This is a genomic window from Thermofilaceae archaeon (assembly GCA_038731975.1).
Taxonomy (GTDB): domain Archaea; phylum Thermoproteota; class Thermoprotei; order Thermofilales; family Thermofilaceae; genus JANXEW01.
The window spans coordinates 1-56,440 of the sequence record JAVYQJ010000002.1; the positions used below are offsets into that span (position 1 = coordinate 1).

At 56.0% G+C, this 56,440-nt stretch carries 63 protein-coding genes and 1 tRNA gene (1 of these 64 cut by a window edge); 22 read left to right on the plus strand and 42 right to left on the minus strand.

Annotated elements, in window-relative coordinates; translation table 11 throughout:
• Positions 1-1,798: hypothetical protein (locus tag QXF46_01510; protein MEM0225534.1), on the plus strand; the 1,798-nt coding region annotated here is incomplete at its 5' end.
• Positions 1,799-2,420: 622 nt separating this feature from the next.
• On the opposite strand, the gene QXF46_01515 is transcribed toward QXF46_01510, so the two are convergent.
• From QXF46_01515 to QXF46_01555, 9 genes are read right to left on the minus strand one after another with little or no spacing between them, the layout of a single operon-like run.
• Complete coding sequence (locus QXF46_01515) at positions 2,421-2,738, minus strand: hypothetical protein (protein ID MEM0225535.1); 318 nt, start codon at positions 2,736-2,738, stop codon at positions 2,421-2,423.
• Complete coding sequence (locus QXF46_01520) at positions 2,728-2,949, minus strand: hypothetical protein (GenBank protein ID MEM0225536.1); 222 nt, start codon at positions 2,947-2,949, stop codon at positions 2,728-2,730. Before QXF46_01520 ends, QXF46_01515 begins: the two co-directional genes overlap by 11 nt.
• Before the next feature lie 4 nt (positions 2,950-2,953).
• Complete coding sequence (locus tag QXF46_01525) at positions 2,954-4,219, minus strand: hypothetical protein (protein ID MEM0225537.1); 1,266 nt, start codon at positions 4,217-4,219, stop codon at positions 2,954-2,956.
• 45 nt (positions 4,220-4,264) lie between these two features.
• Entirely contained in the window at positions 4,265-4,693 is a 429-nt protein-coding gene (locus QXF46_01530) for a hypothetical protein (protein MEM0225538.1), read from the minus strand.
• Positions 4,694-4,734: 41 nt separating this feature from the next.
• Entirely contained in the window at positions 4,735-4,857 is a 123-nt protein-coding gene (locus QXF46_01535) for a hypothetical protein (protein MEM0225539.1), read from the minus strand.
• On the minus strand, positions 4,854-5,066 hold the full coding sequence (locus QXF46_01540) for a hypothetical protein (GenBank protein MEM0225540.1): 213 nt from the start codon (positions 5,064-5,066) through the stop codon (positions 4,854-4,856). The genes QXF46_01535 and QXF46_01540 overlap by 4 nt, the downstream gene beginning before the upstream one ends.
• Positions 5,053-6,045: a class I SAM-dependent methyltransferase gene (locus tag QXF46_01545; protein ID MEM0225541.1), complete on the minus strand. Its 993-nt coding sequence runs from the start codon at positions 6,043-6,045 to the stop codon at positions 5,053-5,055. Before QXF46_01545 ends, QXF46_01540 begins: the two co-directional genes overlap by 14 nt.
• Positions 6,038-6,430, minus strand: coding sequence for a hypothetical protein (locus tag QXF46_01550; GenBank protein MEM0225542.1), 393 nt, complete (start codon positions 6,428-6,430; stop codon positions 6,038-6,040). The genes QXF46_01545 and QXF46_01550 overlap by 8 nt, the downstream gene beginning before the upstream one ends.
• A gap of 45 nt (positions 6,431-6,475) precedes the next feature.
• Complete coding sequence (locus QXF46_01555) at positions 6,476-6,832, minus strand: hypothetical protein (protein MEM0225543.1); 357 nt, start codon at positions 6,830-6,832, stop codon at positions 6,476-6,478.
• Between the two features lie 74 nt (positions 6,833-6,906).
• Here QXF46_01555 and QXF46_01560 point away from each other — a divergent pair, with 74 nt between their 5' ends.
• On the plus strand, positions 6,907-7,338 hold the full coding sequence (locus tag QXF46_01560; GenBank protein ID MEM0225544.1) for a hypothetical protein: 432 nt from the start codon (positions 6,907-6,909) through the stop codon (positions 7,336-7,338).
• A gap of 21 nt (positions 7,339-7,359) precedes the next feature.
• Here QXF46_01560 and QXF46_01565 read toward each other — a convergent pair whose 3' ends face one another.
• The 6 genes from QXF46_01565 to QXF46_01590 form a co-directional block, all read right to left on the minus strand.
• Positions 7,360-7,806, minus strand: coding sequence for a hypothetical protein (locus QXF46_01565; GenBank protein ID MEM0225545.1), 447 nt, complete (start codon positions 7,804-7,806; stop codon positions 7,360-7,362).
• 22 nt (positions 7,807-7,828) lie between these two features.
• Positions 7,829-8,005, minus strand: a complete 177-nt coding sequence (locus tag QXF46_01570) for a hypothetical protein (GenBank protein MEM0225546.1) — start codon at positions 8,003-8,005, stop codon at positions 7,829-7,831.
• 62 nt (positions 8,006-8,067) lie between these two features.
• Complete coding sequence (locus QXF46_01575; protein MEM0225547.1) at positions 8,068-8,307, minus strand: hypothetical protein; 240 nt, start codon at positions 8,305-8,307, stop codon at positions 8,068-8,070.
• The gene (locus QXF46_01580) at positions 8,307-9,851 is read right to left on the minus strand and encodes an ATPase, T2SS/T4P/T4SS family (protein MEM0225548.1); all 1,545 of its coding nucleotides are present in this window, start codon (positions 9,849-9,851) and stop codon (positions 8,307-8,309) included. Before QXF46_01580 ends, QXF46_01575 begins: the two co-directional genes overlap by 1 nt.
• A 30-nt stretch (positions 9,852-9,881) precedes the next feature.
• A complete protein-coding gene (locus tag QXF46_01585; protein MEM0225549.1) occupies positions 9,882-10,277 on the minus strand; it encodes a hypothetical protein in 396 nt (131 codons plus the stop codon).
• 24 nt (positions 10,278-10,301) lie between these two features.
• Entirely contained in the window at positions 10,302-10,985 is a 684-nt protein-coding gene (locus QXF46_01590) for a hypothetical protein (GenBank protein ID MEM0225550.1), read from the minus strand.
• A gap of 148 nt (positions 10,986-11,133) precedes the next feature.
• On the opposite strand from QXF46_01590, the gene QXF46_01595 reads away from it, so the two are divergent.
• The 3 genes from QXF46_01595 to QXF46_01605 are packed head-to-tail and all read left to right on the plus strand — an operon-like array spanning position 11,134 to position 13,241.
• Positions 11,134-11,472: a hypothetical protein gene (locus tag QXF46_01595; GenBank protein MEM0225551.1), complete on the plus strand. Its 339-nt coding sequence runs from the start codon at positions 11,134-11,136 to the stop codon at positions 11,470-11,472.
• A 43-nt stretch (positions 11,473-11,515) separates the two neighbouring features.
• On the plus strand, positions 11,516-12,406 hold the full coding sequence (locus QXF46_01600) for a ParB/RepB/Spo0J family partition protein (GenBank protein MEM0225552.1): 891 nt from the start codon (positions 11,516-11,518) through the stop codon (positions 12,404-12,406).
• A gap of 16 nt (positions 12,407-12,422) precedes the next feature.
• On the plus strand, positions 12,423-13,241 hold the full coding sequence (locus tag QXF46_01605; GenBank protein MEM0225553.1) for a hypothetical protein: 819 nt from the start codon (positions 12,423-12,425) through the stop codon (positions 13,239-13,241).
• A 6-nt stretch (positions 13,242-13,247) separates the two neighbouring features.
• Here QXF46_01605 and QXF46_01610 read toward each other — a convergent pair.
• Positions 13,248-13,366: transfer RNA gene (locus QXF46_01610), tRNA-Arg, on the minus strand.
• 111 nt (positions 13,367-13,477) lie between these two features.
• On the opposite strand from QXF46_01610, the gene QXF46_01615 reads away from it, so the two are divergent.
• From QXF46_01615 to QXF46_01635, 5 genes are all read left to right on the plus strand, one after another.
• Entirely contained in the window at positions 13,478-15,712 is a 2,235-nt protein-coding gene (locus QXF46_01615) for a cellulase family glycosylhydrolase (GenBank protein ID MEM0225554.1), read from the plus strand.
• Between the two features lie 141 nt (positions 15,713-15,853).
• Positions 15,854-16,408, plus strand: coding sequence for a hypothetical protein (locus QXF46_01620; protein MEM0225555.1), 555 nt, complete (start codon positions 15,854-15,856; stop codon positions 16,406-16,408).
• A 35-nt stretch (positions 16,409-16,443) separates the two neighbouring features.
• A complete protein-coding gene (locus QXF46_01625; GenBank protein MEM0225556.1) occupies positions 16,444-19,539 on the plus strand; it encodes a DEAD/DEAH box helicase in 3,096 nt (1,031 codons plus the stop codon).
• 23 nt (positions 19,540-19,562) lie between these two features.
• Entirely contained in the window at positions 19,563-19,838 is a 276-nt protein-coding gene (locus QXF46_01630; GenBank protein ID MEM0225557.1) for a hypothetical protein, read from the plus strand.
• A 35-nt stretch (positions 19,839-19,873) separates the two neighbouring features.
• Positions 19,874-20,695 carry a sugar phosphate isomerase/epimerase family protein gene (locus tag QXF46_01635; GenBank protein MEM0225558.1) on the plus strand — a complete coding sequence of 274 codons (822 nt, stop codon included), beginning with the start codon at positions 19,874-19,876 and terminating at the stop codon, positions 20,693-20,695.
• Here QXF46_01635 and QXF46_01640 read toward each other — a convergent pair whose 3' ends face one another.
• The 5 genes from QXF46_01640 to QXF46_01660 form a co-directional block, all read right to left on the minus strand.
• The gene (locus QXF46_01640) at positions 20,696-21,733 is read right to left on the minus strand and encodes a branched-chain amino acid ABC transporter permease (protein MEM0225559.1); all 1,038 of its coding nucleotides are present in this window, start codon (positions 21,731-21,733) and stop codon (positions 20,696-20,698) included.
• On the minus strand, positions 21,721-22,638 hold the full coding sequence (locus tag QXF46_01645; GenBank protein ID MEM0225560.1) for a branched-chain amino acid ABC transporter permease: 918 nt from the start codon (positions 22,636-22,638) through the stop codon (positions 21,721-21,723). The genes QXF46_01640 and QXF46_01645 overlap by 13 nt, the downstream gene beginning before the upstream one ends.
• Positions 22,632-23,357 (minus strand): ABC transporter ATP-binding protein, encoded by a 726-nt coding sequence (locus tag QXF46_01650; GenBank protein MEM0225561.1) that lies wholly within the window; start codon positions 23,355-23,357, stop codon positions 22,632-22,634. Before QXF46_01650 ends, QXF46_01645 begins: the two co-directional genes overlap by 7 nt.
• A 2-nt stretch (positions 23,358-23,359) precedes the next feature.
• Positions 23,360-24,037 (minus strand): ABC transporter ATP-binding protein, encoded by a 678-nt coding sequence (locus QXF46_01655; protein ID MEM0225562.1) that lies wholly within the window; start codon positions 24,035-24,037, stop codon positions 23,360-23,362.
• Between the two features lie 98 nt (positions 24,038-24,135).
• Positions 24,136-25,392, minus strand: coding sequence for an ABC transporter substrate-binding protein (locus QXF46_01660; protein MEM0225563.1), 1,257 nt, complete (start codon positions 25,390-25,392; stop codon positions 24,136-24,138).
• A gap of 294 nt (positions 25,393-25,686) precedes the next feature.
• On the opposite strand from QXF46_01660, the gene QXF46_01665 reads away from it, so the two are divergent.
• The 3 genes from QXF46_01665 to QXF46_01675 are packed head-to-tail and all read left to right on the plus strand — an operon-like array spanning position 25,687 to position 28,577.
• Complete coding sequence (locus QXF46_01665) at positions 25,687-26,931, plus strand: Gfo/Idh/MocA family oxidoreductase (GenBank protein MEM0225564.1); 1,245 nt, start codon at positions 25,687-25,689, stop codon at positions 26,929-26,931.
• A gap of 55 nt (positions 26,932-26,986) precedes the next feature.
• Positions 26,987-27,814 carry a D-aminoacyl-tRNA deacylase gene (locus QXF46_01670; GenBank protein MEM0225565.1) on the plus strand — a complete coding sequence of 276 codons (828 nt, stop codon included), beginning with the start codon at positions 26,987-26,989 and terminating at the stop codon, positions 27,812-27,814.
• Positions 27,815-27,848: 34 nt separating this feature from the next.
• Positions 27,849-28,577, plus strand: a complete 729-nt coding sequence (locus QXF46_01675; protein ID MEM0225566.1) for a cyclophilin-like family protein — start codon at positions 27,849-27,851, stop codon at positions 28,575-28,577.
• Here QXF46_01675 and QXF46_01680 read toward each other — a convergent pair.
• Positions 28,553-29,452 (minus strand): hypothetical protein, encoded by a 900-nt coding sequence (locus QXF46_01680; protein ID MEM0225567.1) that lies wholly within the window; start codon positions 29,450-29,452, stop codon positions 28,553-28,555. The genes QXF46_01675 and QXF46_01680 overlap by 25 nt on opposite strands.
• An 82-nt stretch (positions 29,453-29,534) precedes the next feature.
• On the opposite strand from QXF46_01680, the gene QXF46_01685 reads away from it, so the two are divergent.
• Positions 29,535-29,885 (plus strand): hypothetical protein, encoded by a 351-nt coding sequence (locus QXF46_01685; GenBank protein MEM0225568.1) that lies wholly within the window; start codon positions 29,535-29,537, stop codon positions 29,883-29,885.
• Here the strand turns inward: QXF46_01685 and QXF46_01690 are convergent, their stop codons facing one another.
• Positions 29,886-30,860, minus strand: a complete 975-nt coding sequence (locus tag QXF46_01690; protein MEM0225569.1) for a sugar kinase — start codon at positions 30,858-30,860, stop codon at positions 29,886-29,888.
• Between the two features lie 110 nt (positions 30,861-30,970).
• On the opposite strand from QXF46_01690, the gene QXF46_01695 reads away from it, so the two are divergent.
• Genes QXF46_01695 through QXF46_01705 form a run of 3 tightly spaced genes read left to right on the plus strand, consistent with a single transcriptional unit; the run spans position 30,971 to position 33,165 of the window.
• The gene (locus QXF46_01695; GenBank protein MEM0225570.1) at positions 30,971-31,399 is read left to right on the plus strand and encodes a MarR family transcriptional regulator; all 429 of its coding nucleotides are present in this window, start codon (positions 30,971-30,973) and stop codon (positions 31,397-31,399) included.
• Between the two features lie 4 nt (positions 31,400-31,403).
• Positions 31,404-31,610 carry a hypothetical protein gene (locus tag QXF46_01700; GenBank protein MEM0225571.1) on the plus strand — a complete coding sequence of 69 codons (207 nt, stop codon included), beginning with the start codon at positions 31,404-31,406 and terminating at the stop codon, positions 31,608-31,610.
• Positions 31,600-33,165 carry a radical SAM protein gene (locus QXF46_01705; GenBank protein ID MEM0225572.1) on the plus strand — a complete coding sequence of 522 codons (1,566 nt, stop codon included), beginning with the start codon at positions 31,600-31,602 and terminating at the stop codon, positions 33,163-33,165. The genes QXF46_01700 and QXF46_01705 overlap by 11 nt, the downstream gene beginning before the upstream one ends.
• Here the strand turns inward: QXF46_01705 and QXF46_01710 are convergent.
• The 14 genes from QXF46_01710 to QXF46_01775 form a co-directional block, all read right to left on the minus strand.
• Positions 33,135-34,532, minus strand: coding sequence for a complex I subunit 5 family protein (locus QXF46_01710; protein MEM0225573.1), 1,398 nt, complete (start codon positions 34,530-34,532; stop codon positions 33,135-33,137). The two genes, QXF46_01705 and QXF46_01710, sit on opposite strands and share 31 nt — an antisense overlap.
• A 4-nt stretch (positions 34,533-34,536) precedes the next feature.
• Complete coding sequence (locus QXF46_01715) at positions 34,537-36,381, minus strand: NADH-quinone oxidoreductase subunit L (protein MEM0225574.1); 1,845 nt, start codon at positions 36,379-36,381, stop codon at positions 34,537-34,539.
• A gap of 6 nt (positions 36,382-36,387) precedes the next feature.
• Entirely contained in the window at positions 36,388-37,860 is a 1,473-nt protein-coding gene (locus QXF46_01720; protein MEM0225575.1) for a proton-conducting transporter membrane subunit, read from the minus strand.
• Between the two features lies 1 nt (position 37,861).
• The gene (locus QXF46_01725) at positions 37,862-38,170 is read right to left on the minus strand and encodes an NADH-quinone oxidoreductase subunit K (GenBank protein MEM0225576.1); all 309 of its coding nucleotides are present in this window, start codon (positions 38,168-38,170) and stop codon (positions 37,862-37,864) included.
• Positions 38,143-38,391 (minus strand): hypothetical protein, encoded by a 249-nt coding sequence (locus QXF46_01730; GenBank protein MEM0225577.1) that lies wholly within the window; start codon positions 38,389-38,391, stop codon positions 38,143-38,145. Before QXF46_01730 ends, QXF46_01725 begins: the two co-directional genes overlap by 28 nt.
• Positions 38,384-38,620 carry a hypothetical protein gene (locus tag QXF46_01735; protein MEM0225578.1) on the minus strand — a complete coding sequence of 79 codons (237 nt, stop codon included), beginning with the start codon at positions 38,618-38,620 and terminating at the stop codon, positions 38,384-38,386. The genes QXF46_01730 and QXF46_01735 overlap by 8 nt, the downstream gene beginning before the upstream one ends.
• Positions 38,617-38,946, minus strand: a complete 330-nt coding sequence (locus QXF46_01740; GenBank protein MEM0225579.1) for a 4Fe-4S binding protein — start codon at positions 38,944-38,946, stop codon at positions 38,617-38,619. Before QXF46_01740 ends, QXF46_01735 begins: the two co-directional genes overlap by 4 nt.
• Position 38,947: 1 nt before the next feature.
• Positions 38,948-39,904 carry a complex I subunit 1 family protein gene (locus QXF46_01745; GenBank protein MEM0225580.1) on the minus strand — a complete coding sequence of 319 codons (957 nt, stop codon included), beginning with the start codon at positions 39,902-39,904 and terminating at the stop codon, positions 38,948-38,950.
• A 2-nt stretch (positions 39,905-39,906) separates the two neighbouring features.
• Positions 39,907-41,079 carry a nickel-dependent hydrogenase large subunit gene (locus tag QXF46_01750; GenBank protein MEM0225581.1) on the minus strand — a complete coding sequence of 391 codons (1,173 nt, stop codon included), beginning with the start codon at positions 41,077-41,079 and terminating at the stop codon, positions 39,907-39,909.
• Between the two features lie 5 nt (positions 41,080-41,084).
• The gene (locus QXF46_01755; GenBank protein MEM0225582.1) at positions 41,085-41,552 is read right to left on the minus strand and encodes an NADH-quinone oxidoreductase subunit C; all 468 of its coding nucleotides are present in this window, start codon (positions 41,550-41,552) and stop codon (positions 41,085-41,087) included.
• Entirely contained in the window at positions 41,549-41,986 is a 438-nt protein-coding gene (locus QXF46_01760; protein ID MEM0225583.1) for an NADH-quinone oxidoreductase subunit B family protein, read from the minus strand. Before QXF46_01760 ends, QXF46_01755 begins: the two co-directional genes overlap by 4 nt.
• Positions 41,967-42,314, minus strand: coding sequence for an NADH-quinone oxidoreductase subunit A (ndhC, locus tag QXF46_01765; GenBank protein ID MEM0225584.1), 348 nt, complete (start codon positions 42,312-42,314; stop codon positions 41,967-41,969). Before ndhC ends, QXF46_01760 begins: the two co-directional genes overlap by 20 nt.
• Before the next feature lie 40 nt (positions 42,315-42,354).
• Positions 42,355-42,855 carry a DUF2258 domain-containing protein gene (locus QXF46_01770; GenBank protein ID MEM0225585.1) on the minus strand — a complete coding sequence of 167 codons (501 nt, stop codon included), beginning with the start codon at positions 42,853-42,855 and terminating at the stop codon, positions 42,355-42,357.
• Positions 42,856-42,916: 61 nt separating this feature from the next.
• Positions 42,917-44,167 carry a galactokinase family protein gene (locus tag QXF46_01775; protein MEM0225586.1) on the minus strand — a complete coding sequence of 417 codons (1,251 nt, stop codon included), beginning with the start codon at positions 44,165-44,167 and terminating at the stop codon, positions 42,917-42,919.
• A gap of 375 nt (positions 44,168-44,542) precedes the next feature.
• Here QXF46_01775 and QXF46_01780 point away from each other — a divergent pair, with 375 nt between their 5' ends.
• Together QXF46_01780 and QXF46_01785 are read left to right on the plus strand one after the other, a co-directional pair.
• Positions 44,543-44,929: a hypothetical protein gene (locus QXF46_01780; protein MEM0225587.1), complete on the plus strand. Its 387-nt coding sequence runs from the start codon at positions 44,543-44,545 to the stop codon at positions 44,927-44,929.
• A gap of 34 nt (positions 44,930-44,963) precedes the next feature.
• Positions 44,964-46,223 carry a hypothetical protein gene (locus QXF46_01785; GenBank protein ID MEM0225588.1) on the plus strand — a complete coding sequence of 420 codons (1,260 nt, stop codon included), beginning with the start codon at positions 44,964-44,966 and terminating at the stop codon, positions 46,221-46,223.
• On the opposite strand, the gene pheT is transcribed toward QXF46_01785, so the two are convergent.
• Together pheT and QXF46_01795 are read right to left on the minus strand one after the other, a co-directional pair.
• Positions 46,185-47,846: a phenylalanine--tRNA ligase subunit beta gene (gene pheT / locus QXF46_01790; GenBank protein ID MEM0225589.1), complete on the minus strand. Its 1,662-nt coding sequence runs from the start codon at positions 47,844-47,846 to the stop codon at positions 46,185-46,187. The two genes, QXF46_01785 and pheT, sit on opposite strands and share 39 nt — an antisense overlap.
• 2 nt (positions 47,847-47,848) lie before the next feature.
• The gene (locus tag QXF46_01795) at positions 47,849-49,387 is read right to left on the minus strand and encodes a phenylalanine--tRNA ligase subunit alpha (protein MEM0225590.1); all 1,539 of its coding nucleotides are present in this window, start codon (positions 49,385-49,387) and stop codon (positions 47,849-47,851) included.
• 463 nt (positions 49,388-49,850) lie between these two features.
• Between QXF46_01795 and QXF46_01800 the strand changes: the two genes are divergently transcribed.
• Positions 49,851-51,131: a helicase C-terminal domain-containing protein gene (locus tag QXF46_01800; protein MEM0225591.1), complete on the plus strand. Its 1,281-nt coding sequence runs from the start codon at positions 49,851-49,853 to the stop codon at positions 51,129-51,131.
• A gap of 1 nt (position 51,132) precedes the next feature.
• Here the strand turns inward: QXF46_01800 and QXF46_01805 are convergent, their stop codons facing one another.
• The 3 genes from QXF46_01805 to QXF46_01815 form a co-directional block, all read right to left on the minus strand.
• A complete protein-coding gene (locus QXF46_01805) occupies positions 51,133-51,906 on the minus strand; it encodes an anaerobic ribonucleoside-triphosphate reductase activating protein (GenBank protein ID MEM0225592.1) in 774 nt (257 codons plus the stop codon).
• Complete coding sequence (locus QXF46_01810) at positions 51,903-53,828, minus strand: anaerobic ribonucleoside triphosphate reductase (protein ID MEM0225593.1); 1,926 nt, start codon at positions 53,826-53,828, stop codon at positions 51,903-51,905. The genes QXF46_01805 and QXF46_01810 overlap by 4 nt, the downstream gene beginning before the upstream one ends.
• A 99-nt stretch (positions 53,829-53,927) precedes the next feature.
• The gene (locus QXF46_01815) at positions 53,928-54,425 is read right to left on the minus strand and encodes a YkgJ family cysteine cluster protein (protein MEM0225594.1); all 498 of its coding nucleotides are present in this window, start codon (positions 54,423-54,425) and stop codon (positions 53,928-53,930) included.
• A 55-nt stretch (positions 54,426-54,480) separates the two neighbouring features.
• Between QXF46_01815 and QXF46_01820 the strand changes: the two genes are divergently transcribed.
• Together QXF46_01820 and QXF46_01825 are read left to right on the plus strand one after the other, a co-directional pair.
• The gene (locus tag QXF46_01820; GenBank protein ID MEM0225595.1) at positions 54,481-55,131 is read left to right on the plus strand and encodes a corrinoid protein; all 651 of its coding nucleotides are present in this window, start codon (positions 54,481-54,483) and stop codon (positions 55,129-55,131) included.
• 27 nt (positions 55,132-55,158) lie between these two features.
• Positions 55,159-56,440 carry the 5' portion of an ASKHA domain-containing protein gene (locus tag QXF46_01825; GenBank protein ID MEM0225596.1) on the plus strand. Its footprint extends 434 nt past the window's final position, so the window shows 1,282 of its 1,716 coding nt (coding positions 1-1,282); its start codon is at positions 55,159-55,161; its stop codon lies beyond the right edge, outside the window.

Consider the following 56,440-nt stretch of genomic DNA (forward strand, 5'->3'; position numbering starts at 1 on the left):
GACCGGCTTCAACAATGGTTGGGGCCGATACTCGTTCTACAGGTGGGGTGACGGTTCAACGGAGAACCCGAGGAGCGTCTACCTGAGCGATAGCGTGCAGCTGCTCGCCTACGTCTGGGATGAGAGGCTGCTCAAGGTCACCTACACAGCAGGTGGTGTTGTAAGGGTGAACGGGACCCAGGTCTCGAGCGGCTGGAGCAGCTGGTACAGGTACGGCTCCACAGTAGTGCTAGAGGCGGTGCCCAACTCTGGCTACTACTTCCAGAAGTGGCAGAGGGGAGTTGACAGCGACTCCCTGAGCGATTACTCTACCAGCAACCCCATCATCGTTACCGTGGACAACGGCTACCGGTTCCACGCCGTCTTTGACGCCTTGAAGTGGCTGACTGTGCAGGTCTACCGGGTGGATAAGGCAGGGAGCAGCCTGGGTGGTGCTGGGGGCGTGCAAGTGAGGATCGATGGCAACAGCTACACCGCCGACTCCAACGGCGTCGTCAAGGTGCAGGTGGTTCCCGGTACGCACACGGTCGAGATCGTTCAGACGAGCTTCAACGACGGCTGGGGGAGGTACACCTTCTGGAGGTGGTGGGACGGCAGCACAGCGAACCCGAGGACCTTCACCGTCACTGCGGACTCGACGGTCACAGCGTACGCTTGGGATGAAAGGCTCCTTAAGATTACTTACACCAGCGGTGGAGCTGTGAAAGTGAACGGTACGCAGGTCTCGAGCGGTTACACAACGTGGTGCAGGTACGGCAGCGTTGCGACCCTAGAGGCTGTACCGAGCTCCGGCTACCAGTTCGTCAAGTGGCAGAGGGGAGTGAACAGCGACTCCTTAAGCGATTATTCTACGTCTAACCCCATCACCGTTACCTTGGATAACGGCTACAGGTTCCACGCGGTCTTCGGCACCACCTACACGTTCACTGTCGAGGTGAGGAGGGTCGATTACGCGGGCACCGACATCGGCCCAGCCGTTGCAGCCGTCGTTGTCGTGAACGGGCAGAGCTACACGACGGACAGCAGCGGTAGAGTAACCTTCACCAACGTTGCACCGGGAGCGAGCTTCACTGTGCAGTTCAACCAGCAGACCTTCAACAGCGGCTGGGGGAGGTACACCTTCTGGAAGTGGTGGGACGGCAGCACGAGCAACCCGAGGACTTTCACGGTCACTGGGGATACGACTGCCACAATGTACGTCTACGATGAGAGGCTGCTGAAGGTGAGCTACGGCAGTAGCGGGGTCGTGAGGGTGAACGGTACGCAGGTCTCCAGCGGCTGGAGCAACTGGTACAGGTTCGGGGTTAGAGTGGTACTGGAGGCTGTGCCCAACTCGGGCTACGCGCTCCAGAAGTGGCAGCGCGGAGTAAACACGGATACGCTGAGCGACTACGACGTGAGGCTGAAGGAGACAGTGACGGCGAGCGGGAGCAGCGAAGTAGTGGCGGTTGTCACTAGCAACGCTTACACCGGGTACATTGAGGCAACAATGAGCTACACATCACCGGGCGGAAGAATGGGCATCTGGATGGCCCGAATCGAGGCGTGCCCCACCTCCGCGTGTTACACGTTCGATCTACTCAACTCGACGGGTTGGATGACTGGCAGCGGGAGCGGCACGCTCACCTACAGAGGCACGCTGCAGGCGAGCAGGTACATACGTTTCACGCTAACCGCTCCAATGGGCTTCACCAGCACCGCCTCCTTAACCGGAACCGTTTTGAGACCGGCAACCAACCCACTGTTAGTAACCGTGGACAACGGCTACCACTATCGAGCGGAGTTCGGAGCTCCGTGAAAAACCCACTATCTTCTTCCCATCGTATTACAGAGTACTACGTCTCAAAACAGAGTTTCTATTATATTTGGAGATTTAGATCGCTGCATTACGTAGTCATACGCTACATCTACATAGTACCCGATCGCGATACGCGATATTTGCAGCCTATTCCAATTGTAGACGCGACATAGTTACATTCGCTGAACAGAGACTTTTACCGTTAAGCGCAGCTATACAACTACGCCGGAGCAAAACTCAGGAAGAGCCAACGAAAGAAAGGTAGAGTAATGCCGCACAACTATCCTTCCCACCACCTCCGGTGCCGCAGAGACCTCTTCTACTATTTCTTGATGACCCAAAGGACCCCTCCGCACAAGCGTGTTTCACCTTGTAGTTTTTTAGATGGCGTTATGCGGGTTCGGTTTTCAGCTTGATGGTCGAGAGTTAGGAGGGGAGAGGTGTAGGGGAAGGTCAAAACCTCCCCCCCCACTTTAAAGACACGCGGCTTACCTTTCATTATCGTGAAGGGGTAATGCTTTAATCTCCTGTATCGGTCCCTCTGCTCGGTGTACGCATTGTTGCTGAGAATGCAGACATCGAGCACAAGCATTCTAATTTCGCTTATTAATTACTAATGCAGCTAGCCTTTCGCCTCGACCAGCAGCAGCGTGCCGTTCACGCTCACCAGGGTGTAGGCGTAGCAGCGCCCCCTGCTGCCTCCCCTGGAGAGCACTCTGCCGTCCGGGTAGCGGAGGACAATGGTGAAGCCTGAGGGGGGTCTCACGCCGCTCCAGCCCGCCAGAGTGATGTTCTGCGCGGCCTGCCCTGCTACCTCCAGCGCTCTAGCGTAGCAGTCGAACGCGAGCGTGTAGGCTCTGGACCCCCTAGCGTAGAAGTGGAGCAGTAACGCAGCTGCTAGCACGGTTGCAGCGACAGTGAGCAGGGCGTCAACCCTCACGCCTCCACCACCTCGAGAACCTTAAGGCGAGCCCCACAAGCGCGGAGTAGGTTACGCCCAGCGCCGCCAGGATGGAGGTGAGAAGGGCCAGCGCGGATAGAGGCCAAACGGCGCTGAAGGGCACATCAAAGGATAGGAGTAAGCAGGTGGCTGCGAGGCAGGCTAGGAACACCATCGCGAGGAACGTGAGGTCCCCTGAACCCGCTCCCACACTCTCACCCTGCAAAGAGGTGGGGCGCGTACATGATCGCTAGCAGCCACGCGAGCCAGACCGCGCCAGCACATAAGGGTAAGTAAAGTGGCAGGAGGTGTGGTCTACCTTCCCTAGCTCCTGAAGTAGCGGCTGCCAAGGTTAGGGAGACGGTGGCGAGGATGGGGTCGATCCACTCCCTCAGCTCGTGCACGCCGGCGCCGCTGATACCCGTCCTAGCGAGCCACTCCCCACCCCCCTCTCCCGCAGCCAGGATGGCTCCCGAAGAGATGACGACTGCGTATATCGCACCGACGATCGCCGCTTCAACCACCGCGTAAACCAGGAAGACCCTCGTCTTCCCCCTCAACCTGTTCACGAACTCCAATACCTGTGACATGTACTCCTCCAGCTTCCTCAAGTTCTCGTAACCACCATGTAAGAGAACCTGCCACAAGCCCAGCGTGGCAGCTCTAGTGAAACCCTTCCACTCCGGGCTCAGCAGGTCCTCGGGATCCTTGATCAACCCCTCCCTAACTAATGCGTAGTAGGGGTTGCCCACAGCCCTAGCCGCTACCCTCACCATCTCCCTCGCTTTCTCTAACTTTCTTAACTCGGCCCGGGAGTGGTAGAGGTGGAGCACCATCGTTGGAAGAGAGCCCACCGCTAGGGCTAGCGTCAGAGGCGCCTCAAGCCCAAAATGGGAGAAGAGGAGGAAGAGCGGGAGCACGGCTAGCATGGGCAGGTAGGTGCGCCAGGGCGGCGAGGGTACGCCGTACTCCCAGGGGAAGATCACCACGCCAGCGAGGAGCGCCAGCATCAGGCCCACCACAGTCAAGGCGAGAGCGGTTGAAGCCGCTCCGGTGCCGATCAGGGCCACCGTCGCCACTATCGTGGCGGGCACCGTGCTCGTGAAGGTTGAAACTAGCGAGTAGAGGTTCGAGATGTTGTAGTCAGCCGTTTCTAACGTGGTCCTCAGCTCCGCTAGCACATCCCTCAGCTTCTCCTCCAACGCTGAACGGCTGCCAGAGCGTTGAGTCTCGACGGCGGCGTTCAGCACCTTCTTCATCTTGTCGGACAAGCCGTCCAGCTTCGCGTCCCCCGAGTACAGCATCTCCGGCTCCGGTAGGTAGTCGAAGCCGTAGCGGCGCACCTCCTTCAGCGTGGTCAAGGGCAGCTGGGGCGATGACAGCATCACGAGGGCAAGGGGGACGGCGTCGGCCTCGCTCCTAAACCATGTGGGGAGCGAGAAGCTACCTCCACTCCTTCCGCTGCTCTTCCGCTTGGCCACAGAGAAAGAAAAAGCTGTTAATTATAAGGCTTGCGGGCCACAGGCCTAGGGGACTGTGATCTTGGCACCCAAAGGTATGCGGTGCTGGCTGCCGCTCGGGTCCGTCCCCTGCACCGTCACGACCGCGCTCATCCCGTCGCTCAGCTGTATCGTTGTCGTGGTTCCGGAGCACGTTGCGCTCTGGCCCTTGCTGAGCGTGTTGGGACTGCAGGATAGCGTGATGGAGCCCGCGGCCACCTCGAGCGTGGCGGCGACGTTTGAGAGGTCCACGCTGCCGACGTTCCTCAGGTTCACCATGACCCTCCAGCTGGTGCCGCTCCCGACGGCGTAGGCAGCTGTCACCTCCACCAGCGGCTGCTGGACAGCGCTCCGGGCGGCGGCGTAAAGGAACCAGGAGACGAGGGCCGCCGCGACGATGGACGCTATCGTCACTAGGACGGTGACCATGGGCGGTACTCCACCCTTCCTCCTCATCGGCTGAAAAAACATTCTATTGTTTTTATTCCTTTCGCCTTTCAGGAGCGGGTTAAAGCGTCGAGAAGCTTCTCCTCCAGCTCCCCGATATCTTCCGCCGATACGAGCCGGACCCTCCCGCGCGGAGGAGGAACGCTTAGCGCTCCGCATAGAACCGCTATCACCACGTCTTCTCCCACGTCGAGGGCTTAGCGAGCTCCGCGAGCAGGGCTAAAGGTTCGGCGTGCCTCAGGGAGACGTAGACCCTGCGCCCCCCCTCGACGGCAAGGTTGAACTCGTGCAAGTAGCCGCTAAAACCCCTCACCTTACCCTCAATAACAGCGAAGCCTGCGGCCTCAAGAGCTGCTTTGACCTCTCCTTTAACCTCCTTCAATACTCCCACCCCTGCTCGCCACGACGATGGGGGCTGGGAACTCCGTCCTCCGCTCCACCTTCCAGCCCGCCAGCCTCAGCATCTCGTAGAGCCGCCTGCGAGTGGGGTAGGGCCCTGAGCCGAGGAGGTAGGTGATGAAGATCGTGGCCAAGTTGACCCTCTTATCCGAGACCCCCTGAGCCAGCAGCAGCCTCGGCGCAACCCTCCCCACAGCCTGAAGGAGGACGAGCGGGTCCGCGCACCAGCTGAGCACGTTGATAGCGACAGCCCAATCCACCATGTCCACCAGCTTGTCCACCTCCTCACCCCTACCCACCCTGGTCTCAAGCCTGTCCGCGAGCCCCAGGATCTCTGCATAGAGCTTGGCGGCCTCGAGGTTCTCCCTGTACGGGTCAACGGCAATAACCCTGCTCCCCGGGACCACCCTCAGTATCGCGATGGAGGAGAGGCCAATGCCAGCCCCAACGTCCAGCACCAGGCTGTTTGGGGGTATGCGGGCCCACCTCACCACGTACTCCCGGAACCAGTTGTAGCCCATGCTGTCGAGCAGCTTGGCGAAAGCCGCGCGGATCTCGCCGCTCGCGGCTGAGGCGGCGTAGGGGCGCATGCCGGTCAGCAGCGCCTCCGGCAGGGATGCGAGCACGCGGTCGACAACGGTCTTGAACTCGCCCACAAACCGGGTTCTCACCGCCGGCGCCTCACCGGCCGGCTTAGTGAAGCGGAGCCTATCTCCAACCCAGACCGCGTAGCCGGACTCCACCATGAAGTCGCAAACCATCCTGGCCAGCGTCTGGTCCACGAACTCGTGGAACGGCTTAACTTCAAGCTCCCTGTCCAGCTTAGACTCTTCGAGCACCTTTCGCATCCTCCAGGCGACGTAGCGCTCAAACTCCCCTTTAGCTCTGACGATCTCCCGCCCCTCCCTCGACCCCACCATCCTCAGGGCGAAGCGGATGAGGCTCGGGTCCACCCTAACCACCCCCTCCCTCCTCCACCTCCAGGACCCCCAGCTCCAGCAGGAGCTTCAGCGCCCTCTGGACAGCTGGAGTTAGCGATGCGTCGGGGTCGACGCCTTGGATTGCTTTTACAATGTCGCTCTTCAAGTGCTCGAGAGTGCTGGGCCAGAGCTCGGGCCTCGCCAGCCGCAGCCTGCCTGTGCCGAGGGGCTTCTCCACTTCGATGGGCCGGACGCTTCTCACGTCGTTATGCTCGTCGGCCATCACTAGGAAGTAGCCCCTGCACGTGCACTTCAGGAGGTTGAGCCCCGGCTTCACCTCCACAACGAGAGGCTCGGAGCAGTGGGGGCAGCGCAACTTAATGATCTTCGCAGCTCTCCAGGATTCTCCCTCCAGGATCTCCACCACAGGCTCTGTATTAATTCCTAGACTTAAACCCATCTTTTCACCGCTTTACGCGAACCTCTGAGCGGGCTTTGATGCTGCACTTACCGCTGCAGCCTTTCTGCGCCCCCTTTTCCCGGTCTTAGCGAAGACCAGTAGGCTGCGGCTGTGGGGGAGCACCTCGACGCCCTCCACCCAGTACCCCCTGCTCTTCCTCCTCGCGTAAACCCTCACCAGCCTATACCCGTTGCCCTCGCACGTCTTCAAAACGAGGTTGAGAATGCGATGCGAGTTGCTTGGACCCAGGCCGGTCGCCCGCATCAGCTCCGATAGGGGGACGGTGAAGAGGCGGCCCCGGGTCCTCTCAGCCCTCCCCCGCAGGACCGCTTCAACCGCCCTCTCCGGGTCTACGGGCTTCCTTGCCACAAAGGTTAGGCTGCAAACTATTATTTATTTCTATCGTCGAGTTGTGCATAATAAGCATCGGGTGAAAACCTCTCGTGGAAAGCATTCAGGTGAAAGCCTCCCGGCTGCTGAAGGCCATAGAGGAGAGGATCTTAGAGCTAGAGGTGGGACCCCCAGCGGCGAGGATCGCGGCCATCTGCCTGAGGTACGGCGTTCCACCCCTCTCGCTGAGAAGAGCCCGGATGGAGGGGGTGGTGCTCAGGATAGGTTCCCGCTCCATCCCCTTGAGCGAGAGGGATGCAGTAGTGCTGAAGCCGTGGGTTGGCAGCCCTCAAGGGTTGAGGACCGTGGCTTACCACACGCACAAGGTGCTGAAAGATTACGGGTTGAAGGTGTACGACGTCCACCTGCTGAGGAGGATCGCTAAGGGCCAGCCACCCCGCAGAATCCCCCTCAGGCTGCTAAAAGCCCTCGAGCAGCTGGAGCACTTCAGCGGGGAAGAGGGGGGAGAGAAAAAGAAAGATTGAATTGATTTGAACCCTTTGCTTTTACGGTTTTGCTACGGCGAAGCTGATCTGGTAGCCGTCCTTCGTCTGCAGAGTCGCGAGAGCGCCGTCGGGGAACTGGTCGAGGTCCGCGTTTGCGGCTGTGTAGATGACGGAGACGCTGTCACCGGGGGCCAGCTTCAGGCTAGCTCCCTGTATAGCTGCAGTCGGGCTTCCGAACGTGACGCCCGCCTTAGTCTTGTTCTGCACGATTACGATCGAGCCTGCTAGGTCCACGTCGGCCGTCCCGTCGTTCTTGAAGGTGACCCTGAGCTCCACACCGGTCGCGGTGGCGTAGAGGGTGGGCTGCCCTATGACCGTCAGGGAGACCTGCCTGACGCCTCTAGCGGTCGTAGAGTAGATGAAGTAGGCTGCTAGGGCTGCGGCAACGACGGCTGCGATAACGATTATGACGGTCACGATCGGCGGCATCGCACCCTTCCTCTTCATCAACTCTCACTGCGTACGACCACTATTTATTCTTAACTCGAGTTTCGCTCCTCAATATAAGGAGCTCGATCGCTTCCTCATCGTTGAAGCCGTACACGCTGAGGGCGGCGTACACCCCCCTGCGGAGCTCCTCCAGATCCCCGTCATCGAGAGAGGAGCTGCGAGGCTTCTTCCGCGCGAAGAGAGACTTGCTTAGCACAAGGTTGGTGAGAAAAGCTTGAATTTATTCCTTGCTCAACAGCGGAAGAGGGGCGCAAAAAATCAACTAATGTCGATGAAGATGGACTCCATCTCTTCAACCGCCCTGCTTAACCCTCCTGCTTCGTCCCCTCTCCTCCCCGGCAGAAGGCTCCTAGCCCCTCTCCCGGCTTTCCTCGCCTGCTTCTCCCTCCTCTCGGCCTCCCTGATGGCAGCTTTCGCGGCCCTCCTCATCTCCTCCACTTCTCTCTTTAGGGGATCCTCCTCTGAGGCGAAACCGAACAGCCTCCTCAGGCTCTCCATCAGGACACCACCTCCTCCGGGACGATAGGTTCCATCTTCTCGAAGCGCACACCGTCCACCCTTGCGTTAAGCCTCTGCTTGATGACCCCGTACACCTTCTCGGCTTCGCTCGCGCCCTCGAGCGAGAGCTGCAGCTCCGGCGGGAGCAGTTGCAGGAAGTCCTCCTCCGGCAAGTACCGCCCAGCCTTGTAGACTGGCACGAAGCCCCTCGCATCTACCACATACACCGCCTGCACCCCGCGCTGGATCCCGCCCTCCGACGACACCGTTTTCCCGCAGACCACCCAGACTCTCACGGCGTCCAGGACGGAGGCCTGGAGCCCCGAGGCCTGTATCAAAGTGTTGAGGCGCTTCAGCGCGTCAGCCAGCTCCTTGCTGTGCGCAGTCGTCAAAACGGGAATGCCGCTGCCAGCCGCCTCAAACCAGCTCGGCACCTCCTCGCCCCTCAGCTCCCCCACTACTAGGAGGTCCGGCCTGTCGTAGCGCCGGGTTGCCCTAATGTTGGCTGTTACGTTCCTGTCGCCGAAGGAAAAGTACGAGACGACGTTCGGCCCCCGAACCTGCGTAGCCACCTCAGGCTCCTCCTCAACGATGCTGACCCTCAATCTGGGCCACAGGCTCAGGATCGCGTTCAGCACCCCGATCAGGGCCGTCGTCTTGCCGGAGCCTGGGGGGCCGACGAACGTAATGCTGTTCGGCGAAGCGGTTAGAGTGACGAGCCTCGCTAGGAGCAATGGCTCGGCCCTGAAGGGTTCAACCCTCACCACGCGGGCTGCGGAGAGCTGCCAGCCACCGGCTAGCTGTGGTAGTGCGAGGTTCACTCGCCACCCCCTGAACTCGCCGCTGTCCTGAGGGTTCCTCTCGGACAGCGGGATCCCAGCCTCGATCGCGATGCGCTGGACCAGCCTCTCCACCAAGAGCTCCCGGGGCAGCTCGACGGTGTAGCGCCTCCCCTCGATGCCGGCTGTGATGTGGACCTCCCCGTCCAGCTCCCTAATGAAGATCTCCTGCGTCCCGGAGTACTCCACTAGGGGCTCCAGCGGCCCCCACGCCCCCTCCCTCTCCGCGTAAACCCTCACCACGCCGTCACCTATGATCAAGTAACCGGATTGAGTCCGCACGAGCCTGCCGGTAATAGGGGGCAGCGGGACTTCAGCCCCCTCCAGCCTTCCAGCCTCACGGAGCCTTACTCGCGGAACGCGCCATACCTTTCTGAACGCGGGGGCAAGCCTGGGATGCCTCACCGGTTCCGCTTTCTCTCGCACCACCCCTGGTTGAACCGCTTCAGCTCGCGCCTTCATCGCTTCGGACTGCAGGCCTGTCAGCGTAGTAGCTGGTGACACGCTTTCAGCGGTACTCAGGGGGGTAGGCTGCGCAGCCTCTGGGGCCTCCTCTACCCCAAGCATTGATTGAGCAGCGCCACGCTCCCCCCCAACACTGGGTTGAAGGGGTACAGGTTCCGCTCCTCCTTCAGAGGCTTTCCGCAGCTTGCGCTGGGGAACCTCCTCGAGCTTGATCTTCAGCTTCACTTTGGTTAGCGGCATGGCTCCACCCTTCCATCCGCTCTCATTTCGCTAGACGCCCAGGGTCTTGAGAATCCTCCTCGCAGCCCTCACTACCTCTAGGCGCCTCTGCCTCTCCTCTATCTCCTTCACCAGCCTTTGCTCCTCACCGTCCAGCGTCTGTGCATAGACTTTGAGCGATTCAAGTGGCCTCACGTCGTAGCCCAGCTCCTTCAACGATTCAACCAGCTGGGCAAACGTGATAAACTCCTGCGGCCTCGCGGCCACGGGTTGAGAAGGCTGTAGAGAAGCCGGCTGATGGATGGCTGGGGAAGCCGGGAGATTCTGCGGAACAGCTTGAGGGGCAGCTGGCTGAGAAGCGGCTGGGGAAGCCAAGGGGTTAGTCCCCTTCAGCTTCTTGTGCTCCTCGAGGAAGTCCTTTACCGGAATATCCTTCTTCCCCTGCACGAAGTTATTGCAATACTGTAGTACTTATTTCTTTCGGAGGAGGAGGTGGGCCAGCTTAGCTATGGCGGCGTCGAACTCGCCGCTCGTGTAGTTCAGGACCCTCAGCGTGCTGGGACCAAGCCTTGATACGGCCGGCTCGTAAGGTACAACGACGTAGTCTGCGCCAGCTTTTTTGCACCAGTAGGCCACGGTCTTCGAGTAGTAGTCGACCACGCTCCTTGGGTAGGGGCGGGGGCAGTTCAAGGCGACGACAACGCGCTTGCCGGTAAAGGTAAACAGCGCACTCTCGAGTGAAGCTGGGTTCGGCTCTGTGACGACTAGGATCGAATCTGCCTCAAGAATCAGGGGAAGGTAGCGATCCACCGCATCAACATCTGTTAAAGCGGGGATGTCCACCAAGACCAGCGTGTAGCGTTGCGACCATGTGCGTAAAGAGTTTATTACCTGTTCTGGCGAGCGCAATGGTCCCCTGTTAACCGCGACTGTCAGCCTGAAGGTATCATGCTCCACCTCTCTCAAGGATGCATCGGGGTCATCTCTAAGGTAAGGAGGAGGAGTGTCACCCAGCAAGTAGGCTGTGGCACCGCCCTCGCTGCTAGCATCAACGAGCAAAGTGGGAACGCTAGAGGCTGCAGTTACGGAAAGGGAAACGGCTAGGGTTGTTTTACCCGTACCACCCTTGGACCCGCTAAACGTCGCTATAAGCACGATTTCAAAGGATATTATAACTAATTTAAGCTTTACTCGACACGTTCCGGGATGAATACAGCATCGTAGTAAGGATGCTACACTGTAGTACTGATATCGCTATGTTGTATATGGTAAACTTTATATATCATTGCTGACTGTTTCGCTTGTGAGCGAAAAGAAAGGCTTAAACTCAAATGAGAATACTGTTGATGATGAAATAGTAAAAGAATTAATTCTAAATGGGCGACATTCCCAGATAGTTGTGCTTGTATTTTTATATAAGGTTGGTAAAGCCACCCTGTCAGACATACAACGAGCCTTAACAGGAGGTAAGTATCGGGCTCAGTATAATTGGACTCTAAGTGTTTTAAACGAGTTAAAAAACTTAGATCTTGTATATGAAGATCAAATCTTAATCAAAGAAAAAATAAAAGTTAGATTATTTGATTTAACAGAAAAGGGTAGAAGGATAGCAAGAAAGCTTAGCGAGATCTTACAGCTGTGACACTATGGGAAATTTTAAAATACTCCCGCGTCTCTGCCCACTGATGTCGTCGGTGAGCTTAATTCCAATCGAGAAACTATTCCCATCTTCAGCCAACGTGAGGCTATATGTCTCGCCGGAGGCTGTGAGCAAGCTGGCGGAGGACATAGCCATGAGAGGCCTTCTGCACCCCCTGATCGTAAGGCCAGAAGGAAGCGGCTATGGCGTCGTTTGCGGTCGCATGCGGCTCGAAGCAATAAGGCTCCTGCAGAAGGAAAAGCCGGAGGTCTTCAAGAAGCTATTTTCTCAGGGTATACCCTGCGTAGTGAAGGAGCTGAGCGACGCGGAGGCCCTTGAGCTGTCTCTCAGCGAAAACTTGAGGCAGAACACTTTGACACCAGAGGAGCGCGGCAGGGGTTTAGCCAGGCTCTACGAGATGGGCGTTAGTGAGGAGGAGATCGCGGCCAGGCTACAGGTGGAGCTGGAGGAGATCAAGCGGTTTGTCCGCTTGTACGCGCGGTTGAGGGAGATCGCCCCAGTCGTAGCCGAGTCGAAACCCGGTAGGCCGCGCGAAACCAAACCTAAAAAGAGAGTGAGTAGGACCGGTATGGTAAAAGTCGTGAGAGCGATTGAGGACCTCGCAGCGCGCGGCGTATTGAGGGAACCAGAGGAAGTGGTGAGAAAGATAGCGGATTTAGCGGCAGAGAGGGGGCTTAGCACGAGTGAACTGGATATACTGGCTAGAAGGCTTAGAGAAAAACCCGAGCTTGTGCAAACACCTGAAAAGCTAGTGGAGGAGATATCCGCGGAGGAGATGGTGGAGCGCGTAGTGCTCCTAAAGCGTCATGTTGTAGAGTACGTAGAAGCCTGGGCGAGCGAGCGAGGTTTAACTTTCAGCGAGGCGCTCAACGAGATCATCAGTGAGTACATCAGCCTGAAAAAGGCGGCAGCTTAACTCCGGTGACACATTTGTGTCCGCACTGGCTAATTCGATACTCGAGGCTCTCGAGGAGGAGGGGCAAGTAACTGTTATCGGGAGCCATCCCGGGTTTAGGGAAAAAGTTGTTGCTAATACGATCAGAGCCGCCACTAAAGCTTATGAAGCGATCTCGGTCGTTGATTGGTACGGAGCGTACAACGTAGATGCGATACAGACCGTTGAGCCGACTCTACCCTACGCTAGCGCAGCAAAATACCTCCCACTCGCTGTCTCCTCAATGCATGGCCTCTACAGGATTGGAGCACTGGTAGAAGGGCTTTTACACGAAGCTGTGCAAAGTTCCGATAGTTTCCACCAAGTAGTATCGCGACTCGAAGCTCTTTCTACTCAAAGAGTTTGGGCGCGCACGATCCTTTCAAAAATAGCTCCATTGAAAGATTACTTTGTAGAAAACATCACCCTACCGACCAAGTTTCGCGTAAACCTATTCAAGGCGCCGGTTTTGATCAGACGCCCCCTTTCTCAACTTTGGGTGGCTCTCGTAAGTGAGACAGTAGCAGCACAGAAAGGTTTGCTTGTTGTGAGTGAGGCTGGACGTGTGATTAAGCGTGGCTGGTGGGTCTGGAGTCTCATCGACGATGCTAGGGTTAGAGGAGCCAGGGTTCTGCTAGCTGACAGTCGTCTCCTTAGAACCTACCTGCTGAACACACTTGTATTCACGGATTACAGGCCTGAAGAAGCCCTGGCGGCACAAAGGTACAGGTTGCAAATACTGACCAAAAAGTGGGTGAAGGGAAAAGCCCTGTTGGTTAAAGATCCTGAAGAACCACGCTTACTCAATATTGAGTAGAGAATTTGGCGGGCCCGCCGGGATTCGAACCCGGGATTTCCGTGCGGTTCAGTAGGCCGCTCTCCGGCTTAGGAGGCCTACGCAGCCTTGCGGCTTCGGCGCCTTTCCAGCTAGGCCACGGGCCCTTTTTAGAGGGTCCTCAGCTAGGGGCGCGCATTCGCGCGCCGATCCTCATCGGACCCATGTAGGGACGCTAAGCATTTAGATATAAGCCTTGCTCTAACCCTCCGACACGCATGAAATCGAGGCTTCTGGCGGTGATACTCGCAGCAGTGTTAACCGTGGGAGTAACCGTGTTATATGTCAGGCTTAGCACTCATGGTGTAATGGAGCGGCAACCAGTGCGGGTTGAAGTGGTCGGGCCTTTGCCTCAAGTAGTAGAGCTATATTCGCCGATAGAAATCATTTTGAATATTACTGCCCACTACGTCAACCCCTTCGATCCGAGCGAGATCGACGTGGTGATGGTACTGAAAACACCCGAAGGTGAGGTTACCACCGTGCCTGCGTTCTACTACCAGGAGTATAGGAGGAGCTTAGTATCGGGAGTAGAGCAGTTGATAGCGGAGGGTACGCCGACTTGGAGGATTCGATACACGCCCAGTAAAGTCGGTCGTCACGAGTTTTCCATAGAAGTGAAGACGCGCACGGGAGATAGTACCAAAGCTGGGCCGTACTACTTCGATGTGATCCCCTCCGGTAAGAGAGGTTTCGCAAGAGTGGCAGAGGATCGACGGTATTTCATCTTTGATGATGGAAGCTCGCAGTTTTTCGTAGGGTTGAATGTGTGCTGGTCGGGTAACAGGGGGACCTACGACTATGACGAGTGGTTCAAAGCTCTATCGATGGCGGGGGTGAACCTTGTGAGAATATGGATGGCGCCTTGGAGGTTCGGGATAGAGTGGAGGGAGCTGGGCCGCTACGATCTCAGAGAGGCTTGGAGGCTTGACTACGTAGTCAAGCTAGCGGAGAAGTACGACATCTACATTATCCTATGCCTTATGAATCACGGGCAACTCTCGACTTCGATCAACCCTCAGTGGAGCGAGAATCCGTACAATAGAGCTAGGGGAGGCCCTCTTGCTAAGCCGGAGGAGTTCTGGACTAACGAGGAGGCGCGAGAACTCTTCAAGAGGAGGTTGAGGTACATAGTCGCTAGATGGGGCTACTCAACCCACATTTTAGCCTGGGAATTGTGGAACGAGGTAGACCTAACCGACAATTACGAGGCCGTAAGAGAAGAGGTGGCACGGTGGCACAAAGAGATGGCAGAGTACATCAAGAGCATCGATCCGTACAAGCGGCCTGTCACCACGAGCTTCGCAAACCCCAACCTCGACCCTTTAATCTGGTCGTTGGAATCGATAGACTTCATCACCGTCCACAAGTACGGCCCAGAGGGGTTCCAGGACGTTCCCGGGACGCTCTACAGCCTAATTGTTAAAAAGTGGGAAATGTACAGAAAACCCGTACTGGTTGCAGAGTTCGGCATTGATTGGAGATGGTGGGACACCCCCCTCTACCTCCACGATAGAGAAGGCGTGGGACTTCATGATGGCCTCTGGGCAGCCATAATGGCCGGATCACCGGCCACAGGGATGTCGTGGTGGTGGGACAATTACATTCATCCATATAACCTTTATTACCACTTCAAGGCGATCTCTGAGTTCCTGAAAGGGGTACAACCTGCCGGCTCAGGTCTTAGGACACTTAAAGCGACTGTAACTTCGCTTGCAGCGGAAACCGGCGTAACGGATGTAACAGTATTCCCATCGCTAGGCTGGGCTAGGCCGGCCTCCAACTACTTCGTTATCAAGCTTGACGGGACGATCGAGGGCGATACAACTCAAATCCCCGCGTTCATTCAGGGGAGGGCGCACCCCGCGCTAAGGAACAACCCCACCTTCAAAGCTACCTTCCCGCAGGGTGGTCGAGTAGTCGTTAGAGTAAACTCCGTCTCCAGAGCCGGAGCCCGGCTGGCTATCTACTTGAACAACGAACTCGTCAAGCAGGTGGATCTACCCGACCGCGACGGCAAGAATGATGCTTTCGTGAGGGAGTACGATATGGACGTCGCAGTCGACGTACCGCCTGGCACTCACGAAATTAGGATAGACAATTTAGGGGCTGATTGGTGCACGATCGATTACGTGCGCTTTGAAGGAGCGGCGCTTGCTACGGCAAAGGTTAGAGTATTCGGCTTAACCAACGGAACTTTAGCCCTGGCCTGGGTTAAGAACGTCGAGTGGAGCTGGTGGAACATCCTGAATAATAAGAGCGTTGAGCCGGCGAGAAACCTAGTAGTAACGATGTATGGGCTGCAGGATGGCCTGTACAAAGTGGAACTCTTCGATACAAGATCGGGTTTGGTGGTGCGATCGTGGATGGCCGAAGCCAAGGATGGAGCAATGGAGGTTTACGTAGGCGACGTAACTGACGACATCGCGGTTCGCGCCGTAAAGGTGGGATGATTGTTCTCTAGGTATGCAGCCCTGGTTAAGAACCTAAGAGGCGTTGTACTGCTGAACCCTAATGAGGAAGGTGCTTTAGACACTGTAAAATGGTTATCTAAAAGATTCAGATATAGAAACCTTGGATTAACTCCTTCGTCCGTGAAAGCCCTCGGCGGTAGGGTCTTCAGACCCTTCAGGGAACTAGCATACCCGATAAAGCCGCTAGAGGTGCTGGTATCCCGTTTTACCGGAAAGGGTATGCCCCCAGAGCTGGCTGAGCTGCTGGTTTTCGCCTCAACATACGTTTCTCCCGCGCTAATCATCGGATCAACGTACTTAAGCTCGCTTGAAGAAATCAAAGTGGACGTGGTCAGAGTTTGCAGGGATCTGAGCGTATTGGATTGGAAACTGCACTTGCGAGTCGCGGACTACACTGTTCTGGACATGTACGACGTTTGCGTAGAGGAGGCGCTCTCGGTTCTCAAGGACCCCAGCGTACTTCCCAAAGTAGTCGCAGAAAGGAGGGAGAGGGTAGCCGAGGACAAGAAACGCTACTGGAGAATCGCGTGCGAGAGCGGGCGCCCCTTCATAATCTACATCGACAACCTCTCGATAGCGGCGAAGCTGGGAGTGCTTGAGGAAGAGGTTTGCGAGGATTGGGCGGCGGCGCTCAGCGTGGTAGCCGTGGTCTGTGTTCCGGCAGGTCTCAGGTAGCGAAAAGTACTTCCCCAACCTCTTCAAGCGAACGTGTGGTTCTAGATAGTCGCAAGCTGTTTGAAACTCTCAATCTGGCCTACTATTACAGGGAGGAGGAAGGGTGTGAACCTACCAGAACCAACGTCAGGTTTGCCGAGTTGCTTCCCGAGTTGAAAGAATCCCATTTGGGTACCGAACTCTTATACCTTCACCAACTGCAGGCGGTGGAGGCTCTGGAAGCCGGTAAGAACCTTGTGCTGATCGCTGGAACGGGGAGCGGGAAGACAGAGGCTTGGTTCCTCTACACGGCGAGACGGAGGATCCCAACTCTCGCCCTCTATCCCACTTTGGCCTTAGCTAACGATCAGGTTCAAAGGCTAAGCAACTATTGCTCGCTGCTCGGCGTGGAACTCCTTCAGCTTGACTCGCCGACGCTGCAGTCTGCTGGGACAGCCGGAAGGAGGGTTTTGCGGGAAAAGCTGCGCAGCGCCCTAGTCGTGGCCAGCAACCCTGCCTTCCTCCTGCAAGACTTGAAGAGGTACGCAGCAGCGCCCCAGAGAGGGTTCATCACACCAACCCTGAACCGATTCGGCCTACTAGTGCTTGACGAGCTCGACTTCTACAGCCCGCGAGAGCTGGCGATAATCACCGGCATGCTGAGGATTTTCTCGGAAATGGGGTGGCAACCCCAGGTGGCCGTGCTGACCGCAACGCTCAGTAACCCTGAAGAGATGGCTGAACTGCTGAAAGAGGTCAATGGACGTGACTCTGCCATCGTTAAGGGGGCTCCCTTCCGCGTCCCCAATCGTATGTACGTGGTTCTCGGTAAAGACTTGGAGAAGCTGAGGATGATGATCTTGGAGAAGATCGGTGACGTGAGCAGACTGAGCCTGGGCGAGGACGTTAAGAGGGCTCTCCTGGATGCTGAGGAGTTCAGGCGGAACGCTTACAAGGTTGTACTAGCATTAAGATCAATTGGCGTTGAAGTAGAATTTCCACACTTCGATCCTGCGGATCTGCTAGCTAGTTACGTGGAGGATGAGGGCGTCACGTTAGTCTTCACCCGTAGCATAAACACGGCAGAAGAGGTGGCACGTAGAATAAAGCAGAGTTTAGGCGATAGGTCCAGCGCAGTCGCCGCTCATCACCACTTGGTGTCAAAGGAAGAGCGCAGGATCATCGAAGAGGGGGCTCGCCTCGGAAAAGTTAAGGTACTGGTAACACCGCGCACCCTGGTTCAAGGAATTGATATAGGGAGCATCGTCAGGGTTGTCCACCTCGGGCTGCCCGATGACGTTAGAGAGTTCTGGCAGCGGGAGGGTAGAAAGGGGAGGAGGGCGAACATCCCCTTCACGGAGAGCATCATAATTCCCTTTACGAGGTGGGATCGGGAACTCCTCAGTAGGGGGTTGAGCGCCCTCGACAAGTGGCTCAGACTCCCCCTCGAGAGGACCATAGTTAACAGAGACAACAAGTACGCTGTGCTGTTCACCGGCCTTTTCAAGCTCGCTGCCTCTCGAAGCTTGAACCTGAAGCCTTCAGAGCCCGAATTACGCCTACTCCAGGAGCTCGGCTTGTCGAGGGGGCTCGAGTTGACTGCTAGGGGTAAGCGTACCTGGCACAGGCTTAACTTCTACGAGTACGGCCCCCCGTACGGCGTTAAACGAATCAAGATTTCTGAGGACGGAGTGGAGTACATGCAGGAGGCTTCGCATGTGGATGTTGTGGAGAAACTGCAGCCCGGCTGCTTCGATTACACCTCGGATTTGCTGGTTACAAACCTGAGGGTTACGAAGAGCAGGTGGGTGACAGTAGTTGAGGAGGAAAAGATGACTCTCCAGACCATCTACAAGCATGAATTCCTAGCTCAAGCCTACGAAGAGTACAGAAGGATAAAGGCGCGCTGGGGTGAGAGAGCCGACTTCTGGAAGGATTACAGTAGGGGGTTGCTGCGCTCAGAGGTTATTTGTACGATGCATCCCCCCCTTAACGGTTTCGGCCTCTACTTGGAGGTGCCCTACAGGGTGATCTGGATTGTAGACGGGGAGGGAGTACGAGCTAGCAACGTGGGCGGCAGGACTTACATCTACAGACCGAGAAGGGTGGTGGATGTACCCTCAACAACGATGGGGAGGTACGAGGACTACAGTTACGGTAGGCTCTACGAGCTTGAACCCACGATAAACCTAGACTTGGCGAGGCTGGGGCTCGTGCTTATGAAGATCGTTCTCAGGAGGGTTTTCTCCATCGGATTGAAGAGGATCAGCTACAGCCTTTCAGCTGTAGGCAGCAGGAAGGTTATGGTGCTCTTCGAGGATGACGCGGCCGGCCTCATCGAAAAGCTCGACTGGTCGGAAGTTAGGAAAGCGGTTGAAGATTATCAACCCGACGAGCTTGACGAGATACTGATAGAAACCGTGGACGATTTGGCGTACGCCAAGTTCGTTGAAATCGGGTTCCGCTGGGATCTTGTTAAGCAACACGCTCTCGCTGTACTTGATACCATCATATCATATGAGCGCGTAAAGCTTCACTTCAGTGGGGTAGAAGTTAGTGTTCCGAAGCCCTCAAAATCGCTGAAGCTCCTCTCATTGGATGCTCTAAGGCTACCGCTCGTCGAGGATGGTGAGGTCGCTTTAGTGTTCGTCGCCGCGTTCGACGGGGAGGAGGTAAAAACCTTCAAGCTACTTAAGGAGTTCCACCTGACGGATCCCGCCTCAGCCCTACTGGTTCAGACGATAGCTGATTACGTAAACAGGGGCTTCAGGGTGATAGCTCACGAAGCTGAGCGTCTACTCGAAGATCTAGCCGCTAGCAATCTAGCTGGCCTGAAGGCTCTCCTCTCCGGGTTGAAAGAAGGGGGTGAGCTGGTGGATACCGCGGTTCTAGTGCAGACAGCGACAGGCCATAAGGTGAGCGCGGACGAGCTTGCTACACTCCTTGGCTTGAGTTTAAAGGTTGGGTTCAACGATGTTAGAAGGGAATACGAAGAAACGCTAAGGAGAATTAGAACTCTACCTTACTCTAGGTGGTTATCGTTCACCCAATACCTCTCCATGAAGGCTGAGCAATACCTCAGTGAGAGAGTGCGCAACATGTACATGAGCTTCCTGGCGCTTTCCCAGCTTACAGCAGGGAAAAGGAAATAAGCTCGTAATGATGCAGGACTACAATGGAAGCAGCAGCGAAAAAGATAACCGAGCTTCTGTCCGAAAGGGGCTACGAAGTTACGGTAAAGCATGGTGAGCAGCCCGAACTCGTCGTGAAGAAAAGTTCGCTGACAGTCTGCGTTCTACTGGCTGGACGTCACGCTAAGCTGGAGAAGCTCTACATCAGGCCAGCCTGCGGAAGCGGAGTAACCATCGTAGACTGCGAAGATGTCACCCGAGTGTGCGACTGCGTGGAGAAGCTGATCAAAGCACTGGAGTCTGAGGAGGGTCGTGCGTGAGCACTTTTTAATCCACCCTATTTGGTTGGGTGTCGATGCAACTGGGCGTCTCGACCTATTCGTACTGGCATTTCCGCGGGCCAAAGCTGCCGCTTACAGAGTACCTGAAAGCCGCTCACGAGGACGGCTTTCACGGAGTTGAGGTGCTCGTAAACCACGTGGAATCGAGGGCGCGCAGCTACTTAAAGGAGATCCGGCGTCGCGCCTTCGAATTAGGCCTAGAAATCTATGCGGTAGCCTTGCACAACAACTTCGTCAAGCCCGACCCCAGCGAGCGGCAGAGGCAGGTTTCCTACGTACTGGAGTGGCTTGAAGTCGCGCACGAGCTTGGGGCCACTATTGTTAGGATCAACTCAGGGCGTTGGGGGACGATAAGCAGCTTTGACGAGCTAATGAAGGCAAGAGGGGTTGAACCCCCGATCGAAGGCTACACGGAGGACGATGCTATCGGTTGGGTGGTAGATTGCATCTATCAGTGCCTTGACAAGGCACAGGACCTTGGCATCATCCTCGGGCTCGAAAACCACTGGGGTTTAACCACGAGAGCTGAAACAATGCTGAAGATCGTTAAGAGAATCTCTTCGAGGTGGTTTGGAGTCATAATGGACACGGGCAACTTCATCTACGACACTTACAGGGAGCTCGAAATGATAGCCCCTTACACGGTCATGGTTCACGCGAAAACCTACTTCGGGGGCGGAGTGTGGTACACACTCGACCTTGATTACTCGAGGATCTTCGGAATCCTGAAGGAGGTCGGCTTCACTGGCTGGGTCTCCCTGGAGTACGAGGGTCGGGAAGAGGCGCGAACGGGGGTGCGGAAGAGCAGGGAACTTCTACTCAAGTTTTTGAAGTAGCTAGGTCTCGTCCCCACTCTCGCTGATACTCACCACTTCTTTTTTCACAGTTAGAAGGGGGCGCTCGGGTACGAGACCGCCAGGCCTCTTTATCAGGAGAACGATCAGTAGAGCCCCCAGAATCACGTAGGACGCGTAGTTCACGTCGAAGGGGATCGGCAGCAGGTGCTTAACGAAGATCATCGCTCGGTCTACCAGGAGGTAAATCCCGGCGCCCACGAGGGGACTGTAGGGGTTGCCGCGCCCACCCATAACCACCATAAGCACGACGATGAAAGTCCTCGAAACCGTGAAGTCGTCTGGGTTCACAGCACCCATGTAGAACGCGTATAGAACCCCGGCTACGGCAGCCATCGCGGATCCTATGGCGAGCACCCAAGCTCTCACCTTGGCGACATCCAACCCGTAGGCTTTAGCCGCTATCTCATCGTCGCGTATAGCCCGCAGTATCCTGCCCATAGGGGAGGTTGAGATTTTGAACGTGAGGAACCAGATGCCGAACCCCATCGCCAGAGATACGAGGAAGAGGACAAGCTCCCTCCAGGGGCTCCCTAGCCACGCGAATGGGTTAACGACACCGGCGCCGAAGGTCCCCCCGACTAGAGGTTCGTAATTGCGGGCTAGGACTCTAACGATCTCGCTGAACGCTATGAGCGTTATCGCCAAGTAGTCTTCCCTCAGCCTCAAAGCCGGGTAAGTGACAGCTGCACCCAGCAGCGCGGCTAGCGGAACCGCTACGGCGAATGGCAGCGCGAATATCACAAGACCGAGCAATGGGTGCGAAGCTATCCGCCTAGTGATCAGCGTGGCATAGAAATAGCTCGTTAGTTTAAACTCGCCCTCTAGCGCTAGCCCCAGCATCAGCGCGCCAACCCTGACAGAAAGCGCCCCAACGGCGAAGGCGCCGAGTGCTAGGAAAGCCGCCTTGGCGAAGGAGGGTAAGCCCAGCTCGCCGTACTCCAGCTCCATTGAGGACGCCAAGATTAGGTAGATCGAGTAGAGAGTCCCGAAGCTGACGAGGAAGCTTAGGATCTCCACCAGCCTTTCACCCCATTACTCCAGAGTATCGACAACCCCTTCGGTGAGAGCATCAGAGTAGCAACGATGGCGGCAAAGACTACGAGGGGCCTGTAAGCGGTGCTTATACCCAATGACGCTAGGAGGTAAGAAAAGAGCAGCTCGGAGAAGCCTATCAGGTACGCTCCTAAAACGCTACCCAGGAGACTACCCACTCCTCCGACTATGACGGATGCGAACATCGAGAGCAGCATCGACCACCCCGTATCGGGGTTCACGAGGAGACGAAACGGCAGGAAGACGCCTGCCGTGGCTGCTAAAGCCCCGGAGATAAACCAACCGATCGCGAAAACCCTTCTCACGTTAATGCCCAGCACCATGGCTAGCTGCTGGTTTTCGATAGCCGCTCTCATTGCGACGCCCAACTTCGTCCTGTAGAGGAGGAGGCACAGTGCCACGAGAAGCACTAGTGTGGTCAAAGATGATCCGATAAGCACGCCCGGGATGTTCACTCCACCTACCGAGAGCCTCGCGTCATTAAACATGAAGTCTCTGCCGTACACGTTGAAAGTCCGCTGCAAGAGATCAGCGTAGATGTGGAGGGAGTAGCGGATAACCATGTCGAGGGCTAGAGAAGCAACCATCAGCGTCACGGTACCCGCTCCAGCCCTTCTAAGGGGTTCAAAGACCAGGGCGAAGCTTAACAGGGCAACGAAGCCCCCCACCGCGAACGCCGCGGGTAGGCAGAGGTAGGGGGATAACCCCAGCGTGACGCTCAGCGTGTACGCGGTGTACACGCCCACCATCGCCAAGTCCCCATGGGCGAAGTTGGAAACCCGGCTAGTCAGAATCGTTAGGCATAGTCCGATTGATAGCAACGCTAGGAAATTGCTGTACACCATCGCACCGATGATCACATCTAGCATCTAGACACCCTCTCCAAACCTAGGTACGTTTTCACGAGCTCCCTATCTTCAAGCAGCTCGCCGGGGCTTCCCAGGAACTTTACTGTGCCCGAGACCATCAGGAGAGCCCTGTCGCAGACCTCGAGCGCAGCGAGCGCATTCTGCTCCACGAGCAGAACGGATACCCCAAGCTCATCCCTCAGGTTTGAGATCCGCGTGATCACCTGCCTAGCCAGTCTAGGCGCTAGCGCGGCAGTCGGCTCATCAAACATGATCAACATGGGATCTCGTAACAGGCACATTGCAAGAGCAACCATCTGCCTTTCCCCACCGCTCAATGTTTTTACTTTTCTGTTTAAAAGGGTTTTCAATTCTGGCAGTAAATCTAAAACTTCATTAAGTTTTCCATCTAAATTTTGACTTTTATCATATAAAGCTAGCATTATATTTTCCTTTACTGTTAAATTTTCGAATACATTACCAACCTGAGGTAAGTACGCTAAACCCATTAGTGATCTTTGGTGAGGAGGGATGCGGGTGATATCAACGCCTCTAAAGGTTATCGTCCCTGAAAAGATGGTACACAAACCGAAGATTGCTTTGAGTAGCGTACTCTTACCGCTGCCATTCGGGCCTACCACAGCTAGCAGTTCACGCTCCTTCACGTTCACTGAGACATCAGACAGAACCCTGATCTTGCCATATCCGGCGTGCAGCTCGCGAACCTCCAGCGGGTACAATCTTACTCACCCAGGTAAGCCTTCCTCACTTCAGCGTGCTCGAGCACTTCCTCCGGTCCCCCCTCTGCGATCACACGTCCGTTGTGCATGACATAAACGAAATCCGCGTGCTTCAATGCCAAGTCGAGCCTGTGCTCAACCATCAACACCGTAAGACCAAGCCTCCTTCGAAGCTCTGCAATACGGCCCATAATATCTATGGCTAGCGTGGGGTTCACGCCTGCAAGAGGCTCGTCCAGCAGTAGCAGCTTGGGTTCACCCATTAGAGCTCTAGCCAGCTCAAGAAGCTTCATCTGCCCACCGCTCAGGGAGGAAGCTGGCTTGTCCCAGGCCCGCTCAAGCGATAAGAGCTTGAGGACCTCAAACGCCTTATCTACGAGTCCCCGCTCGTTGCGTCCGAATGCAAGCTTGAAGAAACCGTCTACACCCCTGTGCGATGCTATCAGGATGTTCTCCAGAACGCTCAGGGAAGGGAAAAGGCGTGGTATCTGAAAGGTTGTTACGATGCCCAGCTCAAAACGCTTGTGAGGGGGTAGGCGTGTCACATCCCTACCTTCGAAGAGGATTCTTCCATCATCAGGCTCAAGAAGCCCGCCAGCAACCTGGATGAACGTGGTCTTGCCACTGCCATTAGGACCTATGAGCAGAGTTAACGTCTCTCTATCGACGGTTAGCGTCACGCCATCCAAGGCTCTAACCTGGCCGAACCTCTTTGAGATACTATTTGCGAGAAAAAGACCGTTCGGATTCATGGTACCTACCCCGTGCAGTTGCGTGTCTAACTTCCGGCAGGCTTCACAGCATCAGTATCGATGCTGTATACAGCTACGAGACGCCAGACGTAATCGTTACCCTCCTTTACTAGCTGGAAGATGCCGTAGTCACCCGCCTTCCTATCACCGTTTTCGTCAAAGCTGATCGTTCCAGTAACACCATAGTACCGGGTTGCAACCATCGGTAGAACTTGTGCCAACTTCTCCCCATCGTAGTCTCCCGTTAACATGATGGAAAGGGCGATCAGCCACACCGCATCATAGGAGTTCATGGAGTAGCTGTCGGGATCCTCGCCGTAGAGCTGGCGGAACCTTGCCTTGAAAGCCTCTTGAACCGGATTGGTCGAGGGAACGTACACCGTGGATGGTAGGCCTCCTAGCATGAACGCCTCGGGCCCTGCCTCGGAAGCCAGCTTACTGCTACGGGCGAGACCATCGGTTCCAAACCATTTAAGCTGCGAAAGGACGGGGTTACCTGCTGCCAGCTTGATTATCTGGATACCTTCTTCGAATGATACTAGAAGCACCGCAGTACCTGGACCCAGTTGCTGAGCAAGGGTGGCTGCACGGGATACTTCGGCTGAAAACTCCTTTGCGCCCACATCGTAAGCTACTTCCTCGACTTTACCTCCCAATGCCTCGAAGTTGGATTTAAAGCTCTCGAACAACCCTTTCCCCCAAGCATCATTCCTGTAAATGACAATCGCGTTTTTGAAACCTCTGGTATAGATGTACTTCGCCAAAGCCTTGCCCTGGTAGCTGTCGGGCGGAACTACCCTAAAGACGTAATCTCCCGGTATGGCGAGAGCCACAGCCGTTGACGATTGACTAACAACCAGAAGCTTGTTAGCATCCGCAAACGGCTTAACCTGGCTCACTTCCCTGCTCGACATCGGGCCAATGAAAGCTTTAACACCCTGGGCCGCGAGAGCCTCCATTCTGGATCTTGCAGCCTCAGGATCAGTACCGGTATCCTCGAATAGAACTTGAAAACGGAACCTACTACCCACCCCCTCGGCGAAACGATTCACGTCCTCGATGGCTAGCTGGATGGCGTTGCGGTTACGCGCTCCAAAAGAGGCTAGATCCCCGCTAAGGGGTAGTAGCGCCCCTATCTTAATCGTCGTTACTCCCTGTCCACCGCCTGCAGCTAGAGAACGGGAGAAGTAACCTGCCGCAAAGCCTGCCGCCAATGTTGCAATGAGTACAACAACGTAGATAATCCTACCTTTCTTCCATAGCGTCCTGCTACTTTCTGTCACAGAGGAACTGACTTTCAGTATTCCTTAAAAATCTTTTTCTTCTTTTGTTAAATTCGACTCACGCTTAAAGATTTTTTATATATAAACATCGACTAAACGTGTTATATATTTTGAAAGTATAGATGTGCATTTTAGTACATTGACGTATGAGCAGTTGCAGCTCTGCTACTAACCTGTACACCCTAGGTTGTTTACCAAGCTTCTTTCCGTGCCCTAAGTAGAACAACTTGACAGAGACAGCTTACTTAAAAGCGTGGCAAAAAATTGATTAGGAAATGGCTTTGGAGGTTTACTGTGGAAAAGATCGGTGTCGCTTTGGTTGGTGCTGGGTTTGCAGCTAAGTTTCACGTGAGAGGCTGGGTGGGCGTAAGGGGGGCAGATATAACGGCGGTTTACAGCAGGACTGAAGCTCGAGCTAGAGAGTTGGCCGCCTTGGCTGAACAGCTTGGCGTGGGGAAACCAAAAGTCTACACGGATATTTATGAGATGCTCGGCGATAAGAACGTCAACGCGGTCTGGATCCTTACACCCAACTACGCGAGGCTTGATGTTGTAAAGGCTGTGGCTGAGGAGGCGAGGCAGGGTAAGGGCAACCTCGTAGGTGTAGCTTGCGAGAAACCTCTCGCGCGTAACGTCCAAGAGGCGCGGGAAATGGTCAAGCTGGTTGAGAAAGCCGGGCTCCTACACGGCTACCTGGAGAACCAAGTTTTCATGCCCTCAGTCACGAGGGGGAAGGAGGTTGTCTGGAGGTTTGGTGCCAAGTACAGTGGTAGACCCTACCTGGCTAGAGCAGCGGAGGAGCACGGGGGACCCCACGCTCCATGGTTCTGGAAGCCCACTCAGTCGGGTGGGGGAGTGCTCCTCGACATGATGTGCCACAGCCTTGAAGCGGCAAGGTACATGCTCTGGGACCCCGAGCGGGGGAAGGATAGTATCAAGCCGAGGAAGGTTTGGGGCGATATTGCCTCGCTTAAGTGGACTAGGAAAGGCTACGTTGAGAGGCTGAAGCAGAGCTACGGTGTTGACTACTCCGTTGAACCTGCTGAAGACTACGCGACAGCCGTCGTCGTGTACGAGGATGAGGAGGGGAATGTGGCTTTAACCGAGACGCATACCTCCTGGTCATTCATAGGGGCGGGTTTAAGGCTCACCTTCGAAGTGCTCGGGCCTGAATACTCACTCTGGATCAACACGCTTCAGCCGGAGCTCTTCACCTTCTTCAGCAGACACGTGAAGATCCCGCCCAGCGAGGAGTTTGTTGAAAAACAGAACGCGGATCAAGGCTTAATGCCGGTGATCCCTGATGAGGCGGTCACGTACGGTTACCAGGCTGAGGATCGCTACATGGTGGAATGCTTCCTGAGGGGCGTGCAGCCGATCGAGAACTGGTACGACGGCCTCCTCATTATGCAGTTGATGATGCTCGCCTACCTTAGCGCTGAAAAGGGGCAGAAGCTCAGCTTCGACCCATCTCTCGTCGAGAACTACATACCTCCAGTGCAGAGGGGGGTCTGGAACCCAAGATCCCCGCTCCTCTGAATCTGGGATACCCCTGGATACGCAACAGTCTTTTTCTAAGCCCGACTTTAACCATGTGCGCGCGTGCTTAGCGTACAGCGTCAATGACCCCGCTGGCTCAGGCATTGCGAAGGCCATACTTACGTTAGTTGAGTTTGAGCCAACGAGGCTTCAGCTGGCTTCAGAAGCTTATAAAATCCCGCGCTTAAACGCCGTCATAGCTGGCTTCAACGAGGATGTCCTCTACTTCGAGTTTCTCGACGAAGTGTGCCCCGCGGACTTCTACCTGGTACTCTCGCGCCACTCGAGCGAAGCTGGCGTCAAGTCCTTCACCGTCCACCACCCCGGAAACCCGATGAGAACCGCCGTAGCGGGTGGTAAACCCCTGGAATTACCACCTTCCAATCCACTGCTGTCTAGGCGTCTCTTAGTCTCCCTAGCGAGGAGGGTGGGGAAGATGCCAGGTTTCGTTGTTTCATACGAGGTGACCCATCACGGCCCCTCCTCCCTGCGGAAGCCAGTAACGTTCGTGGAGATAGGCAGCAGTACGAGTGAGTGGGTTCTCCGCGAGGCTCACTCACTTGTGGCGGAGGCAGTATTGGATGCCCTGACCAGCCCGGAAGAGCTTTGCACCATAGCCGTTGGGGTTGGGGGCAACCATTACGCTCCGATTTTCACTAGGCGTGCGCTGGAGGGGCGTGAAGCCTACGGCCACATGATAGCTAGCTACGCTCTCAAGGATCTGGACGATCCCGAGCTCGTGCGGAGGGTCGTACGAGAAGCTTGCATAAAGAGTTCTGTACCAACGAACAAGTTAGTGGTGGAGAAGAAGCTCAAGCGGTCTTGGCGCGACGCTATTGAAGAAGTAGCTGCGGAACTCAACCTTCAGGTCGAGTACGTCTAGTCACCTTTTTTAAACAAGGTGTAGTGGGAGTATCGTGTACATTAAGGTGGACTTTGGGGAGAGGGGGGACGTGGTCATCTGGGTTGACAGCGATCTGAAGGGTTTACCCTTCGACAGCGTGGCACGGCGTTGGAAGCACGAGATCTACTTCGAGGTTCCGCTTGACGTGCAGGGAGAGGAGGAGGTGATTGCGGAAAGAGGCATGTTCGCCTATTGGAGGCAAGGCCGAGCACTCTGCATATTCCACGGCTTTAGTCAGCCTTACGCTCCCATTGTGAAGCTGGGATTCGTGGTTGGAAGCCCCGATGTTTTGTACGCTGTCGAGGACGGAACTCCAGTTCGTGTTAGCGAGCACGTGGACTACGGAAGGGAGGGCGAGATCGCTAGCGCTCTGAGAAGCAGGGGCTTAAAGGCAGCGTCCCATTCCTGGGAAGGCGAGGAGCGGGTGGGCGTTTTGGTTGAAGGCGCAGAAGCTCGTTTAGGGGTGGAAGTGTTCGTGGAGGATGGAGGGTTCTACGCCGAAACGCAGACGCTCGCCTTCTTCGACCAAAGCCCCTCCACGCTTGCCTTCTACCGGATGCTGAAGCGCGAGCTAGCACCCACCGGTATTAGACCCGATGTGAACGATGAGGGGTTCATGGTTCTGACCTGCTGCCCGAGCAGTATCGAAGAGCTGGCTAGGGATCTCAAGCGCCTGCTATCAGCCTACATCTATGCTGAAAAGGCGATGGAGACGTTCTACGCCGTGCGCAGACCGGCATGAATGATGGCCAACGGAAGCCTAGGTTTAGAGCTCTCGTCTAGGTCGATATAGCCAATCATTTTCGCTTCAAGTTCCACTTTTCCTTCCTCCCTAGCGATCGTGATCTTTTTAAGGAGGCTATATGGGTCGCTAGCGTCAATTAGCGCGTATCCCGTTAAACGGTCAAGCTTCGGCATGAGGAGGTACACCTGGCGGGCTCTCAGCAACGTGGACAACCATTCCTCAGAGGGGGCCTTAACTTCGGCGAAGAGAAGCGGTTTGACATGAACTTTCTCCGGGTGAAAGTCTACAAGGACCTGTAGGATTTTCCTAACGTGAACCCTGTAGTGGTAGGATAACCGGCTCTTGCTAACAGTGGGCGTGCTTTCTGTCACGTGGGCGAAAAGATCCTCGTAAAGATTGAGCAGGATCGCGCAGTCCTCGTAATCGGGTTTCAGTTTGGGTGCTCTCGGCAGAGTGGCACCCCGATTAGGCCGTAGATCGACTATATCGTACCACGGCGCTGCAGTGTAAATGTCAAGGAGCTCTTCTACCACCGCCCCTCGAAGCCTCATGTAGCCTATGGAAGCACTAAAGTCCTGGGGGATGAGGTAAACGCCCGCTTCGAGCGTACCTCCGCTGAAGCGGTAAATCCTGAAACGACAGGCTAGAAAACCGTTGTCAGGGAGTTGATGGCTGCAGAATGCGATAAAGACCCTTCCTAGCGAAGAAAGGAAGGGGTAGCCCCTCAGCCTAACCCCAGCGATCTTCAGCTTCCCTAACACTTCATAGACATACTGCTTCGATACGCCAGCAAGCTTAGCGGCTTCCGACACATCGCCTTTCGCTTCAACGAGCGCAGCTAGGATTCTCGTCTTGCTCTCCGTCAGCACCATCCCGAAAACCTCGACCCCGTGATTAACGTATCGCTTTTCCGCACACGAAACAGTTTAATACCGTAGATAAGCCCGCATCTTTATGAGCCAGGAGGAGATGTTCGACAAGTACGACAAGTTCGTGCTTGCCGGCATACAGCGAGAGTACTTCGGTAGCTTACTCTTCTCACGAGGGGCATTGACTCAGCACGAGTTTGTCGCTCGCATGATTGCTGAACTAACAGGCGCGCCCCAGGGGACGAGAGCTTACGAAGAGCTTGTCGCAAGGCTGGCGCAATCTGTAAAGAAACTAGCCGAGTGGGGGCTTCTGGATCTTAAGGAATACGAGGTTAAACTCACGGACTGGGGCCTTAGCGTTGCAGGCTCGATCAGCAGTGAAGAATACCAGAGGATAAAGGACGATCTGGCGAGGGCGGCTAGCCGCAGGAAATAGCTAGACCTCCAAGCTTACTCCATGGGCTTTTAGGAATTCTTTTAGCTCAAAACGCCTAGGCATTGCGGTTGTCGCCCCCCTCCTTGTGCACTTCATGGCAGCGACGGCGTTAGCCAGCAGTACAGCCTCCCTCAAGTCGCGCCCCTCAACCAGCCGGAAAGTTATGAAGCCGGCAGTCCAAGCGTCCCCAGCGCCCGTCGTGTCAACAACGTTGACTCTGAAGGCCTCTAACAGTACCTCCTCCCCCTCGCGCGAAACGACATAAGCACCCCTTGACCCCAACCTGACCGCTACATACTCCAAATTTGGTCTCTGCTCGAGAAGGAAGGAGGAGGCTCGCTTGTAGTCTTCTGTGCCCAGCAGAGGTAGCAGCTCATCAAAGCCGAGCGTGATCAGCGTCGCGTACTCGGCCGCTTTGAGAAATTCCCGCTTAGCTCGGTCGACTTCGCCTAACCATATATCGCTCCTGAAGTTGGGATCGAGGGATACGTGCGCTCCTCGCCCCCTCAGAACCTCCATTAGCCTAAGCACCGTTTCCGAGAGAGGGGGTTGAGAGAGGGCTACCCCCGACACGTGTAATACCTTGGCAGCCTTTACAGCCTCCCAATCGACGTCGCTCTCCTCAAGCAAGCAATCAGCCGTCCTAACCCAAGGTGCTCTGTAGAAGAAGAACTCCCGCTCTCCTTCTGGCTTGGCTATCACGAAGGCCAGGCTCGTACGAGCTTTTTTGACGGAGAGCCAACCCGTGAAAACCCCCTCCCCACTCAAGTACCTGATGAGCATCTCTCCGAAAGCATCGTCACCAACAGCCCCGATGAATGCCGTTGGAACACCGAGCTTAGATAGCCCGACAGCTACGTTGGCAGGTGCTCCACCAAAGTGCACCTCGAGAGTTAAGCCCTCCCTGTAGGCCCCAACCTCCGTTGGTATGAGATCGACGAGAATCTCCCCCGCACAAACAGCTACCGGTTCCACGGGGATGGAAAACTCCTTGGTAGTGTAATAAGCCTATTCAAAATCGGCGGTCGCGGCTTTGCGTAAGGTTGATATGTAGTACTTTCCAAAGATCTTTGGAAGGTGGTTCGATGGTCTCCGCGCCTTGGTACCGACCGGGTTTTTCCGATGCTGCAGCGCTGCTTTCAATGATGCTCGCGACGCTCGGTATACCGCGAAGTTGTGCCAGAGTACTGGCCGTTCTCTATCTTTCGGAGAAGCCCCTCACCAGCAGGGAGCTTGCGGAACTCACTGGCTACAGCAGATCGACGATATCGGCGGCCACTAGAATGCTTGCAAGCCGCAGGATGATACGTAAGCTGAGGCGGGGGAGGCACGACACGTACGTCGCGAACATCGGTTTATCCCAGTTGCTTCTCGAGGCCCAGATCAACCTGCTAGAGCACGTAGTGAAGAAGATCGGAGAGATCAGGTTGAAAATCAACTCGACACTAGGCAATAAGCTCGCCGCGGTCGAGCGCGAGTTGACTGACCTGATTTCAATATTCAAGGGTGAGTGAAGATATGAGGGGGGGTGAGACGCTCGAATTTGAAATTTCGGTAGAAGATGCGCCTATAGAGGCCGCACTTGAGAAACTGCTGAAGGCGAGCACCAATAGGAGAGTAGTTGTCAAAATCAGGGGTGGAGGAGATAGGATCTCCGTAATCGAGCGTTTGAGAGACCTTCTCTCCGCGAACATCAGTAGGACGGTGGTCATCTATGTCGAGTAAGACAACCCCCACTTTCGATATCCTCATCACATCGGACAGGACAATGATGACGAACCACCACGGTAGGGAGTTTCTCGGTTTCGTGGCAACAGGCCCCCCACTCGGGCTTCCAGAGAAGATGTGGATGTGGATGTGCGCGCCCAAGCCGAAGGTCGACGAAGTTGGTAGGCCTGTCGAAGCCCCGTACGGCCTGAGAAAAGTGGAGGCCGCTCTGCTGGACGCTGGGTTCAGCGCGGCGATCATTGATCCGGACCACTTGGCCAGACATCTACGGCATGCGAAGGTGCTGATGATAGGCCATCACGACTACTTCGCTCTCAACTCACCCAGCATCGAGTGGTGGCTCCTGACAGGCAAGGAGCCGGTCAATAGGAGGAGCTTCCTCAGGTTGATGAGAAGGCCGGAGATACGCGAGGCCAAGAAAAGAGGCCTCAAGATAATCGTGGGAGGGCCAGCGGCGTGGCAGTGGCTGTGGAATACGAACTTCTGGCGCGAATTCGGGATTGATACCGTCGTGGATGGCGAAGCCGAGAGAGTAATAGTCGAGCTGGCAGAGAAAGCCCTCGCTGATGAGGAGCTGCCTCTGTACGTTTACGTCGGTCCCCTCGATACCCCTAGCATCGACGAGATCCCCGAGATCAAGGGGGCGAGCGTCAACGGGCTTGTCGAAATAATGAGGGGATGCCCAAGAAATTGCAGCTTCTGCCCCGTCACTCTAAGGCCTCTGCGCTTCTACCCCCTCGATAAGATCGAGAGGGAAATGCAGGTAAACGCGAGGGCTGGCCTGAGAGGCTGCATTCTCCACTCCGAGGACGTGCTTCTATACGGCGCAAAGGGTTTAGAACCCAACCCTGACGCTCTGATCAAACTGCACATACTCGCCAAAAAGTACTTCAGGACGCTGGCCTGGAGCCACGTCACTCTCGCTGAGGTGAGGTATGCGCAGGAGAAGTACGGACTAATAACGAAGCTTACAGAGGTGGTCTTGGATGAAAATCAGGATTACCTGGGGGTACAGATCGGCCTTGAAACCGGTTCCGTGAGACTGGCGAAGAAGATCATGCCCGCTAAGGCGGCGCCGTACCCCGTCGAAGAGTGGCCGGAAACGGTGGAGAGAGCGATGGCGATCCTCCACGATCACAGAATCATCCCCGCTCTAACTTTGATACTCGGCTTACCCGACGAGACGGAGGAGGATTTAATTATGACGGCCGAACTGTTAGATAGGTTGAAGGGCTACCGCAGCCTCATTGTCCCGATGTTCTTCGTCCCCCTAGGCCAGCTTAAGAGTCGCAGCTGGTTCCTCAGAGAGCACATCAAGGATGAGCATATAGAAGTGATGAGGAGGTGTTTATGGCATTCCGTCAGATGGGCCGAAGATATTCTCTCCAGGTTCTACTTGAAGGGGCCACAGCACGCACCCCTGCGGCTGGCCTTAAAACTCTTTATATCCTACGTCAAGTGGAGAGGACGTCAAATCGAAAAGTGGTTAAGCGAAATTAGGTCCAAAGGTGTTGATGGGTCTCAAAGTAGCTCAACAACTAAAGTCGGGTAGACGCCGAGCGCGACCAACAGTAATGAGAATAGAAGCGATGCCGCTGTTGCGCAATGCCATTCCTCCTTTAACATAACCTTCGGCTTTCCGAAGAAAACCCTCTTGAAGAACCAGATGCTGCAAGCGGCGAATAGCACGAATGCCAGAGCGATGACCAGCATTAACACGATCCCCTCGGGGCCAGTGCCGATCGATGAAGCTACGCTAGCTAGAATCGTTACGTCGGCCCAGAACCCCACTGTAGGCGGCATTCCCGCGAGAGAGAGGGCTGCAATTAGAGCTCCCACAGCCGATCGGGGCGCTGACGAGGCTAAACCTCCCAGCTGGACCACCGATCTCGCTTCAAGCTCCTCTTCAAAGTACCCGAACGTGAAAAGGAGTGCGTTTTTCGCTAAAACATGCTCGAGTGAAAGAAAAGCTACACCCGCTAGACTGGATCTGCTGCAAGCGGCTGCTACGAGCAGAAGCCCACCTCCACCGATAGAGGTGTAGGCTAACAACTTCCTATAGTCTAGCTGAGCCAGCGCGATTAAACCACCGTAAATCGCCGTAAGAGTTCCCAGTACTACGAGAGGGGGGAACAGGCCCGACGCATCAAGAGCATGTGGCCATACGAGCAACAATCTCGCTACACTCCAACCTGCCACGCTCTCGGCAGCTACCATGATCCCAATCAGCGATGGAGGGGCGACCGAGTAGACGTCCGGCAGCCAGATGTGAAGAGGAAAGATGCACATCTTGACAAGGGGGGCGGCTAGGAGCAGCGCTAGTAGACCTGCAGCTTCTTGGGGTGCGGTGACCACAGAACTTAGTCGATCGAACCTGAAGGTGCCGAACCTATCGTACACCAACACCAGTCCGAGAAGAGTTACGAGGGCTCCAGCTTCCGTGAACAAAAGGTACTTGTTAGCAACCCCTCCAGCTCTGTGGCCGCCGGTCAACATGAGGAGCAACCACGTTGACAGGAGGTAAGCCTCGAATAGCAGGAAGAAGCTCGTTAGAGAGCCGGATAAGGGTGTCGCGAGCATTGCAGCCGAGGAAATCATGAGTAGAGCGTAGTAAAGTCTGGGGTCAACGCCCCTAGCCTTGCGTTGCATGAAGTACGGTGAGACCGCTGCCTGCGCAGCGCATATCACGGAGGCTAGTATGGCAAAGAGTAAATTGAAGCCGCTACCGTCGAGAATTATGAGGTCTAAAGCTGGCTCAACAGGGTACTCTTCAAGGGGCCGTTGATTAGTGGCTAAGAGCAGGAGAAAGAAGCTGAGGAGCAAGGCCCCCGTTGCGACGATTGCTGAAACTCTCCAGCTCTTAAACACCAGTACAAGTACTGTAGCAGCGAGGGGTGCCAGCAGGGCTAAGAGGAGCACCGATTCACCACCCCACCACAAGCAAAAGGAGCATCACTAAGAGTGCTAGAACCCACAGAACCTCCCTCACGTTGATAACACCCACCTGTACCCTAGCCACCTTACCAAGATCCTCCACGACGTAGCGAGCACCGAGCTTTATCACCCGGCTGTAGTAGTCCTCCAAAGCCATCATGCCCCCAGCTAAGGATAGGACGTAATCCGCTATGCGGTAGTAAAGAGCATTGATGTAGAGCCTCCTCCTCAGGACTTTCAAGGTTATGCCAGGTATACGCATGGTTACGCGCCAGCCGTAGACTAGGAAGCCTACGACAGCCCCAAGCGCTGCAGAGGCAAGCCCCAACACGCTGGCAAAGACCGCCTGTTCCTCAACTCTCCCCCCGACCAGCAGAATTTGTAAAACTCCCAGTAGCAGGCCCGTCAGCGCTAGCATTAAGCAGGGGTAGACTTCCAGGGCTGGATCAATGCTGTTCTCGCGTTCATCGCTCCCAGAAAGCAGGATTAGCATTCTAACAATGTAGAATGCCGTAACAGATGACGCTAGAAGGACGGAAGCGAGCAGAATGGGGCTTTGGATAAGGGACATTATCACTTGTTCCTTGCTCCAGTAACCGGCAAAGGGTGGGATTCCTAACAGGGACAGCGCGGATAAGAGCATCGCCGCGTAAACTAGTCTGTGTTTGCTGCTTGCACCGGAAAGATCCCTGTAGAATCTCGAGGCCTCTGCATGTATTATCACTCCAGCCGCAAGGAAGAGTGACGATTTGGAGAAGGCGTGACTGATCGCATGCATTACAGCCGCCGAAACTGCTCTCCCCCCGTAGTACCAGCTTGCTCCCAGAGCGGCCATCATGTACCCAAGCTGGCTAGCCGTGGAGTAAGCTAGCGTTTTCTTCAATTCACTTGTCGTAGCCGCCTGAAGCGAAGCTATCAGGGAAGTGATAGCTCCACTCCACATCACGAGGTAAAAGAACAGCCGAACATCCATAGTCGTACTCCAGGCTAGCGCAAGATGGGAAAATCGAGCTACAAGGTACACGCCCGCTTTCACCATTGTTGCTGCATGTATCAACGCGCTCACGCCGCTGGGCCCCGCCATCGCGTCTGGTAACCACTCAAGGAATGGAACCTGTGCACTCTTACCCATTGCTCCGATGGCCATCAGCAGTAGGGATAGGGACAGCACGCTTCCAGTAGCTGAAGGCACCCTAGAGCCAAGTTCTACAATTGATGACGTCCCGGTGGCCGTCACCAACATGATCGCGCCAACAATCATGAACGCATCGGCGAACCTCGTTACAAGGAAAGCCTTAAGCCCGCAGTGAGAGGGAGGGTACTCCTCTGGAGGTTCTCCAACCCACTGCGTTGAACGTAGAGTCTCGCTGTCATGGTACCAGTAGCTTATGAGGAGGAAGCTGCAGATGCTCACAATTTCCCAGCAGAAGAGGAGGAGCAAAACGTCTCCTGATAGCACTAAGAGCTCCATAGCACCCTCGAAGAGCAGGAGTAGCATCGAATACCTCGTAACTCCCGGGTCCCCACGCATGTAACTGATCGAGTACACAAAAACGGCCAGCGATACCCATGAAACGATGTTCATGAAGGTTAAGCTCAAACCATCTACTAGTACGCTTAAGCTGACGTTGCCAAGCCCAGGGACCCTCATCCACTCAATGGATAACGAACCAGCCAAGCCGGAAAACGCCAGAATACTGGTTAGAACTGCAACGGTGACGCCTGTAGCTACCATTAACGCGTCCCTGAGCCTACTATCCACCTTTGAAAGAAGCGGAGTTAAGATGGAAGCTAGTATGGGAAGGGCCCAGACCGCGTTAACGAGTGCGAGCACTGGAATTCACCCGATGATTCTTCTTACTGCCGCTTGCACCCCCTCGATGAGGGGGCTCGGGTAAATGCTCAGCGCAAGAATACCTGCAGCTATTGAGAGCTCGGCCGCTAGCATCGGTAGAGGGGCTTCGTGAAGAGAAGGGGCACGTTTACGGAAGATCCTGAAAGCAAGGTAAGCGTAGACGCCTATCGCTATGGCGTAGCTGACCATGTACACGGCGAGAGCCACCATTATTGCTGGATCGGATAGCTTGTAGGCTAAACCCGCAATTATGAATGTTTTACCGTAGTAGCTGACCATGGGGGGTATTCCGAGTAGATTTGCTAGTGCCACAAGCGAGGAGGCTCCAGTAAGGGGCATGCTGCGGCCAAAACCTTCCAGACTTGCCAGATGCCTACTCCCTGTTGCTTCAATAGCGTAACCCACGCTCATGAAGAGGAGGCTCTTGCTCAGCGCGTGCGCCACCATTTGGATAAAAGCACCTGTCGCAGCCACGAGAGCCAATTCCTGAGAGCCGAGAACGCTGGCTCTGTAACTTGTACCCAAGCCCAGCATTACGTAGCCCAAGTTAGCGATAGTCGAGTAGGCCAGTAGCCTCTTTACATCCAACTGGGCCAACGCAGCCGCACTACCAACTAGACCCGAAATTGCTCCAAGGGTTATCAAGACGTACCCCAGCTCGGACAATCGCGGCATGACGTTGAAGAGGATTTTGGCCAGCATAACCAGTGGAATATTAACGATAACCCCCGATAGCATCGAGCTGACAGGGCTTGGCGCTGCTGCGTGAGCATCAGGGAGCCACATGTGGAAGGGGACTATCGCTGCTGTTGTACCTAACCCAACGATGAACAGAAGGGATGCCGAAGCCACTACTAATCTTGGAGGCTGGTTCGTTCCGATAATCACGCTTATCTCGTCCAAGTTCGTTGTGCCGCAGAGACCGTAAATCATAGCCGTAGCGTAGAGAGTCGTAAGCGCTCCGAGCGTGCAGGCGACAAGGTACTTGAAAGCCGCTTCAACCGGCTCCCAGTACCACCATCTGTAACCCACAAGAGAATACGCAGAAGCAGCAGCCAGCTCCCAAAAGCAGAAAAAAGTGAAAAGATCGTTCGAGAACAGGGCTCCCGTGAGACCCGCCATCAGTAGTAGGTAAAGGGTGTAGTAAGCTGCCCTACGCTCCTCCCTAATGTAGGGTAACGAGTAGAGAGCAGCCGATAAACCGATTGCGGTGAAGATTAGAGCTAACGTGCGTGAAAGAGTATCGACTTTGAACTCGGAGGGAGGAAGTTCGCTACTAGATAACGGCTTATAGACCCCCTCCTGCAGGAAGGGTAGAGCAACTAGAACGACACCTAACCCAAGCACGGTGAAGATCCCCATGATGTTGTACCGTCGGATGCGCTCCTCGATCCTGTTGAAAATTACAGTTAGGAGGGCTACGAGAAAGTAAATCGCCAGGATCTCTTGGGGCCCCACGCTACCACCTCAACCTAGCGATCTTCGAAGAATCGAGGGTGCCGTAGTGCCTGTAGAGAACTACCACTAGGCTTAGTGCAAGGGCAAGCAGTGCCGCGCTCACCGCCATGTTTAATGCAACGTAGATTTGCGCCAGCGAATCCAAGCCGTTCTCCTTCATTCCCATCCCCAGGAAGTTTACGTTAACAGCGGTTGCTACTATCTCAAGCCCCATGACGATTTTTATCAGGTTACGCTTCGCTGCTATGCAGTACAAACCCACCGCCATCAGTGCCGCTGCGGTTACCGTGTAGGCGTTGATGACCGCCATCTCTCTCCCACCTCGGATAGCAGGTGTAGGAGGGCTACTACAACGGCAACGAGAAGCAGAAGCTGCGCGAACATGTCAGCCCACCTCGCCGTCCATAGAAGCGCAAGTGGTTGCTCCCTAGCTACAAACCACGCAGGCCTCAGCTCATGCTCTACCGCCAGCAAAATGAGCGCCACAGCAGTTGTGACGACGGCCATGGCGAGCGAGACGAGCCTACTCACCACTCTCACCTCCCGTGTGTAACACGGATAGCATTAGAGCAGTCATCGCTCCGCCGTAAACGCTTAGCTGAAAAACGGCCAGCAACCACGCCCCCGCTAGGTAATGGGCAATAGCCACCATCACGCTCATAGCTGCCAGCGCAAGCACTGCCCTCACAAGGTTCTTCGCTTCCACAGCAATAACGGCCGCTGCAACGCCCGCCGCTAACACCAACCAGATTACGCTCATTTCACCACCAGCTCAGATCTATTGGAAACCACTGGCGCTTGTTCACTGCTACCCTTAATTGCCTTTCGCGGGCAAACCTCAACGCAAAGGTAGCAGAAGGTGCACCTATCGATGTAAAACACCGGCCTCAATCCCCTTTCGTCCTTAACGGGTTCAATAGCCGCAGAGGGGCATGCTCTCCAGCAAAGCCCGCACCCGACACAGAGGTCCCTGACGAATATCAGCCTACCTCTGCTGGATTCGGGTAGCGTCCTTCTCTCGCTGGGGTACATGATAGTTGCTCTTCTCCTCAACAGGTTTTTCAACAGTTCAAGGGAGATCGCCATGCTAAGCCACCAGAGCTGCGATGACAAGGTATAGGAATGAAGCCGGTATTAGCACGCGCCATCCCACCCCTATGAACTGGTCAATCCTCAGCCTGCCGAAGGAGGCGCGGATTAGCGATAGGATAAAGACCACAAAGAGCTGTTTAATGAGGAAAGCCAGCGTTGCGACGGCTAGCTCGAGGCCCTGCAGTGGGATTCTGGGCCCACCCCCCATGAAGAGCGCCACAGCTAAACCTGTTAGTAGAACCAACTCTACATCCTTCGAGAGCCGGAAAAGGGCTAGCCTCCAGCCTGAGTACTCGACGAGCCACCCTGAAACAATTTCGGTCTCAGCCTCTGGGATATCGAAAGGTTGCCTATCAAGCTCCGCCTGCGCTGCCACGAGATACATGATGAAGCCTAGGGCGTGAATCCCGAGTAAGCGCGGCTGAGTCTGGGTAGCGATCTCGCTGATCCTAAAGCTCCCCGAAGAAGCTGCAACGCTGAGGCACGACAGCATCAGAGGTATCTCGAAGCCGAGGAGCATGAGCGCTGCTCGTGTGGCACCAATCAGCGAGAACCTGCTCGATGAAGATGCTCCCGCCGTGTAGATGACCAGTAGGTAAAGGGTGAGGAGGGCAAGCACGAGGATGACGTCTCCTTCTAGCGAGGCGAGTCCCGTGTAGCCCAGCAAGGGTACGAAAGCGGTCGCAGTGCAGATTATCGTGAAAGCCAGCAGGGGGGATAGCGTGAACATTAGCCTATCAGTACCCTCCGGCACTACGCTCTCCTTCGATAGGAGCTTAAGAACGTCTGCGAGGGGTTGGAGAATGCCGGCGGGGCCTGTGTAGTGTGGTCCTACCCTATTCTGGAACTTTGCTATCAGTTTTCTGTCAAACCACTCGAGGAGCAGTGCCAGCAGCAGGGTGTAGAGCAGGTACGCCAACGCTTGAACGAACCTTAAGAGAGGCTCTAGCACAATCACTCACCCCTAACGACTTCATCCATTCCGACCTCCTTGACGGAGCCTCGCTTCTCGTCGATGAGCAACACCCTAGCTGCGCAACAAATGCAAGGGTCTATGCTTGCGAAGATCACTGGAACATCGGCCACGTAGACCGGCCTATCTTTCCTCCCCGTCTTAAGCATTTCGACAAGGGCAGCCAAGTTGGCCAGGGTGGGAGTTCTGACCTTGTACCTGACCGGTTTCTCCGAACCATCGGATCTAACGTAGTGGATTAGCTCGCCCCTCGGAGCCTCAACGCGCGCCACACTCTCCCCGGGGGGTGGCTTAATCAAGAGGGGGACTTTCGCCCTGACGTCGCCCTCCGGTAGCCGCTCGAGAGCGTAGCGAATCATTTCAATCGACTCCAGCACTTCATCGATTCTCACCATGGCTCTCCCCCAGACGTCGCAAGTATCGTAGACTACCACGTTGAACGGCACTTCGTCGTGAATTAGATAGGGGTCGCACTCTCTAACGTCGTACGGCACACCTGAAGCCCTGGCCACAGGTCCCACCGCGGAAAGTTCAACGGCTTTACTGCTGCTCAGGTATCCCACATCCTCTGTTCTAGCCCTTAGGATGGCGTCCTCTTCGAGCAACCGCTTGTACTCGAGGACTCGCTTCCTTAATCCATCCAGTGTACTAATTATTTTTTGGGCTAAAGCTGCGTCAACATTTCTCCTCACTCCGCCTATCACGTTGTAGCTGGTGATGACCCTTCCTCCTGTGATCTCTTCAATCAGATCTAATACAAGCTCCCTATCGCGTTGAACCAGCATGAAAAGAGAGTCAAACCCTATAACGTGTGCCAAGAGGCTTAGCCACAGCATATGCGAGTGCATCCTGGCTAATTCCTCCACCACTAAGCGCAGGTACAAAGCCCTTCGTGGAACCTCCACTCCAGCCAATCGCTCAACATTTATCGCGTAGCATGTGGTGTGGGCAACGTTACAGATCCCGCAGATCCTTTCGGCCAGGAATAGCCCCTGTACGTACGTTTTAGTTTCCAGCACTTTCTCTATGCCTCGATGGACGAAGCTAACGTCGACATCGGCGTCTACAACCTCTTCGCCCTCGACCTTGAGTTTTAATTGCACAGCCTCAGGATGCACGGGGTGCTGGGGTCCTATTGGCAGGTAAATGCTCAACAACCTCACCCTCTTTCGCTTCCTTGCCTGTAGTCCTTCCGAAGTGGGTATACTCCAGGCGGCCAACTCTCAGGGAGAAAGGTTCGCTCCAGCTTAGGATGACCCTCAAAGTGTATACCAAGCATCTCCCAGGCCTCACGCTCGTAGAAGAACGCTGCCGGGTACACGTCTACTATGCTTGCGATTCTTGCGTCATCCTTAGGTACGAGAGCCTTAACCGCCACAGATACCCTTCTACCCACATGCGCTATAACCTCAAACCTGTCGCCCGCGTCAACGCCGGTAACAGCGGACAGGAAGTCGAAACCCATCTCTTTTAGAGCAACAATCGCCGTGCGGTAATGCTCTCGATCAACCGTAACGAACACCCTGCGTTTGCCTGCTATACGGGCATCGAGCAGCGCTTCCCCTAACGCTTCCTTCAACCTTTGCAGCACTTCTTCCTCGCTTACCGGCTCCTCGATCCCGCTCAACCTAGCTCACCCCGTTCTATCTTCTCCGCTAAAACTCTCAGAGCATCTAGCACAGCCTCCGGCCTCACGGGGCATCCAGGCACGTAGGCGTGAACCGGAAGAACCTCGCTCAACCCTCTATGAACGCTGTAGCTTCCCACGTAGATCCCCCCGCTCGATGCGCACGAGCCGACCGCCACCACAAACTTTGGCCTCGCCATCTGCTCGTATATTCTGCGCAGTCTGCTCTCAACCTGGCGAGTTACGGCTCCTGTCACCAACAGCACATCAGCGTGCCTTGGGCTTCCTTTCAGTAGAACCCCGAAGCGCTCTGCATCGAAGCGGGGGTTTAGAGCTGCTAGGACCTCAAGGTCGCACGCGTTGCAAGCTCCTGTGTTGAATAGCAGCACCCACAGGCTTCTCGAGCGCGCCCACCTAGCCAGCCTGCTTAGCATCCCAGCCCACCGTTGATAGTAGAACAATGACGAGCGTGAGACAGTACGTGAGAACCGCGTACTGCAGCGTGGCGTTCCTGAGTGAGGGCGCCGCCGAAAAGGCGAAAGCCAGCAGCATGGCGACCACGTCCGTCACAGTGAATAAACACACGTACTTGTAGAACACCACTGTGAAGGGGACTCTCTCAGGCGGTAAATCTTCGCCGCAGGCGTAGGGCGCTCTACCCCCCTCACCCCCTCGCGACTGTGGGGCGAGCAGTCTGTGTACGGCGTAGAACGTTGCTAGCACGGCAAGTGTGCTGATGAGTAGGTACGCTATCTCTTCCACGCGCGGCTCTGCGATCCCGCCTATATATTTTGAACTCGAGCTATAGCTCCCTTAACAGCTCCTCCAGCCTCTTTTTAACCTGAGCTAGCCTATCGCGTTCAGCCTCGAGAGCTCTGGCCAATCGATCGCGCTCTGCTTCGAGCTCCTTAATCTTTGCTTCATACTCCGCTTTCAACTCGCTTTCGGGTACGAACTTGTCGATCTTCGGCTCTCCGAAGATCAGCTTCTGCCCCTCCTCATCGTAAGCTACATCAACGACTATTCTCACAAGATCTCCCTTCGCGCAGCCCATCTTGTTGACAATGACTTCGTAAAGCTTCTTATTAAACTCGGAAACATCCCTGATGATCACATCGCGAGGAGCGTAGCCTTTGAACGCCGCTAACGCAACGCGGCGGATCTTATCGGCAAAGCGGGCAGCCGGTATAATTCCCGTCCTTAGCTCAACGGTTCTGGCGGCCTTTAGCGCAACCGTGCTGTAAAGTTGCCTGTACTCCTCCACCCGCGCTTCATCACGGGTAATCTCCTCCTCGCCTCCCACGCGCTCTAATAACGTTTACTGACTTAAAAAGTTTACTGATACATTAAATTATCCACTGACTTCACAGAGGCTCCTCTCTCGCACCTTCATCGATTTCAACAAGCCAAGCCCTCCTAGCGCCAGCGCGAAGAGCTGCCTTCGCGATTTCAGCGCCGCGCTCTTCGTCGGTCAAGGCAATCAACGCGCCACCAAGCCCGGCCCCACTGATCTTGACACCATAAGCTCCTGCGTGAAGCATGGCATCGCGTATCCTCTCGAGCTCGGGCAGGCTTACCTCGTAGAGGTCGCGAAGGAGCTCGTGCTGCCTATTCAGTATGGCTCCTAGAGCTTCTAAGAAACCGCCCGCAGCTGGCTTCACGCCTGCGCGCTCGAGGTCTTCAGCGCTCAGGGCCCCACGTTCGATCAATCTAAGGGCCAAAAGGGTTGATTCGTGCATGAGTATGGTGAATCTGATCCTGTCGGCCGCCTTGGGATCGATCTTCCTCAAGTAGGGTTCCAGCCTCTGCAGATCCAAGTTCTCCCAGAGAGGCTCCCAGTACCTTTTACCAAGTGATCTCCTAAGGTCGTCGGGTAGCTCGGTGAACGAGAGGAGCTGTGCCAGTCCGCGCTCGATCTCGGCTTGCCTGACCGGGTGTATCGCTGCCACGCGGTGCTTTATGCCGGAATCGGCTACGACCATCTTAATGCCCTGTAGCGGGAGTTCCTTAACCTCGTAGGGCGGCCTTGTGTTTAACAGTATTGCGCGCCCGTACGAGGACCCGTACTGATCCAGCCTTCCGCAGGGTATTCCCATAATCTCGTTCTCCGCCTTAAACGCCAATTCGGCAAGCTCCTTTCTGCTCAAGCCGAAGCCGAAGAAAGCGTCGAGGAGCTTCAGGAAAGCGACTTCCAGGGCAGCGCTGCTCCCCAAACCTCCGCCAGCGGGGACGTCGCTGTCTATGACAACGCTCAAGCCCCTATCTATGCCAAACCCCGCTCGCCTCAGTGCTATGACGCAAGCCCTCAGGTAATCGCCAAACCAGCCTCCACCCCTCAGCTGAGGATTCAAGGGGAACCTATCGAGATGGGGGCGTCCATCGCGCTTCAGGTTCAAGCTTACGACTTCAAAGTGGTCAGGCAACTCGCGCAAGGCAACTGCATACGTTCTGAGATTCACGGCAATCGGTACGACGGGAAGCCCTTTGTAGTCCTGGTGTGTATTTAAGAAGTCCGCTCTACCGGGTGCCGAGGCTGCTTTTATTGGCCTTCCGAATGTTTCTGCAATCCCGTTCAACACTTCGGATCGACTTCGGGCAGAGCCTAGCCCTTCCACGGATCTCTCAACGGGATACCGGTTTATATCTTGCTCAAGTGATGCGCTACGTAGGACGCCGGGTCGGTCACTAAACAATTACTTCCTGTCATTAAAGAGCGGGTGTACGAGGATACATTGTGAACGCTCAGTAGGTGCGATATGATTCATCTAGATACAAGAGCTGTATCCGCTGGGATTCCAGGCATAAGACCGCAATTGAGAGACAACTCGCTTGAAACGGAGAGGATCGCAGCTAAGGGTTGTATGAATAATTTTTTGCCCAAGGTTCGAGAGGACGAAGTGGTGGATCAATTGCCTTCGTGGCGCGTTCATCGCTTATACGCACGACGGTTTCTGAGTGAAAGAGGGATATGCGTGGATCAGGGGGGCTTTATGATCGATTATCTGGTCGACCTTCTTGTGGACGCGCCAATGGAGGCTGTAAAGCTGTTCAAAGAAGGGCTGCTCAGACATAATAAGATTCTCGCACTAATGCTCATGGATGACAAACTGAGGCCTTCCGAGCCGATTGGGCAGCACGATTGGGGGGCGTGGCGAGGCTGCCTACCTTCGATCGAGGCTGCGAGAAGAGTGGGGGAGATGATCGCAGGACGAGCTGGGAGGCTACTGGTGGATCTCCACCTATCGCTGGACTACGCCTGGAAGAGGAGGAGTGCTGATGCCTACCTTCAGTGGGCCGCGGAACTGGATATAGACCGCGAGGTGGTCGACTTCGTCCTTAGAACGATCTTCAAGGATTCAGATGAGAGAGGCAAGTGAGGTTTATGTGGCACATCGCACATACGATTTCTGAATGCAGGAGGACTGGTTATCGCTCTACGAGAAGCTCAGAGCTGGAAAGGGGGCTGACACAACCGATCTACTTGAGAAGCTGAAGGAGCGCTTCGTCGCGCAGGTCGCAGGCCACGACCTGGAGAAGATAAGAGCATGGATACTCGAGCTTGAGGCAGCAGTGGAGGCGGCCTGCAAGGCTTTGGGAGCGAGGGGGGTAGTGTACCCCAAGGAGTTTAAATCCTTCATCGAGGAACCAGAAGCGCACCTCAGGAAGAAGCTGTTCATCTACGCGCACGACCTGGTCCGCGGCAGGCTATCGCCTGAGGAGTTCCGCGAGAAGGCTTCTGCCGCCGTTAAGACGTCGATCCTCACGAACGGTAGATCGCTGTACCAGTCCTGGGTGTACGTGGTGTTGGTCTACCACTTGGCCAAGAACGGCTACAGGCTCATCTACCCCGACGACCTCTACCTGCACCTTGAGCGCACGGGGAGGCAGCGCACCGGCGGGATACCGCCGAACGCCGTGCTCTCGGACGGCGTCAAGGCTCTGAGCCTCTTCATCGAAGCGCCGCGGCCCGTGGGTTGGGAGGATAGCAAAGATCTCTCGAGGGCGTGGAAGCTCTACACGGCTCTAAGGCCTGACATATTAGCCTACGGCGGGAGGGTTCTGAACATCGTTACCCTCGGTGAGGAACCCCCTGTACTGAGGCCGGATGTCATCATCGAGTGTAAGGAGCTTGACGATTGGTATAAGAGGGCTAGGGAGCTTAAGGGGCCCATTGCCGCACCCTTGAGCGCTGAGGAGTGGAGGGAGAGGTGGATCTCAGGTCTCTACATCGGCTTGGCCGACGTCCTGAACGTGAGGCTATCGGACGTTATCTCAAGGCTGAAGGAGAGGAAGGGTTTAAGGCTGCGAGACCCTCAGATCGTGCTCCTCTATAAGCGCTTCTACGAGCCGAAGAGAATGTTCCTCGTTTCGAGGGCCGTTGTGCCAGCCGACGTTAAAAGGATGCTGGAGGACGAGGGCGTGGAGCTCGTCGAGGGCGTCGGTTTTTCAAAGGAGTGCCTCGCACCGGTAGCCGAGGCCCTCGAAGAGGTTTCGGCTACCGAAGTCTTTAGAGCGGACTTCGTTGAGCTTACCCCACGTGCTAAAGAGCTGTTGAAAATCGCGATTGAACGGATGGCCGGCAGGGGGCTAGCCCCGCCTCAACTCGTTGAGCAAGCCCTAGAGGAGTACGTACTAAGGCTGAGAGGCGCTGAGCAACCGGAACAGGATTGATAAGTTGAGCTCAGCTACCGCTACCGGCTTCTCCAGGCCCCAGTTCACGAGCACCTTGGGGTGAACTTCGCCTGCGAAGCCGACTTGTTCGCCATCGACAACGATCAGAGCGTACCTGCCTTTGATGAACGACGGGTGCTCCTCGCGCTTGAACGTGCACTCGAGGCGGAGGAGGCGCATCAGCTCCTTTACGACCGCTAACACTTCGGTTAATGTTGCCCTGCTGTCTGAGAATGCAAAGGCCAGCCTCCTCTCCTCCCTCACCCTGTTCTCGGCCTCCTCGTCCGGCAGAACCACATCCCCGCATTCGAAGATCCTCTGGGGGTAGTCAGCGTGCTTGCTTCTTGACAGAACCTGCAGCAGGAGAGGCGTCAACCACGTCCTCAGGCACGAGAACTGGGCTTGCTTCGGGTTCTCCACTTCCACTGTGGGTAGCTCGGGGGCCTCCATTAGAGTGTAGAGGACCTCCTTGCAGGTGAGCATGTAGTTCTGAACCTCTTGGAAGCCGAAGCCCACCATGAGCTCCCTCAGCCTTCTGCTGAAGACCTCGATGGGGGCCTCGCCGCCCGCGTGCTGCGGGGGCATAAGCTCGGGCGTCAACCGGTCGAAGCCGTAGCCCATGACCACCTCCTCGACTAGGTCGACTGGATGCAGTATGTCGATCCTGTAGGCTGGGATTCGCACGGCGATCGACTGGCCCCTAACCTCAGCGTCGAAGCGCATCAAGCGTAGGCACTCCACGATCTCGCCGAGCTGCAGCTTCAAACCTGCCACCCGCTCGAGCAGCTCCGGCTCGAGGAGCATTTCGCTAGGTTCGAGGCTTAACTCGTGCACCCCATCCCGGGAATGGACCGATACCAACCCGATCTTCTCCCCCCGCTCGGCTATCGATGTCACCATCACCGCTAGAACATCCTTCGCGGCCTTCAGGTCTGTAGCTGTGACATCCACCAGGACCTCCACGGTTTTCTCGGTGACCTTTGAGTCCTCGCTGTTCACTATCGGGGGCATCGATAGCACCTTGCCTTCACCGTCGACCAGGATCGGGAACCTGGCTTTACCGGCTAGCAAGTGTCCGTACTGAACGCCCTTGGGGTGGTGCTTGAGTATCTCGCGGAGGCTCAGCTCCCTCCCAAACTCGAGCGGGGTAAAGGCAACAGCGTCCGGATCGGCTTCCAAGTACCGGATGGGGAACTTCACGCGGGATAGGTCGTAAACACCGATGGACACCTTCCTCCGATCCCTACCGTAGGTCGCGTGCAGCTTCTCCTGGAGCTGCATGATCTGGCTGATCGCTTCATCGTCCAGCTCCAGGCCGTGGACCGTCGCCAGGAGAACGTACGGCCGGTAAGCAGGACCCTCGTTAATAGCCTCGCCCACCTTCTCGGTCCTGAACGCTCTGAGACCCTCCTCGATCCTGAGCAACCCCCTTAGGGCTCGCGAGAGACCTTCAGCGGAGAAGAGGTCCGGTCTATCGTGCGTAGCCTCGTACACCACGTAGCCGCCTTCAACGGCTTCGAACTCGCACTTCAACCGCGGCAGCAGGTTCTCCAACTCCTCTTGCCCCACCTCTCGCCCTACGAGCCTGCTGAGGTCGAAGAGAGCCACCCTGCACACCGGCACGGCTACCACCTGATGGGGGGTTCCCAGTTCCTGAGGAACTCGAGGTCCTGCGTGAAGAGAAGCCTGATGTCATCGACTCCCAGCACGGTCATCGCAATCCTGTCAATCCCGATCCCCCACGCCGCCACGTTAGCCCCCTTCACACCCAGCGGCTCCAGGACCTCCGGCCTGAACATCCCGCCCGGGAAAACCTCGATCCAGCCCAGCTTGGGGTGCTTGATGAAGCCCTCAACGCTGGGCTCGGTGAACGGGAAGTATGCGGGCTTGATCTTCACGGGCCCCAAGCCGAGCCTCCTGGCCAACTCCTCGAAGAACCCGATTAAGTGCCTGAGAGTTACTCGCTTGCTCACGATGATACCCTCGAGCTGGTAGAACTCCATGCTGTGCTTCGCGTCGAGGTTCTCGGGTCTGAAGACCCTGTCGAGGGCGAAGCACCGGTACTCCCCCTCACCCTTCGAGTAGAGGGTTCTCACCGACACGGCCGTCGTCTGAGTCCTCAGGATCAGCCGAGTGGCTCTGAGGGGATCCCACCTGTAGCCCCAACCCTTTGAGCCGGTTCCGCCGCCGTGCTCGTGGACCGCTTTCACCCTTTCCAGCAGCCCCGCGTCCCTTACGAAGCCGTGCGTGGGGTACTTGACGAAGAAGGTATCGTGGATCTCCCTGGCGGGGTGATCTTGGGCCTGGAAGAGGGCATCAAAGTTCCAGAGCTCCAGCTCGACGTGAGGCCCTTTCATCTCCTCGAACCCCATCGCCACCAGCGTCTCCCTCACCTCATCGAGGAACTCGAGGTAGGGATGCTTCCGACCCGGGTATACGCGGGGCGGCGGCAGGCTTAAATCGTACTCCTTGAAAACCGCGCTCCTCCACTCCCCGCTGATTATCATCTCCGGAGTCAGGGCGGTTACGACTCTGGCCGCGCGCAGCGCCCCCGACTCCAGCAGCCTCCTCGCCTCCTCCGTCAGCGCGAGGTACAGCTCTGAAACCCTCCTCACGGAGACCAGCCTGCGCCGCCTCAGCTGCTCCAGGAGCTCGGGCGCGACGGGGGCTCCCGCACCCACCCTCACCAGCGCCTCCCTAAGCCCGCGAGCCTCGCCTACAGCCCTCTTCAGGGCTTCAGCATCCTCGAGAATGACTGTGGTGTCCCTCACCCTCACAGCACCGAACCTGGCCAGGTGCTGCAAACCGATTCTAACCTCCTCATCGGTCAAACTCAAGCCCAACCGCTCGGCCAGGGAGCTGAGCTCGCCCAGCTGCGCACCACCGCACCTCTCAAGGATCAAACCCAGCTTCTCCTCCGGCATCAGTGAGCGAGCGTACCTTCTCCCCTCCTCGGTGAGCTCGATTCTCTCCACAGATCTCTTCTCCACGCTCAGCAACCCCCTAACCCTCAGCTCCTCGACGAAACGCATCAAATCCTCGCGCCTCTGCCCAAGCTGCGAAGCCACCTCGTCGAGGCTCTTCACACCGGCAGAAATCGCTTCGAGAATACCCTTCAACCTCTCATCTAGAACCAAAATTGGCGCTCCATCACCCACCGCCACTCCAACCCCAGCATCGCACGTTTTTAAACCTTTAATCACCGAGTAGGCGGTGATGAATGTCACCCTTTGCCGAGCGATGAGCGGAGTGGCCAGGTCTGACATTCCCTAAACCCTCTAAATAACCTTCCGCCAACAACCTCCCCCCAAAACAACACCCCACGATTTAACAGCTGAACAAACCAGATTTCGTGAGTAACCATGCGCTCCCTCGAGGAGGTTCGCGAGAGAATAATTAGGGCTTTAAGCATCACGAAAAGTGATGGAACGTGCACACTCAGCGCAGCTAGATACCTCAAGATAAGCGCGACCCGTGCCCACAAGTAGCTGGCCGGTTGAGCCCCGGCCAGGGCAGCTGGAGCGAGCGAGAGAAATTGCATACCTGCTAGCTGAAGGTAGGCGAGTTCTTTTCTCTGCTCCAACGGGTTGGGGTAAGACGTTAACAGTGATCGCTGCCCTTACTGAGGTGAAGCTCTTCCCGGCTGTCTGGTTTGTTAGGGCTCTCGCCGTGGGCGAGAGAATCGCTGAAGACGCATCCAAATGGGGCTTGAGTACATTCATTGCCGCTGGGCGCGAACGGACATGCCTGCAACGACGCGTTGCTGACGTTGGCGATTTCTGCAGGTACTACAAGTACAGGTGTTCCTACTTCCGGCTACCCCCCTACGTACGTGCTAAGAACTTCGCCGAGCTGGTTGAGAGGGGGCGCGCCGAGGGATGGTGCCCCTACTATGCTCAGGATCTCGTCGAGTGCGATATTTTGATCCAGAATTACCTTAAGTGCACAAGATGGCTCCATTCGCCTAAAGCCTTTATCGTGGATGAGGCTCACAACCTCCTGCTGCCCCGCGAGAGGACGTACTCGATATCCCGCATCATTGAAACCATCGCTGCGGCCAAGCAGCTCGGAGCGAGCGATAGGCTGCTTCGCAACCTAGAATCCGTGTTGAGGTACATGCTGGTTAGAGATGGGGTGATCGATGCGACGCTGTACCTCAACGAGGAGGATGTTAACGAGCTATGGAGGTTGCACGTGCAAGGACTCGAAGATGGAGTCAGCCTGAGACCGCTGCTAGATCTCACGTCCATTGCTTACGTCGAAGGGGAGCGGGTCACAGTTTACACCCCTCAACCCCAGCTGCCGTACCGTCCCGTAATTTTCGTTAGCGCGACAATGCCTCCAGGGGCCGAGCAGCTCCTGGGGGCTGAAGCCGTAGTACGAGTCCCCTGGCTAACTAAGCCAAAGTGTAAAGTAGTTACTAGTGTTACAACGAGATTCGAGGAATTTGACACAAAGGTGGTGCTCAGCTACAGGAGGGTTCTCGTAGATATCGCTAGGGATTTCGAACGGGTGCTAGTATTCGTTCCCAGCGAAAGGGTCGCGCGAGAGCTTCGCGGTGTGGCGAACTTTGAAGAGTGCGTACCTCCCCCCGACTGGCGTGGCATCCTTATGTTGCGCGCTCGCGGCCGATTCAGCGAAGGGGTGGATCTTCCGGCTGATGCAGTTGTAATCGCGGGTGCACCCTTCCTACCGCCGAGCGTTGGAGAGTGGCTTGCACGACAGCTGAGGAGAATTGGCATCCAGGACCCCGTAAGGGCTGCTATCGATCTCCCCATGCTGATAACAACGCTGCAATGCATAGGTAGAGCCTGGAGAGACCCTTCAAAACCCCCCTTGGTAGTATTAGCCGATCATCGCTTCGAAAGGTACACAGCAGTGCTAAGGGAGTTCCTTGAGATCGAGTAGGTTAAGGTTTGCGTGTCCCTTCCTCTAGTGTTCTGTAGTATGTTTCTAGGCTCGTGGTGACAGTGACTCTTCTCGCGCAGTCAGCTACCTCCTGTGCGGGTGTGGCTGGGCGCCGGGCGAAGTCGCCTTTCACCCCCTCGTAGGGGATGAACTGCTGGACCACGTAGATCACCCTGCCGGTCGCTTTTCGCGTGAGCTCCTCCAGCTCCTCTGCTATCCTCACAGCATCGTCGCATGTAAGGAGGCCTGGCACGAGTGTCGTTCTGAGCTCGAGGAAGGGTACGCTCAATCCGATCCCTATGCTCGCGGCCACGTCCTTCACAACCCTCTCCGCCAACCTCAAGCTGACTCCTGTGACCTTCGCGTAGAGCTGCGGGTCGCTGAGCGGGGCTTTCACGTCGATCGCCAGGTGGTAGAGGAGGGGGGCGAGGCGCTCAAGGGCCTTCGGGTGCGTCCCGTTCGTGTCGAGGCTGATAGGCAGGTTGAGCTGGCTGCGGACGCGCTGAAAGAGGTTGAGTAGAGCCCTGTGCTGGAGCAGAGGTTCTCCACCTGTGACGTGGAGCACGTCGATAAATGCCTTTGCCTTCTCAAGGGCTTCCAGGATCTCGCTGACCCTCACGTAGCGGGCGCCAACCCCCTTCGCCAGTTCGGCGTTGGAGCACCAGGGGCACTTCAGGTTGCACCGGGCGAGCCAGACGGTGAAGGAGACGTGCCCCAGGACGTCTACGAGGCTTACCTCCCTCCAACCCCCGACGAGCAGGACCTCCTCGCTCATCCGGCTATGCTGGTGTACTGCTTCCGCAGCTTAAACTCGCTCCTTTTGCCCGGGTTCCACTGGCGTACCGGCCTGTAGTAACCCACGATTCGGCTCCAGACCTCCGCCTGAGCCTCGCACCTGGGGCACGTCCAGTAGGTGCCGACGCTGCTCCAGCCGCAGCTGCGGCAGACGCTGATCGTCGGCGTAATGGAGAAGTAGACGACCTTAGTGTTCGTGGCGATCCTGTACACCAGCTTCTTCAACGCCTGGGGGTCGGGCTGCTCGTTTAGGAAGAGGTGCATCATTACACCGCCGGTGAACTCCTGCTGGACTTCGCCCTCCAGCAGCGCCCTCTCGTGGATGGGCAGGTCGGCGTAGTAGGGCACGATGCTGTTGCTGTAGAAGGGCGCGCTCCCGTCGCTCGGGATGCACACCTCGCCCATCCGCAGCTCCTCCCTGAACAGCTGGCTGTCCGATAGCGCCAGCTTGTAGCCCGTGCTCTCGCCTGGCACCTCCTCCACGTTGTACAGGTAGCCGTCTGCCTCTTCGCACTCTCTGGCGAAGTCTCGAACGAGGCTTACGATCCTCCTCTCAACTTCGATCGCCTCTCTAATCGCCCTCCTAGACCCTTCAATCCAGAGCTTGGGGTCCCTTAGCATATTGGCGGCAGCCTCCGGAAGCCCGATGAGGCCGAAAGTGTTGAAGTGGTGGTTGAAGTGCCCGAGGTAGATGCGCGTGATCGGCATTAAACCAGTTCTCAAGCTCCTCTCGTACCTCGCCCTCCAGGTGAGTAGGACCCTCCTCGCCAGCTGCAAGCGCTCGATCATCAGCTCCTCGAAAACGTCCCACTCCCCCTTGCTGAGCGCGGCTGCTCTGGGCACGTTGATCGTCACGACCCCTATGCTCCCCGTCGCGTCGGGTAAGGCCCAAACACCGTAGGCTTTGCTCCCCTCCCTCGCCTTGAGGAAGGTCTCGAAGGCGTCCTCCGCGTCGGCGTAGCTCAACTTAAGCTCGAGTCCGCGGGAGTGGTTCAGCACGTGATTCACATCGATCGTGAGGCGGCAGCACATGCTGTAGAGCGCCTCAACGTTGCTCGCATAGCCGTTCAGGAGGTAGGCGCTACCCCTCCGAGCCAGGGTTTCAAAGATCAAGTCTGTCAACTCGCCCCACCTCCTCCCCTCCCAGTCGAAGTTCTTGGTGAGCATCAGCGTTGGGATCGGGAACGTGAAGGGCTGGCCTACCGCATCGCCCTCGCCGTAGAGCTCGAAGAGCGCCTTGTCAACCGTCAGAGCCTCATCCAGGAAGTCGCCCAGCGAGCCCACCCTCTCCCCACCCACAACCGCGCTTCCCTCGAGCATGTCTCTGCTCGTGTCGAGGACGAGCGTGATGTTCGTGAACGGGGATTGGTAACCCGCTCTCGCCGGGTAGTTCAGCTCGAATAGCATCGCCTGGAGCGCCTGCTTGACTCGATCGTAGCTGAGACTGTCGTGCGCCGCAAAGGGAGCCGCGTAGAGGTCGAAGGCGCTCGTCGCTTGAGCGCCAGTGAACTCTTGGGCAGCCATGAAGAAGAAGTTGGTTAGGTGGGAGACCGCCGTATCGAAGTGCCTGGCCGGTCGGCTTACTACGCTGGGAGTCTTTAACCCGAGCTCGAGTATCCTCCTGTAGCTCCAGCCTATGCAGTAGGGTATCCAGAGCGAGTCGGGCAACTTGTGAATGTGGATATCACCCCTGTAGTGGGCCTCCACAGCGTCTGAGGGCAGGTAGGACTTCAATACGTCAGGTACTTCGACTAGCTTCTCGAAGAGAAAGTTCCTAAAGTTGCTGAAACTGAAGTTCGTGTTAGCGTTTTCGAAGACCTCCCAATCCGCACGCTTCATGTACGATTTCTCCAGCTCCTCAACCCTCACACCCCTTTTCTCCAGGAGAACCCCACCATCCATACTAAGTACAATTACACTGTCATAGGCGAGAATATAAGGCAGTCCACTAGCTTGCCGAAAGTATTAACCATGAAGGATCTAAGGGCATTCTCACAGCGTTTACACCAAACCTACGTCGATCCTAAACCGGTTACGGGGGATCACCCTTCCGGTGGAAGCGATCAACTCTTCCACGAATGTCGAGTAGAAGGGTAGTCCGAGCAGCTCCCTCACAATCTCTCTAGCAAGTTCTCTTACTTCCTCTCCGGGTGGACGACCTCCGTAAAGTCTGACCGCTGGGCAATTACGGAGAGCCCAGGGGTGCACGGCAACCCCCTCCTCCGAGTACGCGAATGGGAAAAGCCGGCACACGGCTGGCCGCAGGTCGTATATCGTGCACACCCCCTTCCTGTAGAAGTAGCAGGCGTTACCTCTGCGGCGTAGAGTAAAGCAGAGCTCTACGCCCAGACTTCTCAGGCAACCCGATGCTTCAACTGCTTCAATAGCTCCTATGACGCGCCAAGCTCCCCTCTTCACCCAATCTTCCAAGTCCGAGAGCACTACTATCGGTGCGAGGCTCCTGCAGCACCTACCGCACCTGAGGCATTTGAACTCCATAGACCGTAACCACGTGGAAACAACGCATAAATACTCGTCCCAGAGCCGCTCCCCGATGGAAGGGCTCTACGCGAAAATCAGGGATGCGTTCCTAAGCTTCGATTTCGAAGGGGTAAAGGCCCTCGTTAGAGAGGCGCTCGCTAAGGGCGCTTCCCCTAACGAGGTTATTGAGCGCGCTCTGAGACCAGCTATGGAGGAAGCGGGGAGGAGGTTTGAGAAAGGAGAGTTCTTCCTGGCGGAGCTCGTCGTAGCGGGCGACCTGTTCAAGGAGGTTATGGACGAGATCCTCGTGCCCGAGATCCAGAAGCAGGGTGGCTCGACCAGGAGCCTCGGGACCGTTGTGATCGGCACTGTAAGGGGCGACCTGCACGATATTGGGAAGAGCATCGTGGCTACAATGCTCAGGGCCGCGGGGTTCAACGTCATCGATCTCGGCGTCGACGTTCCGCCCGAAAAGTTCGTGCAAGCTGCTATTGAGCACAAAGCCGACATCGTAGCAATGTCAGCTCTCCTCACAACTACGATGCTGGAGATGAAGAACGTGATCGAGGAGCTGAAGAAGGCCGGCATCCGCGATAAGGTTAAAGTGGTGGTCGGGGGGGCTGCGGTCACGGAGGACTTTGCGAGGAGCATCGGAGCTGACGGGTATGGGGAGGACGCGGTCAAGGGAGTGAAGGTCTGTAAGGAGCTTTTAGGGATAAAGTAGTGGTAGGAGCTCCTCGCGAGATACGCCATGCCGATAGTAGAGGTTAGGGGGATAGGTTTTTTCGATGCGAAAGAGGGCGAAAACCTTCTAGCGCTGATAAGAAGGCATGGCGTAACGCTCCCAGCGGGGTGCGGAGGTTTAGGGCTCTGCGGCATGTGCCGAGTCAGGGTCGTTAGAGGGGAGCTCACAGCCCCAACGCGGAGGGAAATCGAAATACTCGTCGATCGACTGGAAGAGGGGTGGAGACTCGCCTGCCAGGCTCAGGTGATCGGTGATACGACCCTGGAGATCCAAGCGATCAGGCGAGAAACCCCCAAAGCTAGAGTTAGACCACCTGTTCGGATCACACCACCAGCCATCTTCGTACCAGTGAGAGTGGAGAGGGGGGAGCCTTCGTACGAGGAGGAACTAATATCGTCTCTAAGGACGCTTGGGGTTCACGCTACGAAGCTATCCCTTTCCGCCCTGAACTCGCTGGCCCAGAGAAGCTCGGGCGTGGCTGTCATCGTTGAAGATGAAGTCTTGGACGTGAGCGACACCTACTCGGGCTACGGCCTAGCGGTAGACGTAGGGACGACAAGCGTGGCAGCATCCCTGGTAGACCTGGTGAGTGGAGCAGTAACCGCTGAAAGGGTGAGTCTCAACGCCCAGCTGAAGTACGGTTCAGATATCATCAGCCGGATACGCTACGCGTTGCAGGAGCCCGACGGAACAGCTAGATTGCAGCAAGCCGTAGTAGACACGGTCAACAGGCTCCTCGATGAGATGGGGGCCCGAGCAGATAAAGTCTACAGGGTTGTTGTGGCGGGAAACTCGGTTATGCTCCACCTGTTCTTCGGTGCGAATCCAAGGACTCTGGGCTTTCTACCATTTAGACCCCTCTACCGTAGGCAGATGAGGGCAAGGGGCAGGGATCTCGGTCTCACCGTTCACCCCGACGCCCACGTGGTATCACTCCCGATACTCGGCGGCTACGTGGGAGGAGACGTAGTGGGAGACATCCTTTCAGCAGATCTGTCTGGATACGACAAGGCCATGCTGATCGACGTGGGAACTAACGGGGAGATCGTATTGAAGAAAGACGACGCTTACCTCGCCGCTTCCACACCCGCCGGTCCAGCTTTCGAGGGCGTCGGGCTCCACTCGGGGATGATGGCAGTCGAGGGTGCTATCGAGAAGGTGAGAGTGTTGGGGGCCCGCGAAATCGAGTACTCGACGATAGGGGGCACCGAAGCGAAGGGCATCTGCGGTTCAGGATACGTGGACCTGCTCGCCGAGTTGCTAAAAGCAGGAATCCTATCGAGGGATG

Coding starts and splice junctions, on each gene's coding strand:
- QXF46_01530 (MEM0225538.1), bottom strand. CDS start 4,693: ATGAGGAGGAAGGGTGGAGTACCGCCCATGGTCACCGTCCTAGTGACG.
- QXF46_01565 (MEM0225545.1), bottom strand. CDS start 7,806: ATGAAGAGGAAGGGTGCGATGCCGCCGATCGTGACCGTCATAATCGTT.
- QXF46_01575 (MEM0225547.1), bottom strand. CDS start 8,307: ATGGAGAGCCTGAGGAGGCTGTTCGGTTTCGCCTCAGAGGAGGATCCC.
- QXF46_01580 (MEM0225548.1), bottom strand. CDS start 9,851: ATGCCGCTAACCAAAGTGAAGCTGAAGATCAAGCTCGAGGAGGTTCCC.
- QXF46_01600 (MEM0225552.1), top strand. CDS start 11,516: ATGTCGTCGGTGAGCTTAATTCCAATCGAGAAACTATTCCCATCTTCA.
- QXF46_01615 (MEM0225554.1), top strand. CDS start 13,478: ATGAAATCGAGGCTTCTGGCGGTGATACTCGCAGCAGTGTTAACCGTG.
- QXF46_01630 (MEM0225557.1), top strand. CDS start 19,563: ATGGAAGCAGCAGCGAAAAAGATAACCGAGCTTCTGTCCGAAAGGGGC.
- QXF46_01635 (MEM0225558.1), top strand. CDS start 19,874: ATGCAACTGGGCGTCTCGACCTATTCGTACTGGCATTTCCGCGGGCCA.
- QXF46_01645 (MEM0225560.1), bottom strand. CDS start 22,638: ATGCTAGATGTGATCATCGGTGCGATGGTGTACAGCAATTTCCTAGCG.
- QXF46_01680 (MEM0225567.1), bottom strand. CDS start 29,452: ATGGTGCTGACGGAGAGCAAGACGAGAATCCTAGCTGCGCTCGTTGAA.
- QXF46_01685 (MEM0225568.1), top strand. CDS start 29,535: ATGAGCCAGGAGGAGATGTTCGACAAGTACGACAAGTTCGTGCTTGCC.
- QXF46_01695 (MEM0225570.1), top strand. CDS start 30,971: ATGGTCTCCGCGCCTTGGTACCGACCGGGTTTTTCCGATGCTGCAGCG.
- QXF46_01700 (MEM0225571.1), top strand. CDS start 31,404: ATGAGGGGGGGTGAGACGCTCGAATTTGAAATTTCGGTAGAAGATGCG.
- QXF46_01705 (MEM0225572.1), top strand. CDS start 31,600: ATGTCGAGTAAGACAACCCCCACTTTCGATATCCTCATCACATCGGAC.
- QXF46_01725 (MEM0225576.1), bottom strand. CDS start 38,170: ATGGCGGTCATCAACGCCTACACGGTAACCGCAGCGGCACTGATGGCG.
- QXF46_01735 (MEM0225578.1), bottom strand. CDS start 38,620: ATGAGCGTAATCTGGTTGGTGTTAGCGGCGGGCGTTGCAGCGGCCGTT.
- QXF46_01740 (MEM0225579.1), bottom strand. CDS start 38,946: ATGGCGATCTCCCTTGAACTGTTGAAAAACCTGTTGAGGAGAAGAGCA.
- QXF46_01760 (MEM0225583.1), bottom strand. CDS start 41,986: ATGCTAAGCAGGCTGGCTAGGTGGGCGCGCTCGAGAAGCCTGTGGGTG.
- QXF46_01780 (MEM0225587.1), top strand. CDS start 44,543: ATGATCGATTATCTGGTCGACCTTCTTGTGGACGCGCCAATGGAGGCT.
- QXF46_01785 (MEM0225588.1), top strand. CDS start 44,964: ATGCAGGAGGACTGGTTATCGCTCTACGAGAAGCTCAGAGCTGGAAAG.
- QXF46_01805 (MEM0225592.1), bottom strand. CDS start 51,906: ATGAGCGAGGAGGTCCTGCTCGTCGGGGGTTGGAGGGAGGTAAGCCTC.
- QXF46_01810 (MEM0225593.1), bottom strand. CDS start 53,828: ATGGATGGTGGGGTTCTCCTGGAGAAAAGGGGTGTGAGGGTTGAGGAG.
- QXF46_01815 (MEM0225594.1), bottom strand. CDS start 54,425: ATGGAGTTCAAATGCCTCAGGTGCGGTAGGTGCTGCAGGAGCCTCGCA.
- QXF46_01820 (MEM0225595.1), top strand. CDS start 54,481: ATGGAAGGGCTCTACGCGAAAATCAGGGATGCGTTCCTAAGCTTCGAT.